Here is a 44244-nt window from a genome sequence, read left to right as displayed (position 1 = left end):
CTGAGGTTTGGGGGGGTGCGCCCCCCCCCGCCCCCCCCCCACCGCACAATCGGGAAGCCGGCTTCCAGGCGATCTCGCACGCCCCGGCGGAGCCGGGGCCAAAAATACAGCCGGGGCCAAAATTACCGCTTGTAGAGCGCGTCGATGTCGGAAGCGTAGTTCTTGTTGACGACGTTGCGCTTGAGCTTGAGCGAGGGCGTGATCTCGCCGCTCGCCTCGGTGAAGTCCTTGGCCAGCACGGTGAACTTCTTGATCGCCTCGGCGTGGGAGACCTGTTTGTTGGCCTCGTCGACCGCCGTCTGGATCTCCTTGAGCAGGTCCTGGTCGGCGGCCAGGTCGGAGACGGTGGCCTGCGCGGGCTTGCCGTGCTGGGTCTTCCAGGACGGGAAGAACTCCTCGTCGATCGTGACCAGCGCGGCGATGAACGGCCGCTGGTCGCCGACCACCATGGCCTGGCTGATCAGCGGTGAGGCCTTCATCGTGTCCTCGAGGCCCGACGGCGCGACGTTCTTGCCGCCGGCCGTCACGATGATCTCCTTCTTGCGGCCGGTGATCTTGAGGAAGCCCTCGTCGTCGAGCTCGCCGAGGTCGCCGGTGTGGAACCAGCCGTCGGTGAGCGACTCGGCGGTCGCGGCGGGGTTGTTGTAGTACGCGCCGAACACCACGGTGCCCTTGAGCAGGATCTCGCCGTCTTCGGCGATGCGCACGGACGTGCCCGCCACGGGCTTGCCGACGGTGCCCACGCGGAACGCCGTCTTGGTGCTGACGGCCGCGGCGGCCGAGGTCTCGGTGAGGCCGTAGCCCTCGAACACCGGCACGCCGATGCCGCGGAAGAAGTGGGCCAGGCGCACGCCCAGCGGGGCGCCGCCGGACACCGCGGCGACACAGCGGCCGCCCAGCGCCGCGCGCAGCTTGCTGTACACGAGCTTGTCGAACACCAGGTGCTTGGCGCGCAGCCCGAACGAGACGGTGCCCTTGTCCGTCGCCTGGCTGTACTCGACCGCGGTGGCCTCGGCGGCGTCGAAGATCTTGCCCTTGCCCTCGCTGTGGGCCTTCTGCTTGGCCGAGTTGTAGACCTTCTCGAACACGCGCGGCACGGCGACCACGAACGTCGGCCGGAACGTGCCGAGGTCCGCGACGAGGTTCTTCACGTCCGGCGTGTGGCCCAGCGTCACGCGGGCCGACAGCGCGGTCACGGCGATCGCGCGGGCCAGGATGTGGGCCAGCGGCAGGAAGCACAGCAGCGAGTTGCCCTGCTCCATGAGCTCGGGGAACGCCTCGATGTCGGCACGGATCTCGGCCAGCAGGTTGCGGTGCGTCAGCTCGACGCCCTTCGGCCGGCCCGTGGTGCCCGAGGTGTAGACGATCGTGGCCAGCTCGCCCGCGCTGACCTCGCGGCGGCGCGCGTGCAGGTCCTCGTCGGTGACCTCGGCGCCGAGCGCGGTGAGCTCGTCGACCGCGGGGGAGGCGCCTTCGATCTGCCAGGTGTGGCGCAGCGTGGTGAGCCGGTCGCGGATCGCGTCCACGGACCCGTGGTGCGTGTCGGTCTCTACCAGCACGGCCTTGGCGGCCGAGTCGGACAGGATCCAATGCACCTGCTCGGGCGACGACGTCTCGTAGATCGGCACGGTGACGGCGCCCGCGGCCCAGATCGCGAAGTCGATCAGCGTCCACTCGTAGCGGGTCTTCGACATCAGCGCGACGCGGTCACCGTGGCCGATGCCGGCGGCGATCAGGCCCTTGGCGACGGCCGCGACCTGGTCGGCGAAGTCCTTGGCCGTCACGTCCAGCCAGGTGCCCTCCACCTGCCGGCGGAAGCTCACGACGTCGGAGAACCGCTCGGCGTTCGCCCAGACGACGTCGGCCAGGTTCTCGTCGTCGGTCACCGGCTTCCCGGCGGGGGCGCTGTATTCGCGCACGTGGACCTCCGTGTTCGACGCGTGCGGGGTTACCCGCCGGTCAACTTAGCTTGCCGTAGACCTTAAGACCACGCCGCGCCGACCCGCCGTACGAGGTCGTGACATTCTGCGCCTGTGAACCCCGGACCACCCGCTCTCGATCTCGTGGACGAGACCTTCATCGTGGTTCCGCCGAGCACGATCGCCGCGGCGTTCGCCGACCCGGGCGCCTGGCGGCGGTATTGGCCGGACCTTTCCCTTCAGGTGTACACCGACCGTGGCGACAAGGGTTTGCGCTGGACCGTGACGGGTGCGCTCGTCGGTACGATGGAGGTCTGGCTGGAACCTGTGCTCGACGGCACCGTGCTGCACTACTTCTTGCGCGCGACGCCCGCCGGCCCCGGCGGTGCGCCGCGGACCCTGACTCCGCGTGAGCTGCGCCGGGAGTTCGACCGGCGGGCCCGCGCGGCGAAGCACCTCGCACTGGAGCTCAAGCACGTCCTCGAGGACGGGCGCGAGCCCGGGATCCCGCCGCGGGCCGAAGACCTTGAGACCACCGACCTCGAGGCCACTGACTAGGAGGGTCTTGTGCGGGTTCACGTCGTTTCGGACGTGCACGGCAATGCCGACGCGCTGAAGCGGGCGGGTGAAGGGGCCGACGCGCTGGTCGTGCTCGGCGACCTGCTGGACTTCGTCGACTACCGCGAGCACGACAAGGGCATCATGGGCGCCCTGTTCGGTGCGGACAAGGTGGCGCAGTTCGCGCGCCTGCGCCGCGAGGGCACCCGCGACGAGACCGTGGCCTACTCGCGCACGCTGTGGGCCACGCTCGACGACCCGGCCTCGGCCGTGGACGAGGCCATGCGCGAGCAGTACGCCACGCTCTTCGCCTCGATGACCGCGCCGACCTACGCCACGCCCGGCAACGTCGACTCGCCCGACCTGTGGCCGGAGTTCGTCGGCGACGGCGTGCAGGTGCTCGACGGCGAGGTCACCATCATCGGCGGTCTGCGCTTCGGGTTCGTCGGGGGAGCGGTGCTGCCGGAAGGCGTGGTGCCGCGGCCGCGCAAGGGCGCCGCGTGGCGGCCCTACCTGCGGGCCCGTGAGGAGTTCGACGAGGGCGTGGCCAAGCTGTCGGACGTCGACGTTCTCTGCACGCACATCCCGCCGGCGGTGGCCGAGCTGACCTACGACGTGGTCGCGCGACGCGCCGAGCTGGGCTCGCGGGCGCTGCTGGAGCTCATCCGCGAGCAGAGGCCGCGCTGGTCGGTGTTCGGCCATGTGCACCAGCCGCTGGCCTCTCGGCGGCGGCTCGGTCACACCGAGTGCCGTAACGTGGGTCACTTCAAGGAGACCGGGCAGCCGTACGTGCTGCGCTGGTGACGCGACTCTCCGGCTACGCTTCGTCCCATGGCCGAGCAGTCCACGCAGTCCATCGAGGTCGACGCCGAGCCCCAACGGGTGATGACGGTGATCGCCGACTTCCCCGCGTACCCGGAGTGGGCCAAGGCCGTCCAGGAGGTCGAGGTGCTGGGCACCGACGACGCCGGGCGGGCCAAGCAGGTGAAGCTGACCCTGGACGCCGGGCCGATCAAGGACGTCTACACGCTCGAGTACGACTGGGACACGACCGGGCTCGGCGTGAGCTGGCGCCTGGTCAAGGGCCAGATGCAGAAGGCGCAGAACGGCCGCTACGCACTCGAAGCGCTGCGCGACGGGCGCACGAAGGTCACCTACACGCTCGCGGTCGAGCTGGCGCTGCCGATGATCGGCCTGCTCCGGCGCAAGGCCGAGAAGATGGTGATGGACACGGCGCTCAAGGAGCTGAAGCGACGGGCCGAAGGCTAGGCGACATGCGGATCCTGCTGTTCACCGGCAAGGGGGGTGTCGGGAAGACCACGCTCGCCGCGGCCACCGCCACCGCCCTCGCCGGGCGCGGCAGGAAGACCCTCGTGGTCTCCACCGACCCGGCGCACTCCCTCGGCGACGCGTTCGGCGCGGCGCTGGGTTCGGAGCCGTCCGAAGTGGACGAGCGCCGCGACGGCTCGCCCGCCGGCCTCTGGGCCGCCCAGGTGGACTCCCGCGCGCTGGCCGACCGGACGTGGCACGAGCTGCGCGACCAGCTGCGGACGCTGCTGGCCGGCGCCGGGCTCGAAACGCTCGACGCCGAGGAGCTGACGGTGCTCCCGGGTGTCGACGAGCTGCTCGCCCTCGGCGAGGTACAGCGGCTGGCCGGGCACGGGCCGTGGGACACCGTGGTGGTCGACTGCGGTCCGACCGCCGAGACGCTGCGCCTGCTGGCGTTGCCCGAGGCCGTCGCGGGGTACCTGAACAAGGCCTACGGCCGCCGCGGCCGGGTCGCCGGTTCCGTGCGGCGGCTGGGCGCGCACCTGGACTCGCTGCGCGAGCTGCTCACCGACCGGTCCGTGACCACCGTGCGGCTGGTCCTCACACCGGAGCGCGTGGTCGTCGCGGAAGCCCGCCGCACGCTCACGTCGCTGGCCCTGCGCGGCATCGCCGTCGACGGGCTGATCGCCAACCGCCTGATGCCCGCGCCCGGGTTCTGGCGCGGTTCGGCGGCCACCTGGCTGCGCACGCGGCGCGCCCAGCAGGACGCCGTGCTGGCCGAGCTCGCGGCCGCCGGTTTCGGGCCGGCCGACCTCGCGCGCGTCGAGCACCGGGCGAGCGAACCGGTGGGCGCCGAGGCGCTCGCCGAGCTGGCCCGCGAGCTCTACGGCACGCGGGATCCCTTGTCCGGCACCAGAAAGCCCGTAACTCCGCTGCTGCAGGTGACGCCGGAGGCCGACGGTTTCCGGCTGCGTGTCGCGATCCCGCTGCTGCGGGAGGCCGACGTGGACCTCGCCCGCGTCGACGACGACTTGGCGATCACCGTGGACGGCTTCCGCAGGCTGATCGCCCTGCCGGAGACGCTGCGGCCGTGCCGGATCACCGGCGCGGAATCCGATGCGGGCGGCCTGGTCATCAGCCTGGCCGGGAACCGGGGTCGCGCGTGAGCGAACAGGACGAGCCCGGGTACGGGGCCGAAGGCCTGCGGCTGGCGGAGGAGATCCGCCTGCTCGTGGAGCTGGTGGTCGAGCGCGCCGCGCCGTGGCTGGAAGGGCTGATGGCCGCCGGGCACGGCCGGGACGAGGTCCACGAGACGTCCCACGACACCGAGCCGGGCGCTGCGGGGGCTTCGGGGACTGCGGGGTTTTCGGGGTGCGGCTGGTGCCCGTTGTGTGCGATCGTCGCCGTCGTGCGAGGTGAACGGCCGGAGTTCGCCGCCCGGCTGCTGGAGCAGGCGGCGCAACTGGTGGCGTTGCTGCGGGCGGTGCTCGCGGACCGCTGGGAGCCCGACGAGGGTGTGCACATGCCGGGCTTCCGGCCCGCGCCCAAACCTGCGCCCAGCCCCGCGGACGACCCGGGAGCCGCTGCCCGGGTGCAGCACATCGCCGTCCGCAAGCGGGAAGACTGGCGGCCGGAGCAGGAGAACTGAGTGCTGACGATAGGGGTGGACGTCGGCGGCACGAGCGTGCGCGCCGGTGTGGTGGACGAGCGGGGATCGCTCCTGGACACCACACGCGTCGGGACACCGAGTGAAGAGAACGCGCTCGAGGACGCCATCGCGGGCGTCGTCGAGGACCTGCGCAACCGCCACGACGTCGCCGCCGTGGGGCTGGCCGTGGCCGGTTTCGTGGCGCGCGACCGCCGGTCGGTGATGTTCGCGCCGCACCTCGCGTGGCGCGACGCGCCGGTGGCCGACCGCATCGAGAAGCGCGTGGGCCTGCCGGTGACGCTGGAGCACGACGTGAACTCGGCCGTGGTCGGCGAGCACCGCTTCGGCGCGGCCCGCGGCGCGCAGGTGGCGGCGCTGGTCGCGCTCGGCACCGGCATCGGCGCCGGGCTGCTGCTCGACGGCGAGATCTACCGCGGCGCCTACGGCGTCGCTCCCGAGCTGGGCCACCTCACCGTGGTGCCGGGCGGACGCGCGTGCCCGTGCGGCAAGTACGGCTGCTGGGAGCGCTACTGCAGCGGCACGGCGCTGGCCGCCACCGCCGTCGAGCTGCTGGCCCGCTACCCGGGCCGCTCCACGGTCCTTTCGCGCGAGGTCGCGGGCGACCCGGGTTCGGTCACGGGCCGCCGCGTCGCCGGCGCCGCCCGCGACGGCGACCCCATCGCGCTGCGGGCGATGGCCGAGCTGGCCAAGTGGCTGGGCGAGGGCCTCGCGCTGGTCGCCGACGTGTTCGACCCCGAGATCATCGTGATCGGCGGCGGCGTGTCCGAGTCGGCGCCAATGTTCCTCGACGAGGCGCGTGAGCACTACGCGGGCGCCATCACGGGCGCGCGGTACCGGCCGCTGGCCCGCATCCGCACGGCCCACCTCGGCGACGACACGGCGATCGTCGGCGCCGCCGCGCTGGCTTTGGACGCGGCGAAGGCGCCGGTCGCCGAAGTCGCCGGCTGAGTTCTGAAACGAAGGTGCCCCCAGCACCGTCGGGATGCTGGGGGCACGTTCATCGCATGGTCAGAACCGCTTTGTCAGAGGCGTTCCAGGAACGCCCGCCAGGCATCGCCGCCGAGCAGCAGGGTGCCGCCGTCGCGATCCTTCGAATCGCGCACACCGGCCTGCTCGGAGAGCGTGCTCACCTCAACGCACTCGCCCTGACTTCCGCTGTACGACGACGTCCGCCAGACAAGCGTGCGCACTTCGACGCACTCTCCCTGATTACCGCTGTACGACGACGTCCGCCAAGCACCTTCGTTCATCCAGTCCGCTCCAACTCATCCGCGATCTCCGCGATGAGCCGCGCCGAAGCAACAGCACCCACCGCGTCACGACGGATCTTGTCCGCCGCGTCCAGGTAGTCCTTGATGTCACGCGCGTTGGTCAGCGTAGACGACGAACGGTAGTGCTCGACGTGGACCACAGTCGTCGCGTCCGAGCGCATCAAGACAAATCCGCCTTCTCTCGAAGGGTGATATCCGAGCCGGAACGGCATGACTTGGATCGAGATGTGCGGCAGCGCGGCAACCTCGCAAAGGTCTCGTAGCTGCCGGATCGCGATATCGCGGGGACAGGCCGGATAGCGGATCGCCTGCTCGCCCATGATGGCTTCGAACCGCGTGCTGCCGGCCAGATAAGTCTTTCGCCGCGCCATCCGCAGTTTGAGCCGGTCCTCGATCCCGACTTCCGTGCTCGATCCTCCGACCATCACGGCGTGGGCGTACTCCTCGGTCTGCAATGGACCGGGGATCACCGATGGCTGGAATGCGAAGATGCTGTTCGCCACTGATTCGTATTCGGTGACGACCGCGAGGTCTCGCGCGATGCCGGGAATCAGCCAGTTCGGGTCGGCTCCGTCGCGGAAGAGGCGAAGCGCCTCGATGGTCTCTTCGCTGGTGGCGCCGGTGACCGTCAAAGTGCGTTCGAGTTCGGCCTGCTCTTCGAAGCCGAGTTCGCCGCGCTCGCGTCGCGAAATATGTGAGTGTGACCGGTTGACCGACGCCGCCACCTGCGGCTGGGAAAGCCCGGCACGCTTGCGAATCCTGCGCAACAGTGCGCCGAGTTCGACCTGCCGGGGTGTCGCGCGTGTGCTGGGCATGCACAAAATCTACCAGAAACGGTGCACCTCATTCGGGTGCATCTAACAAGTTTGCTTGAAAACTGTGCATGCACAGGCCACCATCTCAGGGGTAGCGATACAGCAGATCCAGGGGAGGGCTTCATGTACGTGTGGCAACAGGCGGCAGGTCAGCGTCACGCGAGAGCGGCTGTGCACCACGGGTCCCTCGACGCCGGGGCGACGTTCGCTGCCTTGTGCGGCGCGGAGCCGACCGTGGGGGGAGAACGACGTCCACCGCCCCGGCAACCCCTGGCTCGACCCGACCTGCCCGAGCTGCGACACGGCGTTCCGCCGCGCGTTGGGCATTCCGGCCCCGCGGCCGACCACCGGCTCGCTGCGCAAGGCGTTCTCGAAGGTGCAGGGCTGATCCATGACCGCACGACTCCGCGTCGCCGGTGACCCGCAAGACGAGTCCGGTGCCGCGGCAGCGGACGCCGCGCACAGCTCTCCGGCCGCACCTGCCGGAGACGCCACGACCCCTGCCGCCACGTCGGGTGGTGGCAGGGCCGGCGCGTCCCGGAGCACTCGTGAACCTCGGCCGAGTGCCCCGGGACTCACCACCGGTGACCAGCGCATGCTGCAGGAACTCCTGGACTCGGCCGACGCCGTGACCTACGGGCTGTCGATCCGCCTGGCGGGAGTCGTCTGGCGGCTCAGGGAAAACCGGCCGCCGAGCCGGCTCGAACTGGAAGTCCTGCGCAAGCGCGCGGCCCGGCTGAAGGACAACCTCGACGCCTGCGCCGCGTTCGTCGCGGAACGGCTCAGCGAACGCGGCTGACGATCAACCGGCGATCACCCGGCGATCACCTGAGGATCACGGCTGAGCGCCTGACGGCCAAGACCGACGATCACGGTTGCCCACCAGGAGGCTGCGTCCGGCGGGCTTCCTGTGGAAGGCTGGCCGGGTGACGCCGATGACCGCCAACCGGTTCGTGCGGTGTTCGTGCGGGCGGCTGCACTGGGGTGCGCACGGCGCGGCCGGGCTGCTCCTGTCCGATCCCGCACGCGGGGTGCTGCTGCAGCGGCGCGCCTGGTGGGTGCACAACGGCAGCACCTGGGCCCTGCCCGGCGGCGCACTGGAGACGGGCGAGACCGTGCGCGAGGCGGCGGCCCGCGAGGCGTGGGAAGAGGCCGACGTGCCGAAGACCGCGTTCCGCGCGTTGTCGGCGTCGGTGCTCGATCACGGAACCTGGCGCTACACCACTGTGCTCGGCGTCGCCGACAGCGCGCTCGACGCGCGGGTGGCCAACCAGGAGAGCGCCGAGCTGCGGTGGGTCGCGCCCGAAGACGTGGCCGAGCTGCCGTTGCACCGTGACTTCGCCGAATCGTGGCCAGGGCTGCGGGTACAGCTCGACCGCGAGCTCGTGCTGATCGTCGACGGCGCCAACGTCGTCGGCTCCCGTCCCGACGGCTGGTGGCGCGACCGTCGCGGCGCTGCCGAGCGACTGCGGGACCGGCTGGCGCTGCTGGCCGAGCGCGGGATCGCCGACGCCGTCGCGGGGATCGGCGCCGGGCCGACGTGGGAGTGGTGGCCGCGCGTGGTCCTCGTCGTCGAAGGCCAGGCGCGCGGCGTCGAACCGGTGCCTGGCGTCGAGATCGCGACGGCTCCCGCCGACGGTGATTCCCACATCGTCGAGGTCACCGCCCAGGCCCGGCCGGGCGACCAGGTCGTGGTGGTCACGGCCGACCGCGAGCTGCGGTCCCGGGTCACCGCGCTGGGCGCGTCGATCATGGGTCCGGGCACGCTGCTGCGCGAGCTGGACGCCGGTTAACGCGCGATCCCGTCGCGCATCTCCGCGACCAGCGACGCGACGACGGCTTTCAGCGAACCGTTGTGCTGCTTGGCCACTGCGCGCTGGCGCCGGTAGCTCGGCCCGTACTTCAGGATCGTCTCGACGTCACGCAGCTCCGCCACGCAGTCGAGCCGCCGCGCGACGGGTTCGAGCTTCTCCAGCAGGTCGGTGACGTCGTCGGTGACGAGCCGCTCGCGGCCGGCCGCGTCGAGGATGATGATCGCGTCCGTGCCGTAGCGCGCGGCACGCCATTTGTTCTCCTGTACGTGCCACGGGGGCAACGCCGGGAGCTGCTCGCCGTGGTCGAGGCGCGTGCTGAAGTCCTCGACGAGGCACTGTGTCAGCGCGGCGATCGCGCCGACCTCCTCCAGCGTCGGCAGGCCGTCGCACACGCGCATCTCGATCGTGCCGAAGTGCGGCGCGGGCCGGATGTCCCAGCGGATCTCGGAGAAGTGGTCGATCACGCCCGTCGTGAACATGTCCGCCACGTAGCGCTCCAGCTCCGCCCACTCGCGGAACTGGAACGGCAGCCCGGCCGTGGGCAGCTGCTGGAACATCAGCGCGCGGTTCGACGCGTAGCCCGTGTCCTCCGCGCCCCAATACGGCGAAGACGCGGAAAGCGCCTGCAGGTGCGGTGCGTAGTTGAGCAGCGCGTCGAGCACCGGCAGCACCTTGTCGCGGTGGTCGAGGCCGACGTGCACGTGGACGCCGTAGATCAGCATCTGCCGGCCCCACCACTGGGTGCGGTCGATCAGCTTGGCGTAGCGCGCCTTGTCGGTCACCTTCTGCCGGTACCAGTTGGAGAACGGGTGCGTGCCCGCCGAGAACAGCTCCACGCCCAGCGGGTCGGTGACCTTGTGCACGACGTCGAGCGACTCGGCCAGGTCGGCCTTCACCTCGGCGACGGTGGTGCAGACGCCGCTGATCACCTCGATGGTGTTGAGCAGCAGCTCCTGCTTGATCTTGGGGTGCTCGTCGGCGCCGTCGGGGCGCACCGCGTCGAGGATCCGTTCCGCGACCGAGGCCAGCTCGCCGCTGCGCAGGTCCACCAGGGCCAGCTCCCACTCCGCACCGATCGTCGAACGGCGCGAAGGACTGAAGTCGATCCGCATACCCGCCCGGTCAGACCTGGGCGCCGTTGGTCGGGTCGGCACCCGGCGGCGGGCCCTGGCGCACCCGCAGCAGCAGAAGCGCGATGGCGGTGGCGAGCGCGAGGATCCCCAGCGGCGTCGCCAGCGCGGGCCCGACGCCGATCAGGTTCGGCACGATCAGCAGGAGCAGCCCCACCACGAAGAACAGCAGCACCACGAACGCGCCCTTGCGCGGGCGCGGCAGCGGCGGCGGCTCCGGCGGCACGAAGTGCTCGTCGTCCTCGGCCGGGTCGTCGCTGAACATCGTGGCGTCCCACGTGGCGCCGCCCGTGCGCCAGTTGTCGGTCTCGGGTGCCTTCTCGGGCTTGTCGGGCTTCGTATCGGTCTTGGCGGCCGGCGGCGGGGGCGGGTCGCCCGCCTGCTCGCCCGCGGTGTCGTCGGCGAGCTCGAGCGCGTCCTCTTCGAGGAACAAGCCCACGCCCTCGGCACGCAGGTCGGCCACGATCTCGGCGAACGTGGCGTCGACGTCCTCGGGTCCGTCCGTGCCTTTCCCCCGGGTCATCAGGCACCCACCTGTCCCGCCCGCAGCGACCGGGCGAAGTCGACACTGCGGCCGAAGATCAGTTCCGCGTCGTTGTCCTGCGTCGCGACGTGGAAGCTGTTCTCGAGCACCACCTCGGTCACGTCCGTGCTGGCGACGCCGGCCAGCACGATCCGCGAGTTCTCGGGCTCCACCACGTGGTCGACAGCGGAGTGCAGCAGCAGCACCGGCTGCGTGACCTTGCCCAGGTCGGCGCGCACGAGCTTCCACAGGCGCGCCAAGCTCGCGGCGGCGCGCACCGGCGTGCGCGGGTAGGCCAGCTCCGTCACCCCGGGTTTGGCGATGTCGTTGGCGATCGCGGGGATCGACGGGATCACGCGCGCGAGCAGCGGCAGCAGCTTCGCGTCGGCGCTCAGCCGCGTGACCGACGGGTTGACCAGCACGATCCCGGCGATCCGGTCGCCGAACTCCTCGGCGAGGCGCAGCGTGAGCGTGCCGCCCATCGACAACCCGCCGACGAACACCGTGTCGTTCTCGGCCAGCAGGGCGAGCAGCTCCTCGCGGACGGCGCCGTACCAGTCCTCCCACGTGGTCCGGTTCAGGTCCTGCCAGCGCGTGCCGTGTCCGGGCAGCAGTGGGCAGCGCACGCTGAACCCGGCTGCGGCCAGGTGGTCGCCCCAAGCCCGCAGCCCGGCCGGCGTCCCGGTGAAGCCGTGGCACAGCAGGAACCCGGCCCCGGAGGAACCGGTGTGGGCGAACGGTTCCGCGCCGGCGAGCACGCCCATGACGAACGCCCTTCCGATCGAAGCGGTCTAGGTCTTCCATGCTCTCACGGTCGAGTGGTCTTGTGGGGCCCCGGCCGGTGCCCGGAACTGCCTGGTACCGCTGTGAGATCGATCGCTGCCACCCAGTAGCGGCTCGTCCCGCATTGTGCGCACACCGTCGGGTTTCGTAGGCTTGACCATTGGGAACGATCGTTGAGCCTAGGGAAGGACTGGCGCGCGGTGCTGTACTGGCTCATGAAGTTCGTCTTCATCGGACCACTGCTCAAGTTGCTGTGGCCGACGAAAGTCGTCGGCGCCGAGAACATCCCGGAGGACGGCGGCGCGATCCTCGCCGGCAACCACCTGGCGGTCGCCGACTCGTTCTTCATGCCGATCCGCGTGAAACGCAAGGTCACGTTCCCGGCGAAGTCGGAGTATTTCACCGAGCCGGGCCTCAAGGGCCTGCTCAAGAAGTGGTTCTTCACCGGCGTCGGGCAGTTCCCCATCGACCGCTCCAGCGGCAACGCGGCGCAGGCCGCGCTCGACACCGCCATCCGGCTCGTGAAGCAGGGCCACCTGCTCGGCATCTACCCCGAGGGCACGCGCTCGCCCGACGGCCGCCTCTACAAGGGCAAGACCGGCGTCGCCCGCATTGCCCTGGAGTCGAAGGGCGTGGTCGTGCCCGTTGCCATGATCGGCACGGAGAAGGTCAACCCCATCGGCTCCAAGATGTGGTGGCCGCGCCGCCTCGAGATCCGCTTCGGCGCCCCGCTCGACTTCTCCCGCTACGACGGCCTGGCCGGCGACCGCTTCATCGAGCGCTCGATCACCGACGAGATCATGTACGCCCTGATGGAGCTCTCGGGCCAGGAGTACGTGGACATCTACGCGGCGAAGGCCAAGGAGCTGCTCGCCGCCGAGGCGTCCGGCGCCAAGCCGAAGGTCCCCGCACAGCCTTCGGGTCGCGACGCCGACCGGGTGCCCGACAGCAAAGTCGGCTAGCCCACTAGGGTTCACCGGTGCGTTTCTTCTACGACACCGAGTTCATCGAGGACGGCGTGACGATCGACCTGGTTTCGATCGGTGTCGTCGACGAGCGCGGCCGCGAGTTCTACGCCGTGTCGACCGACTTCGACCCCGCCAAGGCGGGTCCGTGGGTGCGCGACAACGTGCTGCCGAAGCTGCCCTCGCCCGCGGACCGGGCCTGGCGCAGCCGCGAGAAGATTCGTACCGACCTGCTGGAGTTCTTCGGCAAGCCCCCGGGCGGCATCGAGCTGTGGGCCTGGTTCGCGGCCTACGACCACGTCGCGCTGGCCCAACTGTGGGGCCCGATGCCCGCGTTGCCGCGCCAGCTGCCCCGCTTCACGCGCGACCTGCGCCAACGCTGGGAAGACGCGGGGAAGCCGAAGCTGCCCCTGGCGCCCACGGACCAGCACGATGCGCTTGCCGACGCGAAACACAACCTGCAACGCTGGGAAGTGATCGAACCGGCGTTCCGGCGCCGCTGAGGGTTTTTCTGGGGGCTGGGGTGCGCCGTGTTTTGTCGTGGCTGGCGGTGGTGGTTCTCGTCGGTGGCCTGGTCACAGCCGCCGCGGCACCTGGTTCGGATCCGGCGCGCGATTATCTGCTGAACGCTCTCGCCTTGCTTCGCGCGCACTCGATCGACCGGGACACCGTCGACTGGCCGGCCGCCGAGGCCGAGGCCCTGCGCGAAATCGCCGGGGTGACCGCGCCGGCGGGCACGTACTCGGCGATCCGCAACGTGATCGCCGAGCTGGGCAACCCGCACACGATCCTGCTCAGCCCGACGCAGGCCCGCCCGCCCGCCGCGCAGACCATCGAGGTGCCGAGCAGCTCGACCACCGGCGACCTGGCAGTGCTGACTGTTCCCCGGTTCGTTTTGGACCCGGCCGCCGAGCACCGGTACATCGCCGCAGGGGAAGCCGCACTCCGCTCTGCTGACGCGAGCCGTCCGTGCGGCTGGATCGTGGACCTCCGCCGCAACGACGGTGGGGACATGTTCCCCATGCTCACGGTCCTCGCGCCGCTGCTGGACGAAGGCAAGCTGTTCTCGTTCGAATGGCCTGGTGGCTCGCAGAGCGTGACCTTGTGGGCCGGCGAGGTCCTGGCCGGCGGCACACCCGTTGCGGCTGAAGCCAACCCGATGCGGCTGGCCCGCCAGCGGCCGCCGGTCGCCGTCCTCTCCTCTGCCCATACCGCCAGCTCAGGCGAGGCGACCCTCATCGCGTTCCGCGGGCTCGCTCGCGCCCGAACCTTCGGCCAGCCCACCGCGGGCTTCGCGACCGGCAACGAGGTCTTCCACCTGAGCGACGGCGCCGAACTGGTGATCACGACCGCGCGCGACGTCGACCGGACCGGCCGCGTCTACGGCAACATTCCGATCGCCCCCGACCACCCACTGCCCGCGGCCGCGACCACCGACGAGGTGATCGCGGCCGCGTCAGCGTGGCTGCACACCCCGCCCGGCTGTACCCGCTGACCGAACCGCTCAGCGACGCGCCCGCACCGCACCCGCCAGCGTGTCCAGCAGATCCGCCGTCGTGTCCCAGTCCAGGCACGCGTCCGTGATCGACTGCCCGTAAGTGAGCTCCGAAGCTTGCCCCAGCACCAGCTTCTGGGCGCCCGCCGCCAGGAAGCTCTCCATCATCAGCCCGACGATCCCGCGCTCACCCGCAGCAATCCGCGAGGCCAGCTCCAGCACGACCTCGCGGGAGCGAACGTGGTCCTTGTTGCTGTTGCCGTGGCTCGCGTCGATGATCACGCGCTCCGGCAGGCCCGACTTGGCGAGCCGGCCGAGCGTCTCGGTCACCGAGGCGGCGTCGTAGTTCGGGCCCTGCGAGCTGCCGCGCAGGATCACGTGGCAGTCGGGGTTGCCCGAGGTGGTCAGCAGCGCCGCGAGGCCGTCGACGTTGATGCCCGGGAACACGTGCGACGCGGCGGCCGCGCGCGTGGCGTCCACCGCTACCTGGATGTCGCCCTCCACCGAGTTCTTGATGCCCACCGGCATCGACAGCGCGCTGCACATCTGGCGGTGCACCTGGCTCGCGGCTGTGCGCGCGCCGATCGAGCCCCACGTGACGATGTCGGCGATGAACTGCGGCGTGATCGGGTCCAGGAACTCACAGCCCACCGGCAGGCCGAGCGCCGACACGTCGAGCAGCAGCTTGCGGGCCAGGCGCAGGCCCTTGTTCACGGCGAAGGTGCCGTCGAGGTCGGGGTCGTTGATCAGGCCCTTCCAGCCCAGCGTGGTGCGCGGCTTCTCGAAGTACACGCGCATCACGATGTGCAGGTCGCCGCGCAGCTCGTCGGCCTTGGCGGCCAGCTTGTGGGCGTACTCGATCGCTGCTTCGGGGTCGTGGACCGAGCACGGACCCACGACCACGGCGAGGCGGTCGTCGCGGCCGTCGAGGATGTCGACGGTCTCGGTGCGGCCGGCGTGCACGACCTTCGCCACGGCGGCGTCCACGGGATGGTCTTCGCGCAGTAAGGCGGGGGAGATCAGCGGGCTGATCGACGTGGTGCGCTGGTTGTCGAGGGTGCTCGCGTCGGCGGGCCCGGCGGTCAGCTGCGGGGTGGTCACGGCGGGTGGTTCCTTCCTGGTGGACACCGACCCGCGGGAACTCGCCGAGCCGGTTTCGAATCCGGCTCGGGGGTGGGAAGTCAGCGCAGGTTCACGCGGCCGCACCCACCCGGGGCCGGCTTCGTAAACCAGAAATAGCGCTGCACGCCGATCAAGCTAGCACACGCGGCCACCGTGTGGGCACGAGGACCGATTGGCCAGGTGGTACGCCCTGCACCGATCCAGACGATTGCCGCTACTCTGGCGTCGAAATGTGACTGCGATCTCCAACGTGACGAAGACGGAGGAAAGAGATGCGTGTCGGTGTGCTGACGGGTGGCGGTGACTGCCCGGGCCTGAACGCGGTGATCCGCGCGGTGGTCCGCAAGGGCATCGAGGTGCACGGCTGGGAGTTCACCGGCTTCCGCAACGGGTGGCAGGGGCCGCTCACGGGCGAGAGCAAGCCGCTCGGCCTGCGCGACGTCGAGGACATCCTCACGCGCGGCGGCACGATCCTGCGCTCGTCGCGGACCAACCCGTACAAGGTCGAGGGCGGCGTCGACAAGATCAAGGCCGTGCTCGCCGAGCAGGAGATCGACGCGCTGATCGCGATCGGCGGCGAGGACACCCTCGGCGTCGCGAAGCGCCTGACCGACGACGGCATCGGCGTCGTCGGCGTGCCCAAGACGATCGACAACGACCTGGGCGCCACCGACTACACGTTCGGCTTCGACACCGCCGTCTCCATCGCGACCGAGGCGATCGACCGGCTGCACACCACGGCCGAGTCGCACCACCGCGCGCTGGTCGTGGAGGTCATGGGCCGCCACGCCGGCTGGATCGCCCTGCACTCCGGCCTGGCCGGCGGCGCGAGCGTGATCCTGGTGCCGGAGCGCCACTTCTCCGTCGACCAGGTCGTGGAGTGGGTCGAGCGCCGCTTCGAGAACGAGTACGCGCCGATCATCGTCGTCGCCGAGGGCGCGCTGCCCGAGGGCGGCGAGGAGAAGCTGGTCGCGGGCGAGAAGGATGCCTTCGGGCACGTCCGCCTCGGCGGCATCGGCACCTGGCTGGCCGACGAGATCGCGCACCGCACCGGCAAGGAGTCGCGCGCGGTCGTGCTCGGCCACGTGCAGCGCGGCGGCACCCCGACCGCCTACGACCGCGTGCTCGCCACCCGCTTCGGCCTGCACGCCGTGGACGCGGTGGCCGACGGCGACTTCGGCGTGATGGTGGCGCTGAAGGGCACCGACATCGTGCGCGTGAAGCTGTCGGAGGCGACCGCCGAGCTGAAGACGGTGCCGCTGGAGCGTTACGAAGAGGCCGAAGTCTTCTTCGGCTGAGTTTCTTCCGCGCCGGGTGGGGCCGGCCCCACCCGGCGCGCGGGGGACCGGATCCACTGTGGACAGTGTGTGGCGGACCGGCGGCTATCGGGCGCTCGTACGACGCCTAGGAGGCGGGCGCCTGCCACGGCGGCATCGTCCAGTCCCAGTGCGGCACCGGTTCGTCCGTGGCCGGTTCGGCTCCGGGCGCCGAGAACAGCACGGCCAGCCGACTGCCCCACTCCAGGTACCCGGCGAACGCGGCGCGGAACTCCGGGTCGGCGGGCAGGCCGGTCTCGTCGGCGGCGTCGAGCAGCAGCGATACCCACCGGCGGCGCTGCTCCTCGGTGATCCCGCGGCCGAGGTGCCGGCCGATCATGTGCGGGTGCCCGCCGTGGTGGGCGGTGTAGTCCGCCGGGCCGCCGAGTACCTCGCCGAGCCAGACCGCGACGTGCTCGGCATGGTGGGCGTCCATGCCGCGGAACACGGGTTCCAGCAGCGGGTCTTCGGGCACGTGGCGGTAGAAGACCTCGGTCAGGCGCCGGAGCGCGGGGCCGCCGCCGGCCCAGTCGTACAGCGTCGGCGGCCGGGCGCCGCCCTTGCCGGTGACGGCTGTCGGCTCGTAGTGGCGCATCTCGTCGAGGTCGCCGACGTAGTCGCGGATCGCCGCGAAGAACGGCGGGAAATGCGGGCCGCGGCGGAAACCCTCGAGGTGTGCCTCGGCCGAGGTCCAACGGATCGCGAGCACATAGCACGTAGGGTCTTCGGCGCAGCGGCTGAGGTCGTAGCCGACGCACTCGGGTGCCTTCGCGAGCGAGCCGGAAGCCTCGGCGTACGCGGCCTCGAACGCGGCCGCGCGGTCGGCCGGGATGGTGTAGCGCAGGTATTCCACAATCATCAGGCCAGCAGAGCGCACCCGGCCCGGCCGGGCAACCACTTACTTTTCGGTGCGTAGCGAGGAGGCCGTGATGGCGGGCAGGCGGTACTGGTGCCCGGTGGAGCTCACCGTCGACGTCATCGGCGGCCGGTGGAAGCCGGTGATCCTCGCGCACCTCAAAGAGGGCGTGCACCGCTACGGCGAATTGCGCCGCCTCATGCCGGGTATCAGCGAAAAGATGCTCACCCAGCAGCTGCGCGAGCTGACCACCGACGGCCTCGTCCACCGCCAAGCCCTCGACGGCCGCGTCCCCCGCGTCGAATACCGCCTCACCCCGGACGGCGAAGCCCTCGGGCCGGCGCTGACCGCCCTGTACGCCTGGGGCGAACGCCGCGCGGCGGCCACGGGGATCACGTTCGAGACACCTGCCTGACGCCTCGGGCCCGGTGCGCCGCACGGCCGTGCCGAGCCTCGGCACGAGCGGCGAGCGCCGCGAGGCCCAGAGCGCCTTGGGCCATCCGGGACCGCTCCGGCGCACCGTGACCAGGCCGACCTCGCCCCGCGGGTGATCGACATCAAGCGACCGAATTGTCCGGTTGATTCCCTGGACTGGACCATTGACCAAATGGTCTAGTCCACTTACGGTGTGAGAGTCCCCACTGTCCCCGTTCGGTCACCTGGTGTGACTCCCCGAAGGGAGCCGGCATGCCCCGTCCGCGCAGGAAGAGCTTCTTGGCGCTCGTCAGCCTGGCCAGCGCCGCACTCGCCGCAGCGGCCGTGGCCGCGCCCGTGTCCACGGCGGCCACAGAGTCGGCCGCCGCCCCGCAGGCTTCGGTCGGGAAGGTGGTCGGCTACTTCACCGACTGGGGTGTGTACGACCGCAACTACCACGTGAAGAACATCGAGACCTCCGGCTCCGCCGCGAAGCTCACCCACATCAACTACGCGTTCGGCAACGTCACCAACGGCGGCTGCGCCATCGGCGACGCCTACGCGGACTACCAGAAGACCTACGACGCGGCGGGCAGCGTCGACGGCGTCGCCGACACCTGGGACCAGCCGCTGGCGGGCAGCTTCAACCAGCTGAAGAAGCTGAAGGCCAAGCACCCCGGCCTCAAGGTGATCTGGTCGTTCGGCGGCTGGAGCTGGTCGGGCGGCTTCGGCCAGGCCGCGAAGAACCCCGCCGCGTTCGCGAACTCCTGCTACAACCTCGTGAACGACCCGCGCTGGGCCGGCCTGTTCGACGGCATCGACCTCGACTGGGAGTACCCCAACGCCTGTGGCCTGAGCTGCGACACCAGCGGCGCGGCGGCGTTCAAGAACCTGATGGCGGCCGTGCGCGCCAAGTTCGGCTCGTCGAAGCTCGTCACGGCGGCGATCACCGCCGACGGGACCAACGGCGGCAAGATCGACGCCGCCGACTACGCGGGCGCCGCGCAGTACGTGAACTGGTACAACGTGATGACCTACGACTACTTCGGCGCGTTCGCGGCGCAGGGCCCGACGGCTCCGCACTCGCCGCTGACCTCGTACGCCGGCATCCCCACCGCCGGCTTCTACTCCGACGCGGCCATCCAGAAGCTCAAGAGCAAGGGCGTGCCCGCGTCGAAGCTGTTGCTGGGCATCGGGTTCTACGGCCGCGGCTGGACCGGCGTCACGCAGAGCGCGCCCGGCGGTTCCGCCACGGGCCCGGCGCCCGGCAAGTACGAGCAGGGCATCGAGGACTACAAGATCCTGAAGTCGAGCTGCCCGTCGACCGGCACTGTCGCCGGCACGGCGTACGCGAAGTGCGGTTCGAACTGGTGGAGCTACGACACCCCGAGCACCATCGGCAGCAAGATCGGCTACGCCAAGCAGCAGGGCCTCGGCGGCGCCATGGTGTGGGAGCTGTCCGGCGACACGTCCAACGGCGAGCTGATGACAGCCGTCGCGAAGTGACCGCTTCCGGTGCGGCCGGCGGCGCAGGGGCGCGCCGGCCGCACCGGGTCCCCAGGCACACCGACCCCGCCGGATCCGCTCCGGCGGGGTCTCCCGCGTTCGGCGAAGAAGCGTCCGGCGGAGAAACTGTCGGTGGCGCGGATTATCGTGCTCGGCGTGAAGTTCACGGGATTCGGTGAGTACGCCGTCGATTTCTACGACGGGCTCGAGGCCGACAACTCCAAGTCCTACTGGGACGAACACGTCGCGACCTACAAGTCCGACGTGCGCGAGCCGATGGAGGCGCTGCTCAAGGAACTGGAGCCGGAGTTCGGCGAGGGTTTCGGCGAGGGCAAGGTGTTCCGGCCTTACCGCGACGTGCGCTTCGCGAAGGACAAGACCCCGTACAAGACACACTGCGGCGGCGTCATCGAGGCGGGCCGCGGCGGCGGCGCCTACTACGTCGAGCTGAGCCCCGGCGGCCTGCGGGTGGGCGGCGGCTGTTTCCACCTCGCGTCCGACCAGATCGCGCGCTTCCGCACGGCCGTCGACACCGAGTTGCACGGCCCCGTGCTGGAACAGATCCTGGCCAAGCTGAAGCGCGCAGGCTTCGACATCCATGGTGACCGCCTCAAGTCCCGTCCCCGTGGCTTCGCCGAGGACCACCCGCGCCTCGACCTGCTGCGCTACCGATCCGTCTACGCCGCCCGCTCGTGGGAACCCGCCGACTTCCTCCACGAGCGCGAGGCCTTCGACCGCGTCCGCAAGTCCTGGCGCCAGCTGCGCGCCTTCAACGAGTGGGCGCGCGACCACGTCGGGTCGAGCGAACAGCCGCGCCGCTAGGGCCGTCAGCGGGGGAGCGGGTAATGCCAGACCCTGCTCCCCGAATCCGTGGTCGTGGACAAGAGCAGGTCGGGGCCGTCCGCGATCAACGCCAGCGACTTGGCCACCTCGGGCAGCGGCAGTTCCGCGAAGTCCTCGCACCGCTGCCCGACGCGCCAGAGCCGCGGCCGGCCGTCGACCTTGACCGCCACGTCGAGCCGGCCCGACGAGTCGAGCGTCAGGCCGGTCACCTCCAGCAGCTGCGACGCGGGGATCACCGGGCCGCCGGCGGACGCCGTCCATGAAGGACTCGAAGGACTCGACTGCCAGCAGGTCAGGCGCTGTTCACTGGTCGCGCCGACGGCCGCGCAGTCCGAGGCCGAGCACGTCACGCGCCATGCCGTGGCCGAGCCGGCCGGGGACGGCATCGAAACCCGCGTCCACGCCGAACCGTCGGCCGACGTCCAGGCCACCGGCCGCACGGAGAGCCCCGCCCGCGCGTCGCCGACGGCAACATAACCCGGCCCGCCGCCCGCCGCGGCCAGCATGCGGGTCTGGTCGCCGGCGGTGCTGAGCAGCGCCGGGTCCTCGCGCAACGCCCACGAAGAGCCGTCCGCCGAGGTCCAGACCGCCGCGCCGACGCCGCCGGCCCGGTGGTCCCACTGACCCGTCAGCACGTACCCCGCCGGACCGGCCACGGACCCGGACGTGGTCACCGCCCGCTCGCCACCGAGAAGCTCCACCGGCTGTTCGTGCTCCGTCAGCCCGCCGGCCACCGATCCCGTCCAGATCGTCGGGCGCGGGTTGGCGTGCGCGCCGCCGTACGCGGAGCCCAGCGCGAGCAGCCGGGAACCCGACGCGGCCGGCAGTGTCAGCTCCGCCTGCCGCCCGTAGCCCGTCGCCGGGTGGACCGGCACCGGCGTCCACGGCGCCCCCGACCGACCGCCGAACCACGCCGCGGGGGCCCGTCCGGCGGGTTCCGGCACCGAGCCGGTCATGACGATTCCCGATGAAGCCGGGACGAATCCCAGTACGCGCGTACCGGAAACGGGCAGGTCAACGAGCCGCCACGGTGGCTGCGGCGGCGCGGAACACGCCCCGACCAGGGCGAACGCCGCGAGCACGAGCGCGAGCCGCCGAACCGCCGTCATACTTACGGAGGTTAGTCATCTGAATGGTTTCTGAACACTTCCTCCGAACTTTCGGTATCGGTACAGACGTGAGGGGGATGAGCGACTACTGTCATCGAACGTGAGCCGACGCGCGAAGATCGTTTGTACGCTGGGTCCCGCGACCTCCACTCCGGAGAAGATGCGGGCACTCGTCGACGCCGGAATGGACGTCGCGAGGATGAACTTCAGCCACGGAAGCCACAGCGACCACAAGCAGGTCTACGACCTGGTCCGGGCCGCTGCGGCCGAGAGTGGCCGGGCGGTGGGCATTCTCGGCGACCTCCAGGGTCCGAAGATCCGTCTGGGCACCTTCGCCAGCGGCTCGGCCGAGTGGCACACGGGCGACGTCGTCCGCATCACCGTCGAGGACGTGGTGGGCACGCACGACCGTGTCTCGACCACCTACAAGGGCCTCGCGAAGGACGCCAAGCCGGGCGACCGCCTCCTGGTGGACGACGGCAAGGTCGGCCTCGTGGTCACGGGCGTCGAGGGCCAGGACGTGGTCTGCGAGGTCACCGAAGGCGGCCCCGTCAGCAACAACAAGGGCGTCTCGCTCCCGGGCATGGACGTCTCCGTCCCGGCGCTGAGCGAGAAGGACATCGAGGACCTCGAGTTCGCGCTGCACCTGGGCGTCGACTTCATCGCGCTGTCCTTCGTGCGCTCGCCGGCCGACATCGACCTGGTGCACCAGGTCATGGACCGCGTCGGCAAGGGCCGGCTGCCGGTCGTCGCGAAGATCGAGAAGCCCGAGGCCGTCTACAACCTCGAGGCGATCGTGCTGGCCTTCGACGCGGTGATGGTCGCCCGCGGCGACCTCGGCGTCGAGCTGCCGCTGGAGCAGGTGCCGCTGGTCCAGAAGCGCGCCATCCAGATCTGCCGCGAGAACGCGAAGCCGGTCATCGTCGCGACGCAGATGCTCGAGTCGATGATCAACAACTCCCGGCCGACTCGCGCCGAGGCCTCCGACGTGGCCAACGCGGTGCTCGACGGCACCGACGCCGTGATGCTCTCGGGCGAGACCAGCGTCGGGCGCTACCCGATCGAGACGGTGCAGACGATGGGCCGCATCGTCGAGGCGGTCGAGACCGACTCGCCGGTCGTCCCGCCGCTCACGCACGTCCCGCGCACCAAGCGCGGCGTGATCTCCTACGCCGCCCGCGACATCGGCGAGCGGCTCAACGCCAAGGCGCTCGTCGCGTTCACCCAGTCCGGCGACACCGTGCGCCGCCTGGCCCGCCTGCACACGCGGCTGCCGCTGATGGCGTTCACGCCGGAGGACTGCGTGCGCAGCCAGCTGTCGATGACGTGGGGCACGGTGACCACGATCGTGCCGCGGGTCGACTCCACCGACCAGATGATCCAGCAGGTCGACCACGCGATGCTGCAGATGGGCAAGTACCAGCGCGGCGACCTCGTGGTGATCGTGGCCGGCTCCCCGCCCGGGACCGTCGGCTCCACGAACCTGATCCACGTGCACCGCCTCGGTGAAGACGACCACGCATAAGGGACGAGGTTCATGCCGACCGAATAGGGTTCGGGCATGACCGATATCGCCAGGACCGCCGCCGCCGGGCTCGACGAGGCCGCCGGCGGCGGGCAGGCGGTGCTCGACCGGCTCGTCGATCTCCTCGACCTGGAGAAGGTGGAGGAGGACTTCTACCGCGGGGTTTCGCCCGCGCACTCCCCGGTCCGCGTCTTCGGCGGCCAGGTCGCCGGGCAGGCCCTGGTAGCGGCCGGGCGTACCGTGCCCGAGGACCGGCGCGTGCACTCGCTGCACGCCTACTTCATCCGCGGCGGCGACCCGAGCGTGCCGATCCTCTACGAGGTGGACCGCATCCGCGACGGCCGCTCGTTCACCACGCGCCGCGTCACGGCCATCCAGCACGGCAAGGCGATCTTCGCGTTGTCCGCCTCGTTCCAGAAGGACGAGCAGGGCCTCGAGCACGGCGAGCCGATGCCCGACGTGCCCGACCCCGAGACGCTGCCGACGTTCCAGGAGCGCACGGCCGGCTTCGGCCTGCGCTTCACCGAGCGCCCGCGTCCCATCGACGTGCGCTACGTCGGCGAACCGCCGTGGATCACGCGCGCCACCGGCGAGCGACCGGCGAGCAACCGCGTGTGGATGCGCGCCGACGGCACGCTGCCCGCCGACCAGCTGCTGCACGTCTGCGTGCTCACCTACGCCTCCGACATGACCTTGCTCGACTCGATCCTCGCGCGCCACGGCGTGTACTGGGACGTCGACAAGGTCCTCGGCGCGAGCCTGGACCACGCGCTGTGGTTCCACCGGCCCTTCCGCGCCGACGAGTGGTTCCTCTACGACAGCACTTCGCCGAGCGCGTCGGGCGCGCGCGGGCTGGCCACGGGCCGCTTCTTCGCGCAGGACGGCACGCATATCGCCACGGTCGTCCAGGAAGGACTGCTGCGCGTCCTGTGAGGACGGTCGAATCCGGTTCTACTGAGAGTGTGTCGATGCGTGCGGTGTACGGAATCAACCACACTTCCGGGTGGCGGTAAATGCGAAATGCGTAGCCGGGTAATCGCCGGAGTGTGCCTCGGATGGTCTGCCAACAACTGACAACCGAAGGTGAAGGTGCCCGGGACCGGTCGGGGGGCGGCCCCGGACACCTTCCGCCGGAAACGCCCGCGCACTCGGTGTCAGTTTCCGGCTGGTCGTCGTCTACGCTGCTCAGGAACCCGAACCGATCATGACGGCCGGCTCGACCGGCACGGCGTGACCGGTTCCGGCTCACACGGGTGTCAGAGTACAAGCGCAATCTGCAAATTGCAGGGCGGAGCCCCGCCGCGAAGGCGGGAATTCCGAAGTGTTAATACCCCACTGACTAGTCGGACGGCTGGTTAGATATGCGGTGCGGGCAGCGTTGGTCAGTGTTGGTCTACGGTGCGCCCACCGTGTAAGACGATCCGGAGGTGCTGTCGTGGCGAGAGGCCAGGGACCCACCGTTCGCCGCCGGAGGCTCGCGAGCGAGCTGAGGCGGCTCCGGGAAGCCGCCGACTTCACCATCGACGAGGTGGGCGAGAAGCTCGAGTGCTCCGCCTCGAAGGTGAGCCGCATCGAGACCGGGCACGTCGGCGTCACCCCGCGCGACGCCCGGGACATGCTGGCGCTCTACGGGATCACCGGCGACGAGCAGGAGGCGCTCGTCCAGCTGGCCCGCGAGGCGCGCAAACGCGGCTGGTGGCACGCGTACAACGAGGTGTTCACCGGCACGTTCGTGGGCCTGGAGGCCGACGCGACCTCGCTGCGCGCGTTCCAGGCGCTGCTCGTGCCGGGCCTGCTGCAGACCGAGCGCTACGCCCACGCCGTGATAAGAGCGCTGCGGCCCGACGCCGAGGACGCCGCGATCCGGCGTCGCGTGGCCGCGCGCATGGCTCGCCAGGAGCTGCTGAGCGACACGCCGCCGCCGGAGTACTGGGCGGTGGTCGACGAGGCCGTGCTGCACCGCGTGGTCGACAGCTCCGAGGTGATGGCCGAGCAGCTCTACCGCATGGCCGCGGTCGCCGAGAAGCCCAACGTGACCGTCCAGGTGGTCCCCTTCGGCGCCGGTGCGCACCCCGGCATGGAAGGTCCGTTCCTCATCATGGGGTTCCCCGAGCAGGCCGACCCCGACGTCGTCTACGTCGACGACAGCACCTCCAGCGGCCTGTACCTCGAACAACCCGAAGACGTCCGGCGCTACGCGCTGATGTTCGACCACCTGCGCGCTGCCGCACTGAAACCGGACGACTCGGTCGACTTGATCACCGAGGCGGCCGGCCGGTTCGCCGAACGGTCAACCGCGCCGGCTGCAGTGCACCACCTGGAACCGAGGACACAGTGAGGAAGTGGGGAACATGATGCCGGACGCGGATCTTTCCCGGGCCACCTGGCGCAAGAGCAGCCACAGCGGCGGCGGCAACGACTGCGTCGAGATCGCCTTCGTCGGCGGCGACGCCGCGGTGCGCGACTCGAAGGACCCCGAAGGGGGTGCTTTCCGCCTCCCCGCTTCGGGTTGGCGGGGGCTGCTGGCGGCGGTGCGCGCCGGCGGCCAGGCCCGCGACTGACGTTCCACCCGGCGACCCCTTACCCCGCCGACCTGCTCTTCGCCGGTCGGCGTCTCGGGTAAGGGGTCGTTTGGCGTCCAGGACGGGGTGATCGCCCGATGCCGGCGGCCCTGCCTCAGGACGACTGTGAGTGTCACGGAAGAAGGCACTCGCAGAGGATGGGGAAGAAGCGATGAGTTACCAGCTCCTGGACGCGATGAGCGCCGAGGTGGCCTACCGCGAGGAGCAGCTGCGGAAGGCCGGGCGCGACGCGCGGATGACCAAGCAGAGCCGCGTCGTGCGGTGGCTGCGGGCCCACCGGGTGACCAGCGTGACCGTGCCGGCGCAGGAACGCCGCACGGCTGCGCAGGTGGCCTCCCGCGCCGATCACCTGGCGCGGTGAACGACCGGTTCGCCGAGGGTGTCACGCCCTCGGCGAAAAGCATGGCGGAACTGTCGGTGGGGTAGGACAGAATGCTCCTCGTGCCCCGCTTAGGCTCCGGAATCCCGCTGGTCGCCCGCACTCACGAGATGCGGCGGCTTCGCGCCGCCTTCGCTCGCGCGGAGCGGCGCGAGGCCGGCGCCGTGCTGATCGCGGGCGACGCGGGCGTCGGCAAGACCCGGCTGCTCACCGCGCTCGGTGAGCACGTCGCGGCGAACGGTGCGCTGGTGCTCACCGGCCGGTGCATCGACGTGCGCGACGGCGGTCTGCCGTACCTGCCGTTCGCGGAGGCGCTGGCGCCGCTGGGCTCGTCGGGGGATCCGGTGGTCGCCGCCGCGGTGCGGTCGCGGCCGGCGCTCGCGCGGCTGCTGCCGCAGAGCGGGGAGCCCCAGCCGATGGGACCGGGGGAACACGGCCAGGTGTCGGCCAGCGAGCGCGAGGTCATGCGCCGGCCGCGACCGGAACAGGACCTGGGTCAGCTCCAGCTGTTCGATGCGGTACTGGGGGTGCTGACCGAGGTCGCCGAGTCGCGGCCGGTGGTGATCCTGCTCGAGGACCTGCACTGGGCCGACTCTTCGACGCGCAACCTGCTGTCCTTCCTGGCCAGCAGGTTGCGCGCGCAGCGGCTGCTGGTCGTGGGCAGCTACCGCGAAGAAGACGTGCACCGGCGCCATCCGCTGCGAGGGCTGCTGTCGGAGCTGGTGCGCCTGGCCACGGTGGAGCAGGTCGCGCTGGCGCCGTTCGGGCCCGCCGAGGCGCGGGCGTTCGTGGAGGCGCTGGCCGACGAGCCGCTGCCGGCCGACGTGGTGGCCGACATCGTCGCGCGGTCGGAGGGCAACCCGTTCTTCGTGGAAGAGCTGCTGGCCACGGACGCCGACTGCCGGGACCTGCCCGCCGGGCTCGCCGAGGTGCTGCTCGCCCGGCTCGAACGGTTCCCCGCGGAGACGCGGCGCGTGCTGCGGGTGATCTCCGTGGCCAACGAACCGGTGTCGCACGCGGCGCTGGCGGAGATCGCGGCCATCGGCGAGCTGGAGCTCGACGAGGCGCTGCGCGAGGCCGTGCAGCACCACGTGCTCGTGATCGAGGACGGCTCGTATGTGTTCCGCCACGCGTTGCTGCAGGAAGCGGTGTACGCGGATCTGCTGCCGGGGGAGCGCAACCGCACGCACGCGGCGTACGCGGCCCGCATCCGCGCGATCCCGCAGGGGCGCGGGCACGACGCCAAGCTGGCGTTCCACAGTCTTGAAAGCCGCGACTTCGTCACGGCGCTGCCCGCGCTGCTGAGCGCGATGGCGGAGGCGGAGAAGCTGGGCGCACCGGGGGCGGCCCTGCGGCACGCCGAACAGGCACTGTCCATCTGGGACGCGGTGGCCGTCGCGGACCGGCCCGAGGGCGTCGACGAGCTGAAGCTGCTTCACGAGGCTTCGTACTTCGCGGGCACGTCGGGGGAGCCGGAGCGGGCGGCGGCCTACGCGCGCTCGGCCACGGAGCTGCTCGGGCCCGACACCCCGACGCTGAGGTCGGCCAAGGTGTGGCGCCGGCTGGCCGAAGCGTTGCTGGCGCTTGAAGGCACGCTCGACGAGGCGACGCTGGCCGTCGACCGGGCGTGGGAGCTGGTGAAGGACAGCGAGCCGAGCGCCACGCGGGCGTGGGTGCTCGCCACGCGCGCGGGGTTCCTGCGGCTGCTCGACCAGCCGGGCGAGGCGCTGGACAACGCGCTCACGTCGGTGTCCGACGCGCGAGCCGTCGGCGCGGTCGGAGCCGAGGCGTCGGGGCTCATCACGCTGGGCACGCTGGCCGACTCGGCGGGCGACGCGGCGCTCGCGCGGGAACGGCTGCGCCAGGGCATCCGCAAGGCGCGCGACTCCGAGGCCCTCAACGTCGAGCTGCGCGGCCTGTACTTCCTCGCCCTGAGCTACGACGACCAGGCCGAGATGGCCGAAGCCCTCACGCACGTGACCAACGGGGTGGCGCGCGCGGAAGAATCGGGGCTCACGTGGAGCTCGTTCGGGCTCGAGCTGCGCGCGCGGCAGCTCTACCTGCGTTACCTCAGCGGCGACTGGCCCGCGGAGGACGCGGCCGGGCGCGCGGCGCGCGGGGTGTCGAGCGCGGTCGCCGCCCGGATCCTCGCCAACTGGGTGCTGTTCCTCGTCGCGCGCGGCCGGTTCGACGACGCCGCGCGCCTCCTGCCCGGGCTGCGCCAGCAGTGGGCGGCCGACATCCAGATCGCCCTCTCGGCGGGCGACGCGGCCATCGAGCTCGCGACCTGGCGCGGCGATCACACCGAAGCCGTGCGTGTCACCGAGGAACTGGTGGCGTGGCTGGAGAAGATCGAGCCCTGGCTGCTGGGCGGCATCCGGATCGTCGCGCTGGGCATGACCTCGGTCGCCGCCCTCGCCGCCGACGCCCGCCTGCACGGCGACCAGCGCACCGCCGAGAACCTGGTGTCCGTCGGCCGCCGCCTGCTGGAGCACGGCCGGCGCACCGCCGTCGAGGGCAGCCCGCGCTCCGGCACCCTCGGTCCCGAAGGCCACGCCTGGCTCGCCCGCCTGGAAGCCGCAGCGTCCGGCCTCGAAGGCCCCGCCGACCCGGCGCTGTGGTCCGCCGCCGCCACGGCCTACGACTACGGCGCGGTCTACGAGCAGGCCATGTGCCGCCACTTCGAGGCCCAGGCCCTGCTCGCCCACGGCCGGCCCGCCGAAGACGCCCTGACTTCCGCCCACACCGTCGCGTCCGCCCTCGGCGCACTACCCCTGCGCGACGCCGTGCGCGACCTGGCCCACCGCGCCCGCACCGACCTGCCCGGCGTCACCCCGGCCGTCACCGCGCCCACCCGCCCCAACCCCCTCACCGACCGCGAACGCGACGTCCTCGAACGCGTCGCCCTCGGCCGCACCAACCGCCAGGTGGGGGAGGAGCTCTACATCAGCGAGAAGACGGTCTCCGTCCACCTCTCCCGCGTCATGGCCAAGCTGGGCGCCAGCCGCCGCGCCGAAGCCGTCGCCATCGCCTACGACCGCGGCCTGCTCACGACCCCGGCCACGAAAGACTGACGCCGGCTGCGCCCGGACGGTTTGCCGGTTCGCGGTGATTGTCTGCTGCGAGCTTCGGTCGCCGACTGCGCGCCGGGACCCGCCGCGTGCCGAACTCGTCCGGCAGTGGTTGACTGGTGATCAAATAGCATGCTAACCACGTCGGGAGGAGCCGGGGATGCGCGTCGACGTGCACGCTCACCTGTGGAGCGAGGCGTACCTGGACCTGTTGTCCCGCTCGGGCAACGAGAAGGCGACCGCGCAGGGCCGGCTTGGTGCGGGGGCGACCGCGGCGGAGCTCGATTCGCGGTTCGAGCAGATGGCGACGGCGGGCATCGACCTTCAGGTGCTGTCGACCACGCCCGCGCCGCCGCACTTCGAAGACGAGAAGGCCGCCGTGGCGGCGGCGCGGTTCGTCAACGATGACTACGCCGAGCTCGTCCGGCAGCACCCCGATCGGTTCAAAGCGTTCGCCTCCCTGCCGCTTCCGCACACCGGCGCGGCGCTCGGCGAGCTCACCCGCGCGCTCGACGAGCTGGGTTTCCTGGGCGCCGCCGTGACCACGTCGGTGCTGGGCCGCACGCTCGGCGACCCGGCGTTCCTGCCCGTCTACGAAGAGCTCGACCGGCGCGGCAGCGTCCTGTTCGTGCACCCCGCCGGTGTCGGCGCCGAGTCGCCGCTGATCGGGCCGGAGCTCACGTGGCAGATCGGCGCGCCGATCGAGGACACCGTCGCCGTGCTGCACCTGATCGTCGCCGGGATCCCGAGCCGTTTCCCGCGGATGAAGATCATCCTGCCCCACCTCGGCGGCGCGTTGCCGATGCTGTTGCCCCGCATCGACCGCCAGAACCCTTGGGAGGCACCGGAAACCCCGGAAAAGCCGAGCCTCGCCGCGCGCCGGATCTTCTACGACACCGTCGGGCACAACCACGTGCCGGCGCTGCGCCTCGCGGCCGAAACGCTCGGCGCCGACCGCCTGGTGCTCGGCACCGACTTCCCATACCAGAAGGGCGACGGGTTCACCGAGGCCGTGACCTACGTCGAACGCTCCGGCCTGCCCTCGGATGACATCGCCGCGATCCTCGACCGCACGGCCGTGGAGCTCCTCGGCCTCGGCTGATCACCGCCAGGGCAGGTGCCGCAGCAGCTTCATGCTCGACGTCATCAGCCGCGCCCACACCCCGCCCGGCACCCGGCGCGGCGGCCGCAAGGCCAGCCCGCGCTGCACGGCGATCGACTGCGCCTCCGTGTACTTCAGCAACCCCTCGACTCCGTTGCGGCGGCCGACGCCGGAGTCCTTCATCCCGCCCATCGGCACGCCGACGCTGCCGAACGTCGCCGCGTAGCCCTCGTTGACGTTCACCGTCCCGGCCTTCAGCCGGGCCGCGACCTCCCAGCCTGCGCGGCCGTTGCGCGACCAGACGCTGGCGTTGAGGCCGAAGGCGGTGTCGTTGGCGCGCTCGATGGCATCGGTGACGTCGGTGTAGCCGTAGATCGACACCACCGGCCCGAACGTCTCCTGGGCGAACGGCACCATGTCCGGCGTGACGTCGGTGAGCACGGTCGGCTCGTAGAACAGCGGACCGAGGTCCGCCCGCGCCCGCCCGCCGGTGAGCACGCGCGCGCCCTTGGCTCGCGCGTCCTCGACGTGTGCCGACACGGTTTCGAGCTGGCTCGGCGACGTCAACGACCCCATCTGCGGCCCGAAGCCCAGCTCACCGCCGAGCTTCAGCGCGGTCGTGCGCGCCACGAAGGCGCGGGTGAACTCGTCGCGGACGCTTTCGTGCACGTAGATCCGCTCCACCGAGACGCACAGCTGCCCGGCGGAGGAGAAGCACGCGGTGACCGCGCCCGTCGCGGCCTTGGCGACGTCGGCGTCCGGCAGCACGATCATCGGGTTCTTGCCGCCGAGCTCGAGCGAGTAGCTGGTGAGCCGGGCCGCGATCTGCGTCGCCAGGTCCTTGCCGGTCGGCGTGGAACCGGTGAAACAGAGGTAGTCGCACTCTTCGAGCAGCGCCGGGCCGACCTGCGAGCCGCGGCCGAGCACCACCTGCCACAGCCCGTCCGGCAGCCCCGCTTCGGACGCGAGCTCCTGCAGCCACAACGCGGAAAGCGCCGTCTGGTTGTCCGGCTTCTGCACCACGGCGTTGCCCGCCGCGAGCGCCGGGAACACGTCCATCGCGGTGAGCGCGACCGGGTAGTTCCAGGGCGAGATGATGCCGACGACACCCTTGGGGTGGCGCAGCTCGCCCGCCTTCGTCAGCACCGGGATCACCCCGGCCGCGCGCTTCGGCGCCAGGATCTTCGCGCTGTGCTTGCCGTAGTAGGCCGCCACCAGCGCGGCCGCGCTCACCTCGTCGAACGCGTCGAGCCGCGCCTTGCCGGCCTCCACCTGGACGAGGTCGAGCGCTTCTGCCTGGCGGGCGAGGATCAGGTCGTGCAGGCGCACGAGGAACCGCTGGCGCTGCGCGACCGGCCGGGCCGCCCACTCGTGCAGGGCCGTGCGCGCGGTCGCGAAGGCCGCGCGCACGTCGGAGTCGGTGGCCTGGGGAATGGTGGTGATCGGCAGCCCGGTGAACGGCGCCGTCATGCGGATCGGCGCGGAGTCCGCACCGCCGGTCACGCGGGCGACGAGCCGGGCCGCGCGCGCCGCCGTCGGCGCTCCCGCGACACCCCCGATCGTCGCGGGCAGGGCCGTCTCGCCGCTGAGGTTCGCCGGTGTCGTGCTGGTCATGCCGTCTCCGTTCAGACCGGTGTTACCGACGAGTACAGCATACCGACGGTACGGCGGTCGAGCGGAAAATCTGAATAAGATTCACATATCGTAGTCGTCGCGGTGCTTGCCCGGCGGCTCGACGCCCGGCGCGGGCTGAACGTCCTGCGGCGGGAACGGCGGGGAAGTCGGCTCCTCGCCGGGCTCGGATTCCGGTGGAAGTTCGCCCTGCGCGGGCGGCTCGGCCCAGGACTGCGCGGGTGCCGGGTCGGTGAGCGAGTAGATCACCGGTTCGTCGTTCACCGGCGGGTAGTAGTACGGCTGCGGTGTCCACGGCGCGGTCCAGCGGCCGCCGCCGAACGCGGCGAGCGCCAGCACTAGCACGGCGATCACGGCACCGCCGAGCATCACCCAGAACCCGGTGCCGGTGGTGTAGTGGGCGACGACGACGGAGGTTCGCTGCTCGAAGCTGAGGCTGGCCGACACGTCCACGCCCATGGTCCACACCGCCGCGACCAGGCCCGCGCTGCCGGCGATCAGCAAGATTCGAGCGGCGGCGCGGGCGCGGGTGAACACGAGCACGGCGCCGATGAGCAGCACCACGGCCGCCACCGTGATCGGGATGCCGAACCGCGCGACGTGGCTGGCCCCGAACAGGTCCTGCTCCGACTGTGGAGCCGTTTCGACGTCCCGGGCCCACGCGCTGACGGAGAACGAGCTCTGCAACTGGCCGTTCACCGTCACGCTGGACGCCGCCGCCGGCAGGAACGTGCCCGCCACCGTGAGCGCGGCCGAGAACACTCCGAGGATCCCGGCGAGCAGTCGCGAGACCGCGCCCGGCTCGGCGACGGGTGGCGGCGGGTACTGCGGCACGCTGGTCATCGGGGGCTCCTTCGCCTGCTCAAAGGGCATCTGCGATTCCACCACGAAGAACCCCGTCGCGCTAAGGGGCGGTGTGATCCTGCCACCGGTCGGCCCGGGATCTCAGGGCTGCGAGTACATCAGCACCGCGATCCGCTTCCACTCCTGCAGCAGCTTGCGGCGCCGGTTCGGGTCGCCGCCCAGCTCGGCGTCGAGGGCGAGACCGCGGGTGAGGTTCACGGTGAGCCAGAACAGCGTCTCCGCGCGTTCTTTCGGCAGGTCACCCGCCACTTGGCTCACGTGCGCCAGCGTCGCGCGGCCCAGCGCCCGGTCCACGGGCCGGATCGCAGCCCGCAGCTCCGGGTCGGTGCGCGCGGCCACCCACAGCTCGGTGACGGCCGTGGCGAGCGTGCCCGAGTAGCCCGCCCACAGCAGGTCGATCGCGGCTTCGACGCCCGACGCGCCACCCGGCAGGTCTTGCAGCGACGATGCCAGCTGGGTGCGCAGCTTCGTGGTGAGGTGCTCGACGGCGGCCGCCATCAGCTCGGCCTTCGTGGCGAAGTGGTGCTGCACCGCGCCCTTCGACACGCCCGCCCGGGCGCAGATCTCCTGCATCGACGCGCGGGCGTACCCGATGTCCACCAGGCACTCGACGGTCGCGTCGAGCAGGGCCGTGCGCGTCTGCTCCCGGCGCTGCGCCTGGGTGCGGTGCGCCTTGGCCGTGGCCTCGGTCATTCGCCTCTCCCGCTTTACGTGCCGGACTGCGCGGATGTACATTCCGAACAGAACTTACCTTCCACGCGTAATGTTTTCCAGCTTCGCAGGAGGCGTCGCCGTGCCGTTGCAGATCCAGAAGAGCTCGTGGAGCACCACCGAACTCGAAGACCTCAGGGAGCTCGCCCGGTCGTTCCTGCAGAAGGAGCTCGTGCCGCACCAGGAGCGGTGGGCGGCGGAGACGAAGCTCGACCGCGAGGTCTGGACGAAGGCCGGTGAAGTCGGCCTGCTGTGCCTGTCGATCCCCGAGGAGTACGGCGGTGGCGGCGGCACGTTCGCCCACGAGGCCGTGCTGTATGAGGAGCAGGCCCGTTCCGGGGACAACGCGTGGGGCGTGACCGTCCACAACGGAATCGTGGCGCACTACCTGCTGTCGTACGCGTCGGAGGAGCGCAAGCGCGAGTGGCTGCCGAAGCTCGCGAGCGGTGAGTTCGTGGGCGCCATCGCGATGACCGAGCCGGGCACGGGTTCGGACCTGCAGAGCATCAAGACCCGTGCGGTGCGCGACGGCGACCACTACGTGATCAACGGCGCGAAGACGTTCATCACCAACGGTTTCCACTCCGACCTCGTGGTGGTCGCGTGCAAGACCGACCCGGACGCGGGCGCGCAGGGCGTGTCGCTGATCGTGGTCGAGACGGACACGCCGGGCTTCCGCCGCGGCCGCGTGCTCGACAAGGTGGGCCTCAAGGGTCAGGACACCGCGGAGCTGTTCTTCGACGACGTGCGCGTGCCCGTCGCCAACCTGCTCGGCGACGCCGAGGGCCAGGGCTTCGTCCAGCTGATGCTGCAGCTGCCGCAGGAGCGCCTGATCATCGCCGTGACCGCGGTGGCCGGGCTCGAGGCGGCCGTGAACCTCACGATCGACTACACCAAGGAGCGCACGGCGTTCGGCCGGCCGATCTTCGGCTTCCAGAACACCAAGTTCAAGCTCGCCGAGGCCGCGACGGAGGCGGCGGTGTCGCGCGCGTTCCTCGACCAGTGCATCGAACGCCACCTCAAGGGCGAGCTCGACGTGCAGGGCGCGGCGATGGCGAAGCTGTGGACGACCGAGCGCGTGAACAAGGTCGTCGACGAGTGCGTGCAGCTGTTCGGCGGCTACGGCTACATGACCGAGTACCCGATCGCGCGCGCCTGGGCCGACGTCCGGATTTCGCGGATCTTCGGCGGCACCAGCGAGATCATGAAGGAGATCATCTCCCGCACGCTCTGAGATTTTTCGCCTCGACGAAAGGACTTTCCGCCGTGAAAGCCGGACCACTGGGCGGGCTGAAGGTGGTGGAGCTGGCCGGGCTCGCGCCCGCGCCGTTCGCCTGCATGATCCTCGCCGACCTCGGCGCCGACGTCGTGCGTGTGGACCGCGCTACGCCGGGCGCCGACGTGCTCGGCATCCCGAACGACCCGCTGGCGCGCGGCCGGCGCTCGATCGGCGTGAACACCAAGACGCCCGAGGGCATCGAGGTGGTGCTCAAGCTGGCCGAGCAGGCCGACGTGCTGATCGAGGGCTTCCGCCCCGGCGTCGCGGAACGCATGGGGCTCGGGCCTTCGGTGGTCCACGCGCGCAACCCGCGGCTCGTGTACGGGCGCATGACGGGCTGGGGCCAGGACGGCCCGCTCGCGCAGGCAGCCGGGCACGACATCAACTACGTCGGCATCGCCGGCGCGCTCGACCCCATCGGGCGCGCCGGCGACCGGCCGGTGCCGCCGCTCAACCTCGTCGGCGACTTCGGCGGCGGTGGGCTGATGCTCGCGATGGGCGTGCTCGCTGCGCTGTACGAGCGGACGTCCTCGGGACGCGGCCAGGTCGTCGACGCGTCCATGGTCGAGGGCGCGGCCCTGCTCACCACGAGCCTGCACGGCCTGCGCGCCGCCGGCGCGTGGTCCGGCGACCGCGGCGAGAACCTCCTCGACGGCGGCGCCCCGTTCTACGACACCTACGAGACCGCCGACGGCAAGTACGTCGCCATCGGCGCCATCGAGATGCGCTTCTGGGGTGACCTCGTGAAGGTGCTCGGCCTGGCGGACCCGCCGCCGCACCTGGACAAGACGCAGTGGCCGAAGCTGCGGGAGCTCATCGCCGACGCCGTCGGCAAGCACACGCGCGACGACCTCGTCGCCCGCGCCGAAGGCACCGACGCCTGCCTGACGCCGGTGCTCTCGCCGTGGGAAGCGTCGGCCCACCCGCAGAACGCGGCGCGCGGCACCTTCGTCGACATCGGGGGCACCGTCCAGCCCGCCCCGGCGCCGCGCTTCGACCGCACGCCGCCTTCGACGCCCCACGCGCCCCGCCAAGCGGGCACGGACACGGCGGACGTGCTGGCGGACCTCGGCCTCGCCGCCGCCGACGTGGCCGCCCTGCGCACGGCGGGCGCCATCGCCTGACGGACTACCCGGCGCAGGGTGAACCACGGGGAGCGGGCCGCGTTTCAGCGCGGTTCGAGGTCCGAGCGGATCACCGAGTAGACGACGCTGTCGCGCCAGGCTCCGTCGCGGAAGCCGTAGCCGCGCAGGACGCCTTCGCGGGTGAAGCCGGCCTTCTCCAGCGAGCGTTGCTCGGCGCGGTTGTCCACGTCGGTGCTGGCCTCGACGCGGTTGAACTGCGTGTGCGCGAACAGGTAGCGCACCAGCAGGCGCTGCGCCTCGGTGCCGTGGCCGTGGCCGCGAGCTTCCGGGCGCAGCACGAGGCCCATGTTCCAGCAGTACGAACTGGGCCCCGACCGCGAGCGGTGCCACGACAGGAGCCCGAGCACAGCATCGCCGAGTGTCGGGACGAGGAGGCCGCCCTCGGTGGTGAGGACGGCGTTGTCGCGCCAGCGGCGATGGAGGTAGCCGGCGTCGTGCCAGCCGAACCACTGGAACTCGCCCGCGGCGGCCGGGTCGTTGATCAGCGCCTCGAGGAGGTCGAGGTCGGATTCGCGCACCGGGCGGAGCACCACGTCGTCCATCGCGGCAGCCTAGCGGGCGGCACCGCGGCGCCGGCTCACTCGATCGGGCCGGGGTCACCCGGTCGTGACACGCGTCCCGCTGAGCGATTGCCAAGCGGGCCTCGCGGGCCCTTCGTCACTAGAGTGAGCGAGCACGACCCGTCGTGAAGCCGGGGAGCGGATTGGATGGTGCCATGTCAGGCGGCGTGAAGAAGATCGTGGTCATCGGGGTTGTCGTCCTCGTGCTGTTCTTCCTGATCACCCAGCCCACCCAGTCGGCCAACCTCGTGCACCAGGTGCTCGGCTGGCTGCGCGACGGCGCCGAGGCCATCATCACGTTCTTCCAGACCCTGTTCGCATGATCACCGTGGGTCTCGTTACCCGCCGGTAATTACCCAGAGTAACGCGATTCCGGGATCCGGGCTGATCGCTCGACCATCCGGGTGGATTGCCCCCTAAAAGGGCCTGGTCAAGGAATTTGTGGGTCCTGGGGTATGGCGCAGAAAGCGGACCCGGCCCTACGGTGCTCACATTGCGTGATCAGCCGGTTCTCCGGTCCCCCGGGAGCCGGGTCACAGCGGGTTTTTTTCCGCTCGGTCACGCGCATTGGGTGCAAGTCGTGGACGCGCAACGGGGCAGGCGTCAGGGCCGGCCCGTCGGGGACCAATGAGGAGGCAGGGATGACCGGAGATCCCGGAGTGGACGCGTTGATCCGGCAGTGGGCCGCGGAGCGCGAGCAGACGGCCGAGGAGCAGGAGGTCAACCGCATCACGTCCGCCTGGCTGGCCGACGCGCCTCAGGCTCCGCCCGGCATCCCCGGTCAGCGCGCGCGGTCCGGTCCCTCGCGCTGGGCGCAGGTCGACGCCGCGGACCCCGGTTACCTCGACGCCATGCGGGTCCGGCTGCCGGAGGTCCCGGACGAGCTGCTCGTGGCCGCCGCCGGCTGGTGGCAGATGGTCGGCGACGTCGCCGAGGCCGCATTGTGGTGGGACGCCGGCATCAGCCCGCTCGACCAGCGGGCCCTCGACTATCGCGCGGCGGGCCTGCGGCCCTCGGACCTCAGCCGCCGGCTGGGCCCGATGACCGTGCTCCAGCACCTGCGTCGCGGCAGCGCCCCGGCCTGGTGCGTCGCGCGTCTCGCGCGGCAGCAGAAGTCCGCCTGAACCACCCTCTCGACACGGCCGGGTGAACCGGCGTGGCGGCAGCGATCCGAACTCGTCCGTAACGCTAACCTGCGCGGGCTCGTTGTGTGATCGACCGACCGCCACGCTGGAGGACCGGAGTTCGTGCCCCTCACCGGAAACGTCGACGGCGAGACCGCTGCCGAGACCACAGTCGAAGCCGCACCTGCCCGACGCCGTGCCCGAGGGGGCGCGGCCGTGGCGGTGCGGCTCGCGGTGGTTCTGGTGGTCCTCGCGGTGGCGGGTGGCGGCACGTGGCTCATCACGCGGGCGTCGGCGCCGGTCGCGAGCCCGACCACGACGGACATCCCCGCGTTGAGCGTGAAGGCGGCCGACGTGCGGCCGGGGTCGATCGCTCCCGTCAGCGCCGTGGTCGCGGGTGGTGCCGACCAGCAGACCACCCCGCAGTCGGTGCACTCCACGGCCGACCCGCTCGACGACTGGGCCAAGAAGGTCGCCGCCGTCACCGGGGTGCCCGCGCGGGCGCTGCGCGCGTACGGCAACGCGGAGCTCGCGATGCGCTCGGCCGACCCGGGCTGCCGCATCTCGTGGGCCACGCTCGCCGGCATCGGCCGCATCGAGTCGAACCACGGCCAGTACGGCGGCGCCGTGCTCGGCGCCGACGGCCGCCCGTCCAAGCCGATCATCGGCGTCCCGCTCGACGGTTCGTCGGGCGTGCGCGCCATCACTGACACCGACGGCGGCCGCTTCGACGGCGACGCCGTGGCCGACCGGGCCGTCGGCCCGATGCAGTTCATCCCCAGCACCTGGCGCACGTGGGCGGCCGACGGCAACGGCGACGGTCTCGGCGACCCGCAGCAGATCGACGACGCCGCGCTGGCCGCCGGGCGCTACCTGTGCGCGGGCGGGCGCGACATGGCCACGCCGTCGGGCTGGTGGTCGGGGATCCTGTCGTACAACAACTCCACGGAATACGCGCAGAAGGTCTTCGGCCTCGCCGACGGGTACGCGCAGTCGGCGAAGGCCGTGCGGGCCGGCTGAGACCCGTTCGTCCGAAATCCGGGCCGGCCCGCATTCCCGCTGGTGTGAAATCCGTGCGAACCGCGGAGGTCACCGGCTGAGAGGCGGACCACGTGCGGGCCCGCCTCTCAGCTTCGGTCCCGGTTCCCAGTGCTAGCGTCAGGGCCGTGGCAGTGAACTCCGGCCCGGCCGTGTCCCCGCTCGGGCGCAGGCTCCTGATCGCCGCGACGTGCGTCGTGAGCCTGCTGCTGTGCTGCGGGCTGGCGTGGTGGCAGTGGGACCGGTTCACCTCCGCCAACGGCACGTTCCAGAACCTCGGCTACGTGCTGCAGTGGCCGCTGTTCGGGCTGTTCCCCGCGTTCATGTTCTGGCGGATCAAGAAGCTGCGCGAACGGGAAGAGACTCAAGGCGAGAGCGCCGAGGCCCAGGCCGAGCAGGCCCGGGTGACCGTGCCCGCGCCAAGAGTCTCGACGCCCGCGCGTACCCCGGCGCCCCGGCCCGTGGCCGAAGAGGACGACGAGCTCGCCGCGTACAACCGCTACCTGCGCGAGCTCAACGCCCGCGACCAGCAGGCCTGAACCATCACCTCGGAAGTGAGGACGAACCCATGACCACGAGCACCGACGGTGCGGCCCAGACCCGCCCGGCGCGACTGAACGGAGCCCTGGTGCGGTTCCGCACCACCGCGTGGATCACCGGTGTCGGCCTGCTCGTGCTGTGCGCGACGATGGTGATCGAGTACGGCTTCGGCAACGCCACGCCCGCCGCGGTGTACTCGCCGATCCACGGCGTCCTCTACATGATCTACCTGGCCTGCAGCATCGACCTCGCGATCAAGGCCCGCTGGTCGATCAAGAGCACGATCCTCGTACTGCTCGCGGGCTGTGTCCCGTTCGTCTCGTTCATCGTCGAACGCCGCGTGACGCACCGGGTGCATGAGGGCAAGGACATCTTCTAAGCCGACATTTTCTAAGCCGACATCTTCTATGCCGTCACGGCCTTCCCTCGTCGGAAGGTCAAGGCGACCCCGACGGTGAGGGCGGCCAGCCCGCTCGCCGCGAGGAACGCGGCCGTCATCCCGTCGACCAGCAACGGCGTGCCGGTTGCTCCTGAAGCCGCGGCCGAACGCGTCGCCGCGCCGAACACCGTCACCAGGATCCCGAGGCCGAGCGTGCTGCCGACCTGTTGCATGGTCTGCAGCACGCCGCCCGCGGCCCCCGCGTCCTCGGCGGGCACGGTGGACATGATGATCACGTTGAGCGGCGAGAACGCCAGCCCGCCGCCGACGCCCATCAGCAGCAGTGGCCCGAGCAGTGATGCGACGTACCCGCTGTCCGGCGTCAGCACCGAGAGCCACGCGACGCCGGAGACCATGAGTACCGTGCCCGTCACGGCCAGCGGTTTCGGCCCGAAGCGCGCGAGCAGGCGCGGCATGAGCCGGCTGATCGTGAAGATCGACGCGGCCATCGGCAGGAACGCGAACCCGGTCGCCAGCGCGGCGAAGTGGCGCACGTCCTGCAGGAACTGCGTCAGGAAGAAGAACATCGACATCATCGCCATCGGCCCGAGGAAGAAGCTGGCGTAGGCGGCTGCGCGGTTGCGTTCGGCGAACAGCCACAGCGGGACCAGCGGATGGGCCACGCGCCGCTCCAGCAGCACGAACGCGATCAGCAGCACCACCCCGGCCGCCAGCGTGGCCAGCGTGAGCGGCGCGCCCCAACCGTCGGACGCGGCGTGGGTGAACGCCAGCACGAGCGACGCGACCCCGAAGGTGCCGAGTACGGCCCCGGGCACGTCGAGGTGCGCGGCCCGGCGCGGCGGCGCGGGCACGAACCGCGGCGCGAGTACGGCGATGGCCAGCCCGAACGGGACGTTGATGAACAGCGCGGCCCGCCACGAGATCCACTCGGTCAGCAGACCGCCCACGATCAGGCCGATCGCGAACCCGCCGCTGGCGACGGCGGAGAACAGCGAAAGCGCGCGCACGCGGGCCTTGGCCTCGGTGAACGTGGTGGTGATCAGCGCGATCGTGCTCGGCCCCGCCATCGCGGCGCCGACGCCTTGGGCCACGCGCGCGGCGATCAGGAACCCGGCCGACGTGCTCAGCCCGCCGGCCAGCGACGCGAGCGTGAACACGGCCGTGCCCAGCACGAACATCCGGCGGCGGCCGAACAGGTCGCCCGCGCGTCCGCCGAGCAGCAGCAGGCCGCCGAACACGAGGCTGTAGGAGGTCATCACCCACGACAGGCCGGTGGCGGAAAAGCCCAGGTCGGACTGGATGCGGGGCAGCGCCACGTTCATCACGGTGGCGTCGAGCATCAGCATGAGCTGGCAGGTCAGCACGATGGCGAGGACGAGCCCGGACGCGGCGGTCCGGTGTCTCGGCCTAGGCTCGGTCGACGAGGTTCGCTCGGACAACTCGGTCAAAGGAGGACTCCCCAGAGAGGGACGAAGTAAGTGGAGAAACTCTCCACTTGGTTGCGTCCGCGATAATATGGAGAGCGTCTCCGGTTCCGCAAGGGAATTCGGAGAATCTCTCCGTTTTCTGGGGAGCCGGGTGCGAGGAGGTGCGTGGATGACGGCGGAGGCAGCGCGGCCGATGCGAGCGGACGCGAAGCGGAACTACGACCGCATCGTCGCGACCGCGAAGGACGCCTTCGCGGAACACGGCGTCGACGTCCCGCTCGACGACATCGCCAAACGTGCCGGCGTCGGCGCCGGCACGCTCTACCGCCACTTCCCGACGCGCGAGAAGCTGATGGAAGCCGTCTACCGCGACGAGATCGACCAGCTCGCCTCGCGCGCCGCCGTGCTCACCGCCGAGCTGCCGCCGTGGGAGGCGCTCCAGGCGTGGCTGAGGGAGCAGGTCGCGTACGTCATCGAGCGCCACGGCCTGGCCGCCCTGCTCAAGGCGTCGATCGACTCGGGCTCCGAGACGTTCCTCTGGTGCCAGACCCGCCTGCGCACCGCGTGCGGCGACCTGGTCGCCGCGGCCCAGGCCACCGGTGACGTCCGAGCCGACGTCTCGGGCATCGACGTCCTGCGCCTCGGCCACGGCATCGGCACGGCCGCGAAGAACGCCTCGGAGGAGGACGCGGCCCGCTTGATGAAGGTGATGATGGACGGCCTGCGCGGGTGAACTTCGCGCCGGTGTCCGGACTGCCTTGTCAGCGTGGGTCGATGTTTACCGTGGACGGTGCCGACCGGCCGGCAGTGCTGCTCGACGACATCGAGGTCGCCGCGACCGATATCGACTGAAACCCCAGTCTTCCCAACAAGAATAAGGGGCGAGCCCCATCCGGGACCCGCCCCTCTCACCGCCGCAAGTCCGTCAAGACCCGATGCCGGTCAAGGACCGGACCTCCATCTCGGCGTGCTTGGCCTCGTCCGCCTTCGAGCGGCCGACCATCGTGCCGATGAAGCCGCACAGGAACGAGAACGGGATCGAGACCAGGCCCGGGTTCTTGAGCGGGAACCAGTGGAAGTCCACGCTCTTGAAGATCGAGTCGGCGGCGCCGGAGACGACCGGGGAGAACAGCACCAGGATCAGGCACGCCCCGAGGCCGCCGTAGATGCTCCACAGCGTGCCCGTGGTGTTGAAGCGCTTCCAGAACAGCGAGTACAGCAGCGTCGACAGGTTGGCCGACGCGGCGACCGCCAGGGCGAGCGCCACGAGGAACGCGATGTTCTGGCCGTTGGCGAGGATGCCGCCGAGGATCGCCATCACGCCGACGACCAGGGCGGTCAGGCGCGCGACGCGGACCTCGTCGGCCGGTTCGGCCTTGCCGCGCTTGAAGATGTTCGCGTAGACGTCGTGGGCGAACGAGGCGGACGCGGTGATCGTCAGGCCCGCCACCACGGCGAGGATCGTGGCGAACGCGACGGCCGAGACGATGCCCAGCAGCAGCGTGCCGCCGATGTGCAGGGCCAGCAGCGGGGCCGCGGAGTTCTCGCCGCCGGGCGCGGCCTTGATCTCGTCGCTGCCCACGATCGCCGCGGCGCCGAAGCCGATCACCAGCGTGCACAGGTAGAACACGAACATGCAGACGGTGGCCCAGACCACCGAGCGGCGGGCTTCGCGGGCGGTCGGCACGGTGTAGAAGCGCATCAGCACGTGGGGCAGCGACGCGACGCCGAGCACGAGCGCGAGCGACAGCGACACGAAGTCCAGGCGCGTGGTGCCGCTGCCGCCGTACGAGCCGCCGGGCTCGAGCAGGCTCGTGCCCATCGGGCTGTTGTCGGTGGCCGCGGTGAGCAGGTTGGAGAAGTTGAAGCCGTACTTGCCCAGCAGGAACACGGTGATCAGCGTGGCGGCCACGAGCAGGATGCTCGCCTTGATGATCTGCACCCACGTGGTGCCCTTCATGCCGCCGACGAGCACGTAGACGACCATCACGAGGCCGACCACCCCGATGACCAGTGACTGGCCCAGCCGCGAGTGCACGTTGAGCAACAGCGCGACGAGGCCGCCGGCGCCCGCCATCTGCGCGAGCATGTAGAAGAACGAGATCACGAGCGTCGAGGTGGCCGACGCCGCGCGTACCGGGCGCTGCTTCATCCGGAAGCTCAGCACGTCGCCCATCGTGAAGCGGCCGGTGTTGCGCAGCAGTTCGGCGATCAGCAGCAGGTCGACCAGCCATGCGACGAGGAAGCCGATGGAGTACAGGAAGCCGTCGTAGCCGTGGATCGCGATGGCGCCCGCGATGCCCAGGAACGACGCGGCGGACAGGAAGTCGCCCGAGAGCGCGATGCCGTTCTGCCGCCCGGTGAAGGCGCTGTCGGCCGCGTAGTAGTCGGCGGTGGTCTTCTTGCCGCGGTGGCCCGCGCGGTACACGACGAACAGGGTGATCGCGACGAACAGCGCGAACACCCCGGTGTTCACGAGCGGGTTGCTCGCCGGCACGCTCTCGGCGAGCTCGGTGGTGGTCACTGGCGGGTTCCTTCCGTCACGGCGGCCCGTTCCCTCAGCTCGGCGACCCGGGGGTCCACCTCCCGGTTCGCGAACCGGACGTAGACGAGCGTGATCAGCGCCGTGGTCACGAACTGTGCGAGGCCGAGCAGCATGCCCACGTTGACGAGCCCGAACACGCGGGTGCTCATGAAGCCGTTCGCGTACGCGGCCAGCACCACGTAGGTCAGGTACCAGACGAAGAAGCCGGCGCTCATCGGGAACACGAATCTGCGGAACCGCCGGCGCAGCGCGGTGAACTCGGGGCTGCGCTGGATGAGGTCGTAGTCGGGACCGCGCCGGGTCGATGGCGGCGGCTCCACGCCCTCGCGGGCGAACATGGCCGGCAGCTGTCCGGTCTCCTCGAGCGGGGTGCTCGCCGCGGGGGTGTTCGCGACGTTGTGCATGGCTGCCTCCGGCAACTTGCGTCCGTGGCGGTGGCCGGGTCGGGGCCTCTCGGTCGAGTGGCACCCGGTCTGCCCTTGCGGACTGGGAGGCGGCCATAGTAACGACGGCGTCTCGCCCGAGAAAAAGCCGGTTCTCCGGAAGGGTCTCCGGAATTCGTTTTCCGGCTGGAAATGTGCGAAAACGACACCTTCAATGAAGATCACGAACAGATCACTCGTAATAGTGAGAGCTTATGTCACGCCACGTTGTCGCAGCTGAGGAACGCTGCGGCAAATGGTTGAGTTGTGGACAATGATCGGACGAATACCGTGACGCGGGGTAGTCAAAATGCGGGGCCGGCGCCCCGGTCCGGCGTCCCTCTGGTGGGGTCGGGGCGAGGATTCGCAGGCCGGTGACGGATCGCGAAAGAAATCACCGGGTCGGGCGGCGAGTTGCTGCCAGACCACAACATCGTGTTCATCTTTGGGGGTGGCCTACTCGATGGGGGCACGGAGCGTAGATCCTCTGAGGGATCCGACTACCCTGCGTGGGCTAATCG

Annotated in this window: 48 protein-coding genes; 32 read left to right on the top strand and 16 right to left on the bottom strand. The window is 70.9% G+C overall.

Annotated elements, in window-relative coordinates; genetic code table 11:
* Positions 1-122: 122 nt before the first annotated feature.
* Positions 123-1919 carry a long-chain fatty acid--CoA ligase gene (locus ABZU76_RS25550; protein ID WP_354873775.1) on the bottom strand — a complete coding sequence of 599 codons (1797 nt, stop codon included), beginning with the start codon at positions 1917-1919 and terminating at the stop codon, positions 123-125.
* 114 nt (positions 1920-2033) lie between these two features.
* On the opposite strand from ABZU76_RS25550, the gene ABZU76_RS25545 reads away from it, so the two are divergent.
* The 6 genes from ABZU76_RS25545 to ABZU76_RS25520 are packed head-to-tail and all read left to right on the top strand — an operon-like array spanning position 2034 to position 6363.
* On the top strand, positions 2034-2477 hold the full coding sequence (locus tag ABZU76_RS25545; protein ID WP_354873773.1) for a polyketide cyclase / dehydrase and lipid transport: 444 nt from the start codon (positions 2034-2036) through the stop codon (positions 2475-2477).
* Positions 2478-2486: 9 nt separating this feature from the next.
* A complete protein-coding gene (locus tag ABZU76_RS25540; RefSeq protein WP_354873771.1) occupies positions 2487-3281 on the top strand; it encodes a metallophosphoesterase in 795 nt (264 codons plus the stop codon).
* A 27-nt stretch (positions 3282-3308) separates the two neighbouring features.
* On the top strand, positions 3309-3746 hold the full coding sequence (locus ABZU76_RS25535; protein WP_354873769.1) for an SRPBCC family protein: 438 nt from the start codon (positions 3309-3311) through the stop codon (positions 3744-3746).
* A gap of 5 nt (positions 3747-3751) precedes the next feature.
* A complete protein-coding gene (locus tag ABZU76_RS25530; RefSeq protein WP_354873767.1) occupies positions 3752-4912 on the top strand; it encodes an ArsA family ATPase in 1161 nt (386 codons plus the stop codon).
* Positions 4909-5394 carry a hypothetical protein gene (locus ABZU76_RS25525; protein ID WP_354873765.1) on the top strand — a complete coding sequence of 162 codons (486 nt, stop codon included), beginning with the start codon at positions 4909-4911 and terminating at the stop codon, positions 5392-5394. The genes ABZU76_RS25530 and ABZU76_RS25525 overlap by 4 nt, the downstream gene beginning before the upstream one ends.
* Before the next feature lie 15 nt (positions 5395-5409).
* Positions 5410-6363, top strand: a complete 954-nt coding sequence (locus ABZU76_RS25520) for an ROK family protein (protein ID WP_354873789.1) — start codon at positions 5410-5412, stop codon at positions 6361-6363.
* 74 nt (positions 6364-6437) lie between these two features.
* Here the strand turns inward: ABZU76_RS25520 and ABZU76_RS25515 are convergent, their stop codons facing one another.
* Both ABZU76_RS25515 and ABZU76_RS25510 read right to left on the bottom strand, forming a co-directional pair.
* Positions 6438-6665, bottom strand: coding sequence for a DUF397 domain-containing protein (locus ABZU76_RS25515; protein WP_354873763.1), 228 nt, complete (start codon positions 6663-6665; stop codon positions 6438-6440).
* Positions 6662-7501: a helix-turn-helix transcriptional regulator gene (locus ABZU76_RS25510; RefSeq protein WP_354873761.1), complete on the bottom strand. Its 840-nt coding sequence runs from the start codon at positions 7499-7501 to the stop codon at positions 6662-6664. The genes ABZU76_RS25515 and ABZU76_RS25510 overlap by 4 nt, the downstream gene beginning before the upstream one ends.
* 123 nt (positions 7502-7624) lie before the next feature.
* Here ABZU76_RS25510 and ABZU76_RS25505 point away from each other — a divergent pair, with 123 nt between their 5' ends.
* The 3 genes from ABZU76_RS25505 to ABZU76_RS25495 all read left to right on the top strand — a co-directional run bounded on the left by ABZU76_RS25505 (position 7625) and on the right by ABZU76_RS25495 (position 9294).
* On the top strand, positions 7625-7921 hold the full coding sequence (locus ABZU76_RS25505; protein ID WP_354873759.1) for a zinc finger protein: 297 nt from the start codon (positions 7625-7627) through the stop codon (positions 7919-7921).
* Positions 7893-8300, top strand: a complete 408-nt coding sequence (locus ABZU76_RS25500; protein WP_354873758.1) for a hypothetical protein — start codon at positions 7893-7895, stop codon at positions 8298-8300. The genes ABZU76_RS25505 and ABZU76_RS25500 overlap by 29 nt, the downstream gene beginning before the upstream one ends.
* A gap of 136 nt (positions 8301-8436) precedes the next feature.
* Positions 8437-9294 carry an NUDIX domain-containing protein gene (locus tag ABZU76_RS25495; protein WP_354873756.1) on the top strand — a complete coding sequence of 286 codons (858 nt, stop codon included), beginning with the start codon at positions 8437-8439 and terminating at the stop codon, positions 9292-9294.
* Here the strand turns inward: ABZU76_RS25495 and ABZU76_RS25490 are convergent.
* Genes ABZU76_RS25490 through ABZU76_RS25480 form a run of 3 tightly spaced genes read right to left on the bottom strand, consistent with a single transcriptional unit; the run spans position 9291 to position 11732 of the window.
* Complete coding sequence (locus tag ABZU76_RS25490) at positions 9291-10427, bottom strand: glutamate--cysteine ligase (protein WP_354873754.1); 1137 nt, start codon at positions 10425-10427, stop codon at positions 9291-9293. The genes ABZU76_RS25495 and ABZU76_RS25490 overlap by 4 nt on opposite strands.
* A gap of 10 nt (positions 10428-10437) precedes the next feature.
* Positions 10438-10968 (bottom strand): hypothetical protein, encoded by a 531-nt coding sequence (locus tag ABZU76_RS25485; RefSeq protein ID WP_354873752.1) that lies wholly within the window; start codon positions 10966-10968, stop codon positions 10438-10440.
* Positions 10968-11732, bottom strand: coding sequence for an alpha/beta fold hydrolase (locus ABZU76_RS25480; protein WP_354873750.1), 765 nt, complete (start codon positions 11730-11732; stop codon positions 10968-10970). Before ABZU76_RS25480 ends, ABZU76_RS25485 begins: the two co-directional genes overlap by 1 nt.
* 219 nt (positions 11733-11951) lie before the next feature.
* Here ABZU76_RS25480 and ABZU76_RS25475 point away from each other — a divergent pair, with 219 nt between their 5' ends.
* The 3 genes from ABZU76_RS25475 to ABZU76_RS25465 are packed head-to-tail and all read left to right on the top strand — an operon-like array spanning position 11952 to position 14211.
* The gene (locus ABZU76_RS25475) at positions 11952-12713 is read left to right on the top strand and encodes a lysophospholipid acyltransferase family protein (protein WP_354873787.1); all 762 of its coding nucleotides are present in this window, start codon (positions 11952-11954) and stop codon (positions 12711-12713) included.
* Positions 12714-12730: 17 nt separating this feature from the next.
* Positions 12731-13219 (top strand): polyadenylate-specific 3'-exoribonuclease AS, encoded by a 489-nt coding sequence (locus ABZU76_RS25470; RefSeq protein ID WP_354873748.1) that lies wholly within the window; start codon positions 12731-12733, stop codon positions 13217-13219.
* A gap of 20 nt (positions 13220-13239) precedes the next feature.
* A complete protein-coding gene (locus tag ABZU76_RS25465) occupies positions 13240-14211 on the top strand; it encodes a S41 family peptidase (protein WP_354873746.1) in 972 nt (323 codons plus the stop codon).
* 9 nt (positions 14212-14220) lie between these two features.
* On the opposite strand, the gene ABZU76_RS25460 is transcribed toward ABZU76_RS25465, so the two are convergent.
* Complete coding sequence (locus ABZU76_RS25460; protein ID WP_354873744.1) at positions 14221-15312, bottom strand: 3-deoxy-7-phosphoheptulonate synthase; 1092 nt, start codon at positions 15310-15312, stop codon at positions 14221-14223.
* Between the two features lie 293 nt (positions 15313-15605).
* On the opposite strand from ABZU76_RS25460, the gene ABZU76_RS25455 reads away from it, so the two are divergent.
* Positions 15606-16631: a 6-phosphofructokinase gene (locus ABZU76_RS25455; RefSeq protein ID WP_354873742.1), complete on the top strand. Its 1026-nt coding sequence runs from the start codon at positions 15606-15608 to the stop codon at positions 16629-16631.
* A gap of 106 nt (positions 16632-16737) precedes the next feature.
* On the opposite strand, the gene ABZU76_RS25450 is transcribed toward ABZU76_RS25455, so the two are convergent.
* A complete protein-coding gene (locus ABZU76_RS25450) occupies positions 16738-17508 on the bottom strand; it encodes an antibiotic biosynthesis monooxygenase (protein ID WP_354873740.1) in 771 nt (256 codons plus the stop codon).
* Positions 17509-17578: 70 nt separating this feature from the next.
* Here ABZU76_RS25450 and ABZU76_RS25445 point away from each other — a divergent pair, with 70 nt between their 5' ends.
* From ABZU76_RS25445 to ABZU76_RS25435, 3 genes are all read left to right on the top strand, one after another.
* A complete protein-coding gene (locus tag ABZU76_RS25445; protein WP_354873738.1) occupies positions 17579-17920 on the top strand; it encodes a helix-turn-helix domain-containing protein in 342 nt (113 codons plus the stop codon).
* A gap of 272 nt (positions 17921-18192) precedes the next feature.
* Positions 18193-19425, top strand: coding sequence for a glycoside hydrolase family 18 protein (locus ABZU76_RS25440; RefSeq protein ID WP_354873736.1), 1233 nt, complete (start codon positions 18193-18195; stop codon positions 19423-19425).
* A gap of 156 nt (positions 19426-19581) precedes the next feature.
* Positions 19582-20247 (top strand): DUF2461 domain-containing protein, encoded by a 666-nt coding sequence (locus ABZU76_RS25435; RefSeq protein ID WP_354873734.1) that lies wholly within the window; start codon positions 19582-19584, stop codon positions 20245-20247.
* Between the two features lie 5 nt (positions 20248-20252).
* Here ABZU76_RS25435 and ABZU76_RS25430 read toward each other — a convergent pair whose 3' ends face one another.
* Positions 20253-21377, bottom strand: coding sequence for a hypothetical protein (locus tag ABZU76_RS25430; RefSeq protein ID WP_354873732.1), 1125 nt, complete (start codon positions 21375-21377; stop codon positions 20253-20255).
* A 100-nt stretch (positions 21378-21477) separates the two neighbouring features.
* Between ABZU76_RS25430 and pyk the strand changes: the two genes are divergently transcribed.
* The 7 genes from pyk to ABZU76_RS25395 all read left to right on the top strand — a co-directional run bounded on the left by pyk (position 21478) and on the right by ABZU76_RS25395 (position 30036).
* Positions 21478-22902, top strand: coding sequence for a pyruvate kinase (pyk, locus tag ABZU76_RS25425; protein WP_354873730.1), 1425 nt, complete (start codon positions 21478-21480; stop codon positions 22900-22902).
* 36 nt (positions 22903-22938) lie between these two features.
* On the top strand, positions 22939-23835 hold the full coding sequence (locus ABZU76_RS25420) for an acyl-CoA thioesterase II (protein WP_220238183.1): 897 nt from the start codon (positions 22939-22941) through the stop codon (positions 23833-23835).
* A 502-nt stretch (positions 23836-24337) separates the two neighbouring features.
* Entirely contained in the window at positions 24338-25240 is a 903-nt protein-coding gene (locus ABZU76_RS25415) for a helix-turn-helix transcriptional regulator (protein ID WP_354873727.1), read from the top strand.
* Positions 25241-25253: 13 nt separating this feature from the next.
* Positions 25254-25463 carry a DUF397 domain-containing protein gene (locus tag ABZU76_RS25410; protein WP_220247492.1) on the top strand — a complete coding sequence of 70 codons (210 nt, stop codon included), beginning with the start codon at positions 25254-25256 and terminating at the stop codon, positions 25461-25463.
* A gap of 172 nt (positions 25464-25635) precedes the next feature.
* Positions 25636-25845 carry a hypothetical protein gene (locus tag ABZU76_RS25405; RefSeq protein WP_220238185.1) on the top strand — a complete coding sequence of 70 codons (210 nt, stop codon included), beginning with the start codon at positions 25636-25638 and terminating at the stop codon, positions 25843-25845.
* A 71-nt stretch (positions 25846-25916) separates the two neighbouring features.
* Complete coding sequence (locus ABZU76_RS25400; RefSeq protein ID WP_354873725.1) at positions 25917-28937, top strand: AAA family ATPase; 3021 nt, start codon at positions 25917-25919, stop codon at positions 28935-28937.
* 157 nt (positions 28938-29094) lie between these two features.
* Positions 29095-30036, top strand: a complete 942-nt coding sequence (locus ABZU76_RS25395) for an amidohydrolase family protein (RefSeq protein ID WP_354873723.1) — start codon at positions 29095-29097, stop codon at positions 30034-30036.
* Here the strand turns inward: ABZU76_RS25395 and ABZU76_RS25390 are convergent, their stop codons facing one another.
* The 3 genes from ABZU76_RS25390 to ABZU76_RS25380 all read right to left on the bottom strand — a co-directional run bounded on the left by ABZU76_RS25390 (position 30037) and on the right by ABZU76_RS25380 (position 33225).
* The gene (locus tag ABZU76_RS25390; protein ID WP_354873721.1) at positions 30037-31650 is read right to left on the bottom strand and encodes a succinic semialdehyde dehydrogenase; all 1614 of its coding nucleotides are present in this window, start codon (positions 31648-31650) and stop codon (positions 30037-30039) included. It abuts the gene before it with no gap.
* An 81-nt stretch (positions 31651-31731) separates the two neighbouring features.
* A complete protein-coding gene (locus tag ABZU76_RS25385) occupies positions 31732-32511 on the bottom strand; it encodes a DUF4064 domain-containing protein (RefSeq protein WP_354873719.1) in 780 nt (259 codons plus the stop codon).
* A gap of 102 nt (positions 32512-32613) precedes the next feature.
* Positions 32614-33225 (bottom strand): TetR/AcrR family transcriptional regulator, encoded by a 612-nt coding sequence (locus ABZU76_RS25380; protein WP_354873717.1) that lies wholly within the window; start codon positions 33223-33225, stop codon positions 32614-32616.
* Between the two features lie 100 nt (positions 33226-33325).
* On the opposite strand from ABZU76_RS25380, the gene ABZU76_RS25375 reads away from it, so the two are divergent.
* Positions 33326-34477, top strand: coding sequence for an acyl-CoA dehydrogenase family protein (locus ABZU76_RS25375; RefSeq protein ID WP_354873715.1), 1152 nt, complete (start codon positions 33326-33328; stop codon positions 34475-34477).
* A 32-nt stretch (positions 34478-34509) separates the two neighbouring features.
* Positions 34510-35646, top strand: a complete 1137-nt coding sequence (locus ABZU76_RS25370) for a CaiB/BaiF CoA-transferase family protein (RefSeq protein ID WP_354873713.1) — start codon at positions 34510-34512, stop codon at positions 35644-35646.
* A gap of 44 nt (positions 35647-35690) precedes the next feature.
* Here the strand turns inward: ABZU76_RS25370 and ABZU76_RS25365 are convergent, their stop codons facing one another.
* The gene (locus ABZU76_RS25365; protein WP_354873711.1) at positions 35691-36209 is read right to left on the bottom strand and encodes a GNAT family protein; all 519 of its coding nucleotides are present in this window, start codon (positions 36207-36209) and stop codon (positions 35691-35693) included.
* 173 nt (positions 36210-36382) lie between these two features.
* Between ABZU76_RS25365 and ABZU76_RS25360 the strand changes: the two genes are divergently transcribed.
* The 5 genes from ABZU76_RS25360 to ABZU76_RS25340 all read left to right on the top strand — a co-directional run bounded on the left by ABZU76_RS25360 (position 36383) and on the right by ABZU76_RS25340 (position 39308).
* Entirely contained in the window at positions 36383-36550 is a 168-nt protein-coding gene (locus ABZU76_RS25360) for a hypothetical protein (protein ID WP_220238194.1), read from the top strand.
* A gap of 318 nt (positions 36551-36868) precedes the next feature.
* Positions 36869-37351 carry a helix-turn-helix transcriptional regulator gene (locus ABZU76_RS25355; RefSeq protein ID WP_354873709.1) on the top strand — a complete coding sequence of 161 codons (483 nt, stop codon included), beginning with the start codon at positions 36869-36871 and terminating at the stop codon, positions 37349-37351.
* 216 nt (positions 37352-37567) lie between these two features.
* Positions 37568-38371, top strand: a complete 804-nt coding sequence (locus ABZU76_RS25350) for a lytic murein transglycosylase (RefSeq protein ID WP_354873785.1) — start codon at positions 37568-37570, stop codon at positions 38369-38371.
* A gap of 146 nt (positions 38372-38517) precedes the next feature.
* A complete protein-coding gene (locus ABZU76_RS25345) occupies positions 38518-38928 on the top strand; it encodes a hypothetical protein (RefSeq protein WP_255637680.1) in 411 nt (136 codons plus the stop codon).
* A 29-nt stretch (positions 38929-38957) separates the two neighbouring features.
* On the top strand, positions 38958-39308 hold the full coding sequence (locus ABZU76_RS25340; protein ID WP_354873707.1) for a DUF3817 domain-containing protein: 351 nt from the start codon (positions 38958-38960) through the stop codon (positions 39306-39308).
* A gap of 26 nt (positions 39309-39334) precedes the next feature.
* On the opposite strand, the gene ABZU76_RS25335 is transcribed toward ABZU76_RS25340, so the two are convergent.
* On the bottom strand, positions 39335-40777 hold the full coding sequence (locus ABZU76_RS25335; RefSeq protein WP_354873705.1) for an MFS transporter: 1443 nt from the start codon (positions 40775-40777) through the stop codon (positions 39335-39337).
* Between the two features lie 148 nt (positions 40778-40925).
* On the opposite strand from ABZU76_RS25335, the gene ABZU76_RS25330 reads away from it, so the two are divergent.
* Positions 40926-41489 carry a helix-turn-helix domain-containing protein gene (locus ABZU76_RS25330; RefSeq protein ID WP_354873703.1) on the top strand — a complete coding sequence of 188 codons (564 nt, stop codon included), beginning with the start codon at positions 40926-40928 and terminating at the stop codon, positions 41487-41489.
* On the top strand, positions 41486-41608 hold the full coding sequence (locus ABZU76_RS25325; protein ID WP_354873701.1) for a hypothetical protein: 123 nt from the start codon (positions 41486-41488) through the stop codon (positions 41606-41608). The genes ABZU76_RS25330 and ABZU76_RS25325 overlap by 4 nt, the downstream gene beginning before the upstream one ends.
* A gap of 73 nt (positions 41609-41681) precedes the next feature.
* Here ABZU76_RS25325 and ABZU76_RS25320 read toward each other — a convergent pair whose 3' ends face one another.
* Together ABZU76_RS25320 and ABZU76_RS25315 are read right to left on the bottom strand one after the other, a co-directional pair.
* Positions 41682-43280, bottom strand: a complete 1599-nt coding sequence (locus ABZU76_RS25320; RefSeq protein WP_354873699.1) for a cation acetate symporter — start codon at positions 43278-43280, stop codon at positions 41682-41684.
* Positions 43277-43705 (bottom strand): DUF485 domain-containing protein, encoded by a 429-nt coding sequence (locus ABZU76_RS25315; RefSeq protein WP_220238203.1) that lies wholly within the window; start codon positions 43703-43705, stop codon positions 43277-43279. Before ABZU76_RS25315 ends, ABZU76_RS25320 begins: the two co-directional genes overlap by 4 nt.
* Between the last annotated feature and the right edge of the window lie 539 nt (positions 43706-44244).

This window comes from Amycolatopsis sp. NPDC005232 (assembly GCF_040607795.1).
In the GTDB taxonomy this organism is placed as follows: Bacteria; Actinomycetota; Actinomycetes; order Mycobacteriales; family Pseudonocardiaceae; genus Amycolatopsis.
The sequence above is the reverse complement of the archived record's forward strand: the minus strand, read 5'-3'. Positions and strand labels throughout refer to the sequence as shown.

Excerpts from the sequence above, each read along its gene's own strand:
- ABZU76_RS25535 (WP_354873769.1), top strand. The coding sequence starts at position 3,309 with ATGGCCGAGCAGTCCACGCAGTCCATCGAGGTCGACGCCGAGCCCCAA.
- ABZU76_RS25530 (WP_354873767.1), top strand. The coding sequence starts at position 3,752 with ATGCGGATCCTGCTGTTCACCGGCAAGGGGGGTGTCGGGAAGACCACG.
- ABZU76_RS25515 (WP_354873763.1), bottom strand. The coding sequence starts at position 6,665 with ATGAACGAAGGTGCTTGGCGGACGTCGTCGTACAGCGGTAATCAGGGA.
- ABZU76_RS25510 (WP_354873761.1), bottom strand. The coding sequence starts at position 7,501 with ATGCCCAGCACACGCGCGACACCCCGGCAGGTCGAACTCGGCGCACTG.
- ABZU76_RS25505 (WP_354873759.1), top strand. The coding sequence starts at position 7,625 with ATGTACGTGTGGCAACAGGCGGCAGGTCAGCGTCACGCGAGAGCGGCT.
- ABZU76_RS25500 (WP_354873758.1), top strand. The coding sequence starts at position 7,893 with ATGACCGCACGACTCCGCGTCGCCGGTGACCCGCAAGACGAGTCCGGT.
- ABZU76_RS25495 (WP_354873756.1), top strand. The coding sequence starts at position 8,437 with ATGACCGCCAACCGGTTCGTGCGGTGTTCGTGCGGGCGGCTGCACTGG.
- ABZU76_RS25490 (WP_354873754.1), bottom strand. The coding sequence starts at position 10,427 with ATGCGGATCGACTTCAGTCCTTCGCGCCGTTCGACGATCGGTGCGGAG.
- ABZU76_RS25485 (WP_354873752.1), bottom strand. The coding sequence starts at position 10,968 with ATGACCCGGGGGAAAGGCACGGACGGACCCGAGGACGTCGACGCCACG.
- ABZU76_RS25480 (WP_354873750.1), bottom strand. The coding sequence starts at position 11,732 with ATGGGCGTGCTCGCCGGCGCGGAACCGTTCGCCCACACCGGTTCCTCC.
- ABZU76_RS25455 (WP_354873742.1), top strand. The coding sequence starts at position 15,606 with ATGCGTGTCGGTGTGCTGACGGGTGGCGGTGACTGCCCGGGCCTGAAC.
- ABZU76_RS25450 (WP_354873740.1), bottom strand. The coding sequence starts at position 17,508 with ATGATTGTGGAATACCTGCGCTACACCATCCCGGCCGACCGCGCGGCC.
- ABZU76_RS25445 (WP_354873738.1), top strand. The coding sequence starts at position 17,579 with ATGGCGGGCAGGCGGTACTGGTGCCCGGTGGAGCTCACCGTCGACGTC.
- ABZU76_RS25440 (WP_354873736.1), top strand. The coding sequence starts at position 18,193 with ATGCCCCGTCCGCGCAGGAAGAGCTTCTTGGCGCTCGTCAGCCTGGCC.
- ABZU76_RS25430 (WP_354873732.1), bottom strand. The coding sequence starts at position 21,377 with ATGACGGCGGTTCGGCGGCTCGCGCTCGTGCTCGCGGCGTTCGCCCTG.
- ABZU76_RS25420 (WP_220238183.1), top strand. The coding sequence starts at position 22,939 with ATGACCGATATCGCCAGGACCGCCGCCGCCGGGCTCGACGAGGCCGCC.
- ABZU76_RS25410 (WP_220247492.1), top strand. The coding sequence starts at position 25,254 with ATGATGCCGGACGCGGATCTTTCCCGGGCCACCTGGCGCAAGAGCAGC.
- ABZU76_RS25405 (WP_220238185.1), top strand. The coding sequence starts at position 25,636 with ATGAGTTACCAGCTCCTGGACGCGATGAGCGCCGAGGTGGCCTACCGC.
- ABZU76_RS25400 (WP_354873725.1), top strand. The coding sequence starts at position 25,917 with ATGCTCCTCGTGCCCCGCTTAGGCTCCGGAATCCCGCTGGTCGCCCGC.
- ABZU76_RS25395 (WP_354873723.1), top strand. The coding sequence starts at position 29,095 with ATGCGCGTCGACGTGCACGCTCACCTGTGGAGCGAGGCGTACCTGGAC.
- ABZU76_RS25390 (WP_354873721.1), bottom strand. The coding sequence starts at position 31,650 with ATGACCAGCACGACACCGGCGAACCTCAGCGGCGAGACGGCCCTGCCC.
- ABZU76_RS25385 (WP_354873719.1), bottom strand. The coding sequence starts at position 32,511 with ATGACCAGCGTGCCGCAGTACCCGCCGCCACCCGTCGCCGAGCCGGGC.
- ABZU76_RS25380 (WP_354873717.1), bottom strand. The coding sequence starts at position 33,225 with ATGACCGAGGCCACGGCCAAGGCGCACCGCACCCAGGCGCAGCGCCGG.
- ABZU76_RS25365 (WP_354873711.1), bottom strand. The coding sequence starts at position 36,209 with ATGGACGACGTGGTGCTCCGCCCGGTGCGCGAATCCGACCTCGACCTC.
- ABZU76_RS25360 (WP_220238194.1), top strand. The coding sequence starts at position 36,383 with ATGTCAGGCGGCGTGAAGAAGATCGTGGTCATCGGGGTTGTCGTCCTC.
- ABZU76_RS25355 (WP_354873709.1), top strand. The coding sequence starts at position 36,869 with ATGACCGGAGATCCCGGAGTGGACGCGTTGATCCGGCAGTGGGCCGCG.
- ABZU76_RS25340 (WP_354873707.1), top strand. The coding sequence starts at position 38,958 with ATGACCACGAGCACCGACGGTGCGGCCCAGACCCGCCCGGCGCGACTG.
- ABZU76_RS25330 (WP_354873703.1), top strand. The coding sequence starts at position 40,926 with ATGACGGCGGAGGCAGCGCGGCCGATGCGAGCGGACGCGAAGCGGAAC.
- ABZU76_RS25315 (WP_220238203.1), bottom strand. The coding sequence starts at position 43,705 with ATGCACAACGTCGCGAACACCCCCGCGGCGAGCACCCCGCTCGAGGAG.